This is a genomic window from Streptomyces sp. MCA2 (genome assembly GCF_023544705.1).
Taxonomy (GTDB): domain Bacteria; phylum Actinomycetota; class Actinomycetes; order Streptomycetales; family Streptomycetaceae; genus Streptomyces; species Streptomyces decoyicus.
This window is the reverse complement of record NZ_JAMJFM010000016.1, coordinates 114,124-165,250: the sequence shown is the minus strand read 5'-3', so window position 1 is coordinate 165,250 and position 51,127 is coordinate 114,124. Positions and strand designations below refer to the sequence as shown.

Sequence of the window (51,127 nt, the reverse complement as noted above, 5' to 3'; positions counted from 1 at the left end):
TCGCCGCGGAACCGTTCCGGCTCTGTGGCAACTCGGAGAACACTACGGATGGGGAAGGGCCGTGTCAACACGCGTCAGTCAAGGTCACTCAGACGCCCGTCGGCGTCGGGCTGGGCGTCCTCGACGCGGCGCAGCAGACGGGTCAGGACCTGGCCGAGCAACTGCCGTTCCTCTCCGGAGAGGTCCTGGAGGAGGTCCTCCTCGAAGACCGAGGCCAGGCGCATCGCCTCGAGCCACTTCTCGCGGCCCTCGTGGGTCAGCGCGACGATGACGCGGACCCGGTTGTTCTCGTCGCGCTCGCGCGTGACCAGACCCTCGTTCGCCATGCGGTCGATGCGGTGGGTCATGGCGGCCGGCGTGAGGCCGAGGAGCTTGGCGAGTTCGCCGGGGCCCAATTGGTAGGGGACTCCGGAGACGACGAGGGCCTTGAGGACCTCCCATTCGGCGTTGCTCAGGCCGAGGGTGGCGGTCTGCCGGCCGTAGGCGACGTTCATCCGGCGGTTGAGGCGCTGAAGTGCGGAGACGACCTGCTCCACCTGGGGGTCGAGGTCCTGGAATTCGCGCTGGTAGGCCGCGATCTGTTCCTCGAGGCTCGGCTCGGCGGTGTCGGCGGCCGCATCGGAGGGCTCAGGCATGCGGCGCAGTATGACATGGAAGTCATTGGCGTTGAAGTTCTTCGGCGTGTAGTCTTTAGCTTCGAACTTTAGAGTTGAAGTCTTCAGGGTGAGACTGTCCGGCTCCGGACGGTCTCACCCTGGCATCTGTCGCAGCTCGTGGGTTCGTCCCTCTTATCCGTCTGATGACCTGACCTAGGTAGGTGAGTGTGACCACCGCGATGGGCGCCGCGTTGCGCCGGATCCAGCTCGGGAACGCGTTGAGCGCGTTCGGGAGCGGCTTCACCGTTCCGTATCTGTACGTCTATGTGGCGAAGGTGCGGGACCTCGGCGCGAGTACGGCCGGTGCCGTACTGGCGATGCTGGCGGTGGCCGCGCTGGTCGTCCTGCCGCTGACCGGTCGCGTCATCGACCGGCGCGGGCCGCTGCCGGTGGCCGTCATCGGTTCGGTCTGCGCCGCCATCGGCTCCCTGGGGATCGGGCTGTCCGCCAGCGAGCCGCTGGTCATTGCGGCGGCCATTGCCCTCGGCGCCGGGATAGCGGTCATTCAGCCGGCGCTCGCGACGATGATCGTGTGGTGCTCGACGACGGTCACGCGGTCGCGGGCATTCGCCACCCAGTTCTTTCTGAACAACCTGGGGCTGGGCGTCGGCGGACTGGTCGGCGGGCTGCTGGTCGACGAGTCGCATGCGTCGAGCTTTGTGCGGCTGTTCGCCATCGAGGCCGTGATGTTCCTGGTGCTCGGCGCGGCGGTGGCGACCGTGCGGCTGCCGCGGACGCCGAAGGTCGAGGACCCGGTGCCGACCGAGGAGCGGGCCAAGGGCGCCTGGCGTGCGATGTTCGCCGACCGGCGGATGGTGTGGCTGTGCGTCCTGGGGTTCGTGCTGTTCTTCGCCTGCTACGGGCAGTTCGAGTCGGGGCTGGCGGCCTACGCGACCGAGGTCACCCGGATCCCGCCGGCGAGCCTGGGGATCGCGCTTGCGGCCAATACGGCGGCGATCGTGGCGGCACAGTTCGTGGTGCTCAAGCTGGTCGAGCGCCGGCGGCGCAGCCGGGTGATGGCGCTGGTCGGGATGATCTGGACGGTGGCGTGGATAGCCGCCGGGCTGTCCGGGCTGGTGCACGGCGCTCAGGTGGTGGCGACGACGCTGCTGATCTCGACGTATGCGCTGTTCGGTATCGGTGAGTCGATGCTGTCGCCGACGGTGGCTCCGCTGGTGGCCGATCTGGCGCCGCCTTCCCTGATCGGCCAGTACAACTCGGCATTCGCCCTGGTCAAGCAGCTGGCGCTGGCGGTCGGTCCGGCCGTGGGTGCGCTGATGGTGGGGCATGGGATGTACCTGGCGTACATCGGGATGCTCGTGGTGTGTGCGCTGGGGATCACGGTGTTGTCGTTGCGGCTGGGGCGGATGCTGCGTCCGGAGCAGGACAATCCGCACCGGGCGGTGGCGTCCCTGCCCGCGGCGCGGGTGCCGTCGGAGCCGGCCGCGGAAGCGGTGGTCTGCGGCGCCTGAGCAGCGGCCCGGACCGCCGGGCCCATGGGCGGTCGTTGAGCCCACGCTTCCGGCGCCGTGAGAGCGGCGCGTCCACCGGCCCCCGGCCTGGTCCGATCGGATCAGGCCGGGGGCCGGTGGCGTACGGCTATCCGCGCGGCAGGGCGAATTCGCACCAGACGGCCTTGCCGCCGCCCGGGGTGCGGCGGGAGCCCCAGGACGAGGCGATGGTGGCGACGATGGAGATGCCCCGGCCGGCCTCGTCGGCCGGTTCGGCGCGGCGGCGGCGCGGGAGGTGGTCGTCGCCGTCGGTGACCTCGACGATCAGGCGGCGGTCCGTGCGGCGCAGCCGGAGGCGCATCGGCGGGGTGCCGTGCTGGAGGGAGTTGGCGACCAGTTCGCTGGCGGCCAGCACACCGAGGTCGTGCAGCTCGGTCGGGAAGCGCCAGGAGGCGAGGACCCCGGAGGCGAAGGCGCGGGCGCGCGGGGCCGCTTCGGTGCCGCCGTGGAGTTCGAGCGCGGCGTTGTGGAACAGCTCGGCGTCATGGCCGGTCCGCTCCGGGTGCTGGAGGACCAGGATGGCGACATCGTCGTCGTGGCTGGCGGTGATGCCCAGGGAGCGCAGCAGGCGGTCGCAGACGATGTCCGGGGCGCCGGCGGCACCGGCGAAGGCGCGCTCCAGGGCCTCGACGCCGTGGTCGATGTCCTTGTCGCGGCGCTCCACCAGGCCGTCGGTGTAGAGGACGGCGCTGCTGCCGGGGCCCAGCGGGACGGAACCCGAGGTGTGCAGCCAGCCGCCGGTGCCCAGGGGCGGCCCGGTGGGCTCGGCGGCGCGGCGGATCGTGCCGTCCGGGTCGCGTACGAGGATCGGCAGATGGCCGGCCGAGGCGTAGACCAGCCGGCCCTCGTTCGGGTCGTGGACGGCGTAGACGCAGGTGGCGATCTGGCTGGCGTCGATCTCGGCGGCCAGGCCGTCCAGGAGCTGGAGGACCTCGTGGGGCGGGAGGTCGAGGCGGGCGTAGGCGCGGACCGCGGTGCGCAGCTGGCCCATGACGGCGGCGGCGCGCACCCCGCGGCCCATGACGTCGCCGATGACCAGGGCCGTACGGCCGGCGCCGAGGGTGATGACGTCGTACCAGTCGCCGCCGACCGCGGCGTCCGTGCCGCCCGGCTGGTACGTGGCGGCGACGCAGAGATCGTCGGGCTGTTCCAGTTCCTGGGGCAGCAGGGAGCGCTGGAGGGTGACGGCGGCCTCGCGCTGGCGGGCCTCGCTGGCCCGCAGCCGTTCGGCGGACTCGATCTGGTCGGTGACCTCGGCGCCGAAAACCAGGACGCCCTTGTGCGGGGCGACGCAGGCGACCTCGGGGTCGGGTGCCGGGCCGCTGGCCGCGACCTCGATCGGGGTGCAGGTGAAGGTGTAGTAGCCGTCGCGGGAGCGGTCGCCGCCCGCGCCGCCGGGGACCTTGCGGGACTTGACCGTCCGCGGTTTGCCGCTGCGCAGGACCTGGTCCATCAGGGGGAGCAGGCCCAGGGCGTCGAGTTCGGGGAGGGCTTCGCGGGCGGTGTGGCCGGCCGGGCGGGGGCCGAAGGCGGCGGCATAGGCGCCGTTGACGTAGGCGAGGCGGTGCTCGGGGCCGTAGACGACGGCGACGAGGGCGGGGATCGTGCCGAGGATGTCGTGGACGGACAGTGCGTCGACGGTGGGCGGCAGGGCCACGGGGGCGGGGTCCTGGGACGGCGCCGTTTCCGCGTGCTCGGCGCGGGCCGCGGGGACGGTGCCCGTGGTGGCTGCCGTCGGGGCGGCGGGCGTGCCGTCCGGGGCCGCGGGCACGGTGGACGGTGCCGGGGCCGCGACGGGCGGGGCGGCCGGTGTGCCGGACGCGGGGCGGGGTGCGGCGCGGTCGGACCGGGCGGCGGCACGCCGCTGTGTGCCGGGGAGTTTGGCGCTCCAGCGCGTGAAGATCACGGAGGGGTACCTCTTACTTCGCGTCGTCGCGCGGGATCGGGCCGTCGGCATGGCGGGACCTCCCGGCCGGGGGCCGGGGAAAGGTCGGCTGGGGACACTCTCGGCGTCCATTTGCGGAATGCAGCAAACGTCCAGAATCCTCGTGATTGTCACTCTTTGCAGATACGAGCCCACCCATGGTCACACGTCCAGTGTGGCCGACCGGACGGACATCCGTCAGACGCCCGGGTGCCCGCGTGGAGTTCCGCACTCCGGAACATCCGGCGTACCAGGGCTGACGGCACGGCAACTCTTGTGGGGTACGGCGCGTCAACTGGCTTCGTTGTGCCGTCCGGTCCCCGCGGCGAGTTCGAACTCGGCGCGCGGGTTCTCCAGCGAGCCGAGCGAGACGATCTCGCGTTTGAACAGGCCGGCCAGCGTCCATTCGGCGAGCACCCGCGCCTTGCGGTTGAAGGTCGGCACCCGGCTGAGGTGGTAGGCACGGTGCATGAACCACGCCGGGTAGCCCTTCAGCTTGCGCCCGTAGACGTGCGCGACGCCCTTGTGCAGGCCGAGTGAGGCCACCGAGCCGACGTATTTGTGCTCGTAGTCCTGGATCGGGCCGCCGCGGACGGCCGCCGCGATGTTCTCGGCGAGCACCTTGGCCTGGCGGACGGCGTGTTGCGCGTTGGGGGCGCACACGGCGCGGGGCTCGTCGGGCTTGGCGGGCGGCGGGGCCGTCAGGTCGGGGACCTCGGCCGCGTCGCCGGCGGACCAGGCGTGTTCGACGCCGTCCACCTGGAGCGCGGGGGTGCACTTGAGGCGGCCGTGCGCGTTCAGCGGCAGGCCGGTCGCGGCCAGGATGGGGTGCGGTTTGACGCCCGCGGTCCACACCAGGGTCCGGGTCGGGAAGCGGGAGCCGTCGCTGAGCTGGGCGACCCGCTTCTCACAGGAGTCCAGCCGGGTCTCCATCCGTACGTCGATGTTGCGGGCGCGCAGCTCACGGACGGCGTAACGGCCCATGTCGGGTCCCACTTCGGGCAGGATCCGGTCGGTCGCCTCGACGAGGATCCACTTCATGTCCTCGGGCTGGATGTTGTGGTAGTAGCGGACGGCATAGCGGGCCATGTCCTCCAGTTCGGCCAGCGCCTCGACGCCCGCGTAGCCGCCGCCCACGAAGACGAAGGTGAGCGCGGCGTCGCGGACCGCGGGGTCGCGGGTGGAGGAGGCGATGTCGAGCTGCCCGAGGACGTGGTTGCGCAGTCCGATGGCCTCTTCGACGGTCTTGAAGCCGATGCCGACGTCGGCGAGTCCGGGGACAGGCAGGGCGCGCGAGACCGAGCCCGGTGCCAGGACCACTTCGTCGTACTCCACCTCGATGGCGCCGTTGCCGGTCTCCTCCGCGGCCAGGGTGGTGATCGTGGCCCGGCGGTCGGTGTGGTCGAGGGCGGTGACCTCACCGATGACGACCTTGCACTGCGGCAGCACGCGGCGCAGCGGGACGACGACATGGCGCGGGGAGATCGAACCGGCCGCGGCCTCGGGCAGGAAGGGCTGGTACGTCATATAGGGCTCGGGGTCGACCACGATGACCTCGACAGTGCCCTGCTGGAGCTCCTGCTTCAGCTTCCGCTGCAATCGCAGGGCGGTATACATCCCCACGTAGCCACCGCCGACCACGAGAATGCGCGTCACGTCGTTCGAAGACTCAGTCTTCACAGAGGTTCTCCTCGCGGTGTCGACCAGGCCCGGGCAGCACCGGTCCGGACGGCGGCCGGCGGCACGGCCACCATCGGGAGCTGCACCCCCGGGAAAGCACAGCACTGTTCCATGACGCACCGCCGGAGCGCCTTTGTCCACAGGCCCGTCGAAATGTATGACCGGTCGCGGCCCTGGGGACGGAACGGCTCATTCCGTGTATGCGGGCGGAGGTGCCCTGGTCAGGGGGTGGGTGACGACGGGAGAACGGGGGTGTAATCCGGGCGGATCAGGCCCCTTGGGCCGATCGGGGGGCGCATTGCGCGGAACGCCCCCTTCATTCTTGACGCAGGCTCAACTATGTTCGTATCCGTTGGGGTGCACCCTGTCATCGGTACGCCCTGACTGTCAGGGCGGGGAGTCTCCGGGGGGAGACGACATTACCGGGGGATCACTATGCACATTCAGGGCTCTCATTGGCCGACCAACGTCGCTGTGGCACCTGCCGCCGACGATGCCGGGAGCGGTAGCAGTAGCAGAAACGACAGAAGCAGCGGCGCCGGCAACGGCTCCGGCGTGAGCAACGGTGCCCGCTCGGGGGCGGGCGGCCGGAGCACGCCGCTGCGGGTGGACGCCCAGCGCAATCTGGAACATGTGCTGCGCGCCGCGCGCGAGGTCTTCGGCGAGCTGGGGTACGGCGCGCCCATGGAGGACGTGGCCCGGCGGGCCCGGGTCGGGGTCGGCACGGTCTACCGCCGGTTCCCGAGCAAGGACGTACTGGTCCGCCGGATAGCCGAGGAGGAGACCTCACGGCTGACGGACCAGGCGCGTACGGCGCTGGGCCAGGAGGACGACCCGTGGTCGGCGCTGTCCCGCTTTCTGCGGACGTCGGTCGCCTCGGGTGCCGGACGGCTCCTGCCGCCGGGCATTCTGCGGGGTAGCGCGGAGGCCGACCGGCTCGCGGAGACGGCGGACGGCGGGGAAGGGCCCCGGGTGCCGGACGGCCTGAGTGACGCACGGGTGCCGCAGCAGCGGATGGCGCCCGGCGCGGACGGGGTACCGGTCGATCTCCGGCTGGTCGCCCCGGAGGGCGCCTCGGAGGGCGGGTCCGCTCCGGAGGGCGAGGCGGCCCCGGCGGCAGAGGCCGCTTCGGCTGCGGCTTCGGTCTCAGCCTCGGGCTCGGTCTCGGGCTCGGCCGAGGAGACGACCGGCGCCGATGCGCTGCTGGAGGTCGTCGGCCGACTCGTGGAGCGCGCCAGGACGGCGGGCGAACTGCGCGCCGACGTGACGGTCTCCGACATCCTTTTAGTGATTGCCACGGGCGCGCCCACGCTGCCCGATCCCGGCCATCAGCAGGCCGCCTCCGCGCGGTTGCTGGAGATTCTGCTGGAAGGGCTGCGTTCGCGCCCCGCTCGGTGAGGTCCGGTGGCCGGCCCCGTCCGGGTGGACCCGTGTGCCGGGTTCATCGGGCGGGGCCGCGCCGCGGGGTGGTGTCGTGGGTGGAGTGCGGGGCGGTTCAGGCCGTATGCGCGCTTCATCCCGTATGTGTGGTTGCTCGTACGAGTGAACGTCCGTGCGGTCGTCCGCGTTCTCACCCCGGATGAGTGGATGACCGTCAGGGCCCTCAACCACCGGGGTTCGGTGTGGCACGCTGGCGCGGTGTTCCGGTGTGACGGCGGCTTCGGGGGCCTCGAAGATGGGTGTTGACGGGCGGGACGGGCGGCGCGACGGCGAGGCCGGGGTGGAAGAGCGCGCGGGGACGCCGTCCGGGCAGGCCCCGGGGCGGACCGGGCCGGCCGCCGAGCGGCACGATCGCGCCGGTGAGCCGGCGGGCGAGGGCCACAGCGTGCCGCCGCAGCGGGACCGCTCCCGCCGCCGGACGGCCCCGGCCACCGACCCCGAAGGCGGTGAACTCCCGCCGTCCGACGCCCAGTTGCTCGCCGATCTGCGGGCCGGGGACGACAGTGCGTACGAGGAGATGTACCGCAGGCATGCCGACGCGGTCCGGCGCTATGCCCGCAGCTGCTGCCGGGACGCGCACACCGCGGAGGATCTGACCGGCGAGGTCTTCGCGCGCACGCTTCAGGCGGTGCGCGGCGGCGCGGGACCGGATTCCGCGGTGCGTGCCTATCTGCTCACGACCGTCCGCCGGGTCGCCGCGTCCTGGGCGAAGACCGCACGCCGGGAGCAACTGGTCGAGGACTTCGCGGTGTTCGCGGTGTCCGCCGCCGGTGCGCCGGGGGACCGGGACACCGTGGATCTGGGCGCGGACGTGCGCGCTCTGCACGAGGCCGAGCAGTCGATGGCCGTGCAGGCGTTCCGCAGTCTGCCCGAGCGCTATCAGACGGTGCTGTGGCACACCGCCGTCGAGGACGAGTCGCCCAGCGAGGTCGCCCCGCTGCTCGGGCTGACCGCGAACGCCACCGCCGTACTGGCGCACCGCGCCCGGGAGGGCCTCAAACAGGCCTATTTGCAGGCGCATGTCAGCCAATCGCTGACCGCCGGTGGCGACTGCGCCCGGTACGCCGACCGGCTCGGCGCCTATGCCCGCGGTGGGCTGCGGATGCGGGCCGAGCGGGGGCTGCGCAAGCATCTGGACGCATGTGCCCGTTGCCGGCTGGCCGCGCTGGAGGTCGAGGACGTCAACCAGCGGATCGGGGCGCTGCTGCCGGTCGCGGTCATCGGCTGGTTCGCCGCCGGGTACGCCGTCAAGGCGGCGGCCGCGGCGGTGGGTGTCGCGGGTGCGGCGGCCGGTGCCGGTGCGGCGGCGGGTGTCGCGGGCGGTGGCGGGTCCGGTGTGGCGGGCGGCAGCGGTGGCGCCGCCGCGGGTAAGGGGCTGGGCGCGACGGTGAAGGTCGGTATCGGGGTCGGGGCGACGGTGGTGGCGGGCGCGGCACTGGCGCTGGCACTGACCGGCTCCCCCGAGCCGGCGCCGACGCCCCATGCGCAGCCCGCGCAGCCGCGCCCGTCCGCGCCGCAGCAGCCGGCCCCCGAGCCGTCGAGGTCGGCGCTCCCGCCGGCGGCCGGCGCCGCGCCGGCACCACCGAAGCAGACCGCGAAGCCGCACCCGTCGCCGCCTCCGACACGCACGCCGCGCCCCGAGCCGACGCCCGCCCCGCCGCGGGCTCCGCAGCGGCCGACGCCCGGATCGCCCGCGCCTTCAACGCCGCCTTCGACGCCGGTCCCCCGGCCCACTCCGCCGAAGCCCTCACCCAAGCCGCCGCTCCCCGCCCCGACCGCGTACCGCCTCAATGCGCTCGACCACGACTTCATGGGCGACGGCAGCAGGCCGGAGGTGCGCACCCTCGGAAGCAGCTGGCTGTGGCAGCGGCAGGAACCGGAGATCGCCGGCACCACGTATGCACATGGCGTGAGCGTGCACGCGCGGTCCTCGGTGACCGTCGACCTCAACCGCCGGTGCACCGCGTACGACGCCGTTGCGGGCATCGACGATCTGAGCCTGGGGCGGGGTGCGGTGCGCTTCTCCGTCTACGCGGACGGCGTGCGGCTCTGGCAGTCGGCGGTGGTGCGCGGCGGGGAGAGGGCGGTGCCGGTGCATGTCCCGCTGGCGGGCCGTAAGACGCTGCGGCTGGTGGCCGAGCCTGCGTCGCCCGTTGGCTCGGTGGCGCTGGGGGACTGGGCACAGTCGACGATCAGCTGTCGTTGAGGAGGCGGGGTGGCTGGTGACCGGCGGCGTCGGGGGACGGCGTTGGGGCGGCAGCGTCGGGGGATGGTTTCTGGCTGGTGGCGTCGCGGGACAGCTTCTGGCCGACAGCGTCGGGGGGCGGCTCTCGGTCGGCGGCGTCGGGGGACGGCTCCCGTCAGCAGCGCCGGGGGGACGGCTCCCGGTCAGCAGCGCCGGGGGATGGCTCCCGGTCGGGAGCATCGAGGCGCGGTGCCAGGAGCGTGACGGCCTCGGCGGGGGTGAGGCGCGCTCCCTCGGCGTACAGCGCCTCGTAGACGCCGCCGCGTAGGTCGCCGGCCATGTCGCCGCTAGTGCCACCGTCCATGTCGCTGCGTGGGCCGCCGACCGTGTCGCCACGTGTGTCGTCCCGTATGCCCTCGTGCAGGCCGCCACCCTCCATGGCCTGGTGCAGGCCACCGCCCTCCGTGGCTTGGTGCAGGCCACTCCCTGTGTCCTCGTGCAGGCCGTCCCGTATGTCGCCGCGAAGGTCGTCCCGTATGCCGCCGCGTAGGCCGCCCCGTAGGTCGTCGTCGGATGCGCCGTTCAGCTCGGCGCGCAGCGTGTCCGCCGTGTGCTGTACGTCCTCCTCTTCGGGGACGAGCCGTGGAAGTTCGCCGCGCCAGGCGCCGGCGGCACCCAGCAGCCGGGCCGCATCCTGCGGGCGGCCGGCGCGCTGGAGTGCCACGGCCGCGGATTCCACGACGGCCGCCAGCACCGGCTGGGTGCAGTAGTGCGCCAGCCCCGACCTCAGCGCCTGATGGCACCGGCTCAGCGCGTCCGTCAGCTCACCTGCTTCCGCCGCGATCCGGCCCGCCAACGCGTCCAGCACGAACGTGAAATGGGGCGGCGGAGTCCCCAGCGCGGCGGCCGTACGCGCCGCCTCGCACTCCTCGCGCGCCACCTCGAGCTTCCCCCGGCGCAGCGCGATGCGGGCGTGCAGCGAGTGGTTGAAGGCCAGCGGGTCCTGCACGCCCCACTCGGTGGCCTGCTCGTCCGCCCGCACCAGCGCCTGCTCGGCGCTGTCCACATCACCGTCGGCGAAGTGGAGTTCGGCCAGCCGGGACAGGAGGAACGGCCCCTCTGTGTACGCGCCCAGCTCGCAGGTCAGCGCGAGTGCCTCCTCGTAGGCGGTACGTGCCTCGTCGTAGCGGCCACGGATCTGCCGCATCTCCGCTGTGGCGGCGGCGACCTGGGCGAGCATCCAGCGGTCGCCGACCCGCCGGGCCAGTGCGACCAGCTCCGGCTCGTCCGCCTCTGCCGATTCCAGGCCGCCGGGCAGGCCGAGCGCGAGATGCGTACGGAACATCAGCGAAATGCCCAGCTCCCAACTCCCGCCCAGTGCACGGGTGGTGGTCACGGCACCGTCCGCGAGCGGCAGTATCTGGTCGTAGCCGCCGAGGAAGAACGCGGTGAACGGCCACAGCAGTCCGGGGAAGCGGGCGCTGCGCGGATGCGGGCGGCGGTAGGCCGTCAGCAGCCGCTCGATCAGGGCGCGCTGCTTCGGGGTCTCGTCGTGGCGGTCGCGGCTCTGGTCCTGGAGCAGGAAGAGGAGCAGCGACTGTAGGTCCGCCTGCGCCCAGAACGCCGGGTCCGTGTCGGCGAGCTGCTCCGGACCGGGACGGAGGGCAGCGGTCCGCTCCGCCCAGGAGGCGCCCTCCTCACGGTAGTTGCGCAGCCACCAGAACCAGCCCATGGCCAGGACGACCCGCTGCGCGGTGTCCGCGTCCCGGCCGGTGACCGCGCGGTGCAGCACCGCCCGTACGTTGTCCAGCTCGGCCTCGATACGCGCCAGCCACGGCAGCTGCTCGGCGGAACGGATACGCGGTTCGGCGTCCGTCAGGAAGTCCAGGAAGTGACCGGTGTGCCGGGCGAGGGTGTGCTCGTGCTCCTCGGGGCGGCCGGCGGCCCGCTCCCTGGAGTAGGCGTGGATGGTCTCCAGCATCTGGTAGCGGGGCTCGGCGCCCCGGTGGTCGACGATCAGCAGCGACTTGTCCACCAGCGCTCCGAGCCGGTCGAGCACCTCCTCGGCCCGTTCGCCGCACACCGCCTCGGCCGCCGCGAGGGTGCAGCCGCCGGCGAACACCGACAGCCGGCGCAGCAGCGCGCGCTCGGGCTCGTCGAGCAGGTCCCAGGACCAGTCGACGACCGCGCGCAGCGTCTGCTGGCGGGGCAGCGCGGTCCGGCTTCCGCTGGTCAGGAGCCGGAAGCGGTCGTCGAGGCGGTCGGCGATCTGGCGCGGGGAGAGCAGCCGCAGCCGCGCCGCGGCCAGCTCGATGGCGAGCGGCAGCCCGTCCAGCCGGCGGCAGATCTCGTCCACCGCCGCGGGGTCGTCCGCGGCCCGGAAATCCGGCCGCACCGCCACCGCCCGCTCGGCGAACAGCTGGTGCGCGGGGGCCGGCGGCAGTGGCTCCAGCGGCCGTACGACCTCGCCGGGTACGCCGAGCGGTTCCCGGCTCGTGGCCACCACGGTCAGTCCCGGGCAGTGCCGCAGCAGCCGGTCGGCCAGCTCGGCGGCGGCGCCCACCACATGCTCGCAGTTGTCGAGGACGAGCAGGAGTCTGCGCGGCGCGCAGTGGTCGACGATCCGGGCCGCCGGGTCGGTGTGCTCGGCGGCCGTACGGGCCTCCATGGCCGGGGAGAAGACGGTCGTGTCCCGGCGGCCGAGCGCGGAGAGGACGGCCCCCGGCACGGCCTCCGGAGCGTCCAGCGGCGCGAGCTCGGCGATCCAGACCCCGTCGGGGTGTTCCCCGGCCAGCGAGCCGGCCAGCTGCTCGGCGAGCCGGGTCTTGCCGGATCCGCCCGCTCCGGTGAGCGTGACGAGGCGCGCCCGGTGTGACCTCAACTCGTACTGGAGGGAGGAGAGTTCGGACTCGCGGCCGACGAAGGAGTTGAGGCGGGAGCGGAGATTGCCGGAGCGGGGGCCCGCATCCGGGGCCGGAGGGGCGGCCGCCGGCGTCGGCTTCACCTTCTGTGCGAGCAACTGGGCGTGCAGCGCCCGTAGTTCGGGGCCCGGGTCCGCCCCTAGCCGGTCCGCGAGCAGCTGCCGGGTCTCGTCGTACGCGGCCAGCGCATCGGCGCCCCGGCCCGCGCCGTACAGGGCCCGCATGAGCTGGGACCGGAACGGCTCGTCCAGGGGGTGGTCCTCGGTCAGCTGCCGCAGCTCGGGCAGCAGCTCCTCGGTACGGCCGAGCGCCAGATCCGCATCGATCCGCTGATGCAGCGCCGCCAGCCGCAACGCCTCCGGGCCATGGGCCGCTCCCGCCCTGTCGGGCAGGTCCAGCAGCGCCGGTCCACGCCACAGCGCAAGCCCGGTGCGCAACGTCCCGGCCGCCGCGGCCGGATCCCCCTCCTGCAACTGACGCGTCCCCATGGCGACCAGCCGCTCGAACTGATGCAGATCGACCTCGTACGGCCCCGTGACCAGCCGATATGCCCCCGGCAGTGACTCCACCGCCTGCTTGCCCAGGGCCCGGCGCAGCCGCCCCACCAGCGCCTGCAACGCACCCGGTGCGTCCTGCGGCGGCGCATCCACCGCCCACACCTCGTCGATCAACGTCTCCACGGCCACCGGCCGCCCACCGCGCAGGGCCAGCGCGGCCACCAGCGCCCGCACCCGCGCCCCGCCCAGCGACACCGGCTGCCCCCGTGCGTCCAGGACCTCCGTCGCACCCAGAATCCGAAATCTCACCCGGTCATTGTCCAGCCCCACGCCGCTCCCCCGATTTTTATCCACAGGCCGATTGGACTCGGACCTCAGTTATCCACAGTCACGCACCGGCGGGGCCGTGGCGTCGCCGCTCCCTGCCCGGAGGCGGCCGCGAACACCGGGAAGCCCCGAACACTGGGAGGCGACGGGCCCGAGACGGTGGGCCCGACACGGTGCGCTTCCGTGCGTCAGGCGAAGCAGGCCGGGACCACCGGCCGGAGGACACCCCTCCCGCCGCCCCTCACCAGCGTCCGGGGCGGACACCCGCGCACCCGCTCCCGCGCGGACAACCTCCCGCCCGCGACCCTCCCGCCACGGATGACGCTCCCAAAACGGGGCGGCAGAACCCACCCCGCCCGCGCCTTGCCACCCGCCCGCGCCCGGCCCCCCGCCGACGACAACGTCCGATGCCCCGGCCTCAAGCCAGCCGCGCCCGCGGAACCACTCCCCCCGCGACCGCCTTTTGGCGCGGCGCCCCCGCACCCGTCCAACACGTCCCCCGCCGCGCCACCAGCCGCCGGAGCCACAGCTCCGTGGACACCAGCTCGGCCAGACCGTCCAACGGCAGCGCCGCCCCCTCCGCCGCCGACCGCAGCGCCTTGCGGACCACCCGCGCCTCCACCAGCCCCGCATCGGCCAGCAGCGGCGTGTCGAAGAGCTGCACCAGGTCACCGACGGCGCCGCGCAGCCCGGCACGTACCGCCGCCGCATGGGTGACGTGCGAGGTGGCGCCCCAGCCGGGCGGCAGATCCCGTACCCCGGCCCCGGCCAGTACGGAGCGCAGCACGGCCGCCCGCGCCCCCGGCTGCACCCGCAGGGTGTCCGGCAGGGCGCGGCAGGCGAGCACCACCTGGTTGTCGAGGAACGGGGCGTGCAGCCGCTGGTTGCGGACCTCGGCGGCCTGCTCGAAGACGCGGTGGTCGGCGGCCTGGCGGGCCAGCGCGGCACGGGCGCGCCGCTCGCCGGGGCGGCCGACGGCGGGCGAGCGGTGCGCCGCATCGCTGAGCCGAACCGATACTTCAGCCAGCGCCTCGCCCGTGAGCCAGCGCGCGGCGGGCCCCGGCCGGCACCAGGCGAGCGCGGCCAGCGAGGCGTCCACGGCCCCGCCGGCCACCGGCTCGTCGGCGAACTGCCGCTCCAGGAGGCGGCGCGCCGTATCGGCGACACCGGCCGAGTACGGCGTACGGGCGAGCCTGCGGGCGGCGCGGTAGACGGTGAAGGGGACGAGGACGGACTGCGCGGAGGGGCCGTCCGCCTTGGCCAGCGCGGTGACCGGGCGCAAGAGATGGCGTCGGCGGCGGTCCATGAGCAGGTCGGCGAGGCGGGCGGGGTGGGCGTCGAGAACCTGGCGGGCGCCGTGTCCGACGAAGTGGTCCGCGCTGCCGGCCAGCAGCCGTCGGCGGTGACGGCTCGCGGTGGTGAGGGAGGGGCCCGGCTCGTCCGTGAGCGGGCCGGTGGAGAGGTCCGCGTACGGGAGGGCCTCTTCGCCCGCCGCGACGACGACATGGTGCAGCCGCGGATTGTCGGCGATGGTGCGGGCGCGCTCCAACTCGGCGTCGCGGTAGGTCTGTCCGCCGTTGGTGGCGCGGTCGTTGAAGGTGACGGCCAGGAGGCGTTCGCCGTGACCGTTGAGCCTTCCGGGCTGGCCGGGAAGGCCCGCGGCCAGCAGGGCGAGGGTCCCGGAGGCGCTGCCGCCGGAGAGGTCGGCGCCGATGCCGGGGGCCGGTGCCCCGCGCGCCGCGCGCCGCTCGGCGGGCCCCATACCGGGCACCGGGCCGGGGTCGAGGCCGTCGAGCCCGTCCGGATCGGGGGCGTGCCGGGGCCCGGCGAGCCGGGCGCGGACGGCTTCGACCAGGGCGTCGCGGACACCGTCCACGGCCTGTTCGGGGGCGAGTTGGGGCGCGGCGACGGCGAGCGAGGCGGTCGGTTCGAAGGAGGTGATCTCGCCGGCGCCGCCGCGCAGCACCAGGGCGTGTCCGGGCGGGATCCGGCGGACCCCTTCGTACGGCGTGCCGGCGCCGAGCGCCTCGGGGATGTCCGGGCAGGCCAGCAGCGCGGCCAGGTGGCCGACGTCGAGGCTGGCCTCGACGAGGTCGGCGAGCGGGAGGGCGGCGGTGGCGTAGGCGGTGCCACCGGCCCAGGGGGTGTGGAAGACGGGACGGGCACCGGCCAGGTCGCCGGTGACGGTGATCCGCCGCCCTACCTGGACGACGGCGGTGTAACTGCCGGGCCAGGCGGTGAGATGGCGCAGTGCGCCCCCGCGGGCCGCGAACAGCCCCACCCGCAGTTGGTCGTCGGTGGCCCCGCAGACCCCGAAGACCGCGAGCCGGGTCTCGGGGTCGGCCTGTACGACGCGGACCTCGTCCGGCCGCCAGTCGCCGACCGCCCAGAGGGGATCCGGCTCGTTCCACAGGAGTTGGGCGCCTACGGGGAGGACCGCGCGGCTTTCCTCGCCGGCCGTCGGCCCTGTGAGGGACGGCCCCGTGGCGGCACTGCTCCACCCCACCAACCAGCGCATCGCCGCCTCCACCCGATTTCCCCGTGCGCCGGGGCCAACGGCCACCCCGTACAGCGGATTGCCCGGCTGTCGCCGAGCTGTTGTGGCGACCATGCTGCCATGACAGGGGCACGGGGGAGGTGCCGAAGCGGGCCTGTATACGGGCGGTTCGCGGCGCCGGCGGCCACCGAGGGCCCGCGGGCGGACCCTCGGGAGCGTCACGGGGTCACCACGGACGGGCCGTGAACGGTGAAGCGGGCAGGGCGCGGAGCATGGACGGCACGGCCGTGCGCGCCGGGCCCCCGGTACTCCTCGCACCCGGCGCGACCACTCCGTCACATCGACCCCGGGAGGCCCCCCGTGTGGCCCCCGGGGCGACCCCCGAGCATGCGACGGCGTGAAATCATCACCCGTCGATTTTCGGCCAAAGTCCGCTCCATACAGTCCAGTTGACGCATTCGGGCGTTGCGTCAACCGGCGACAGGGACGGCCGGCGACCGGTCTGTGCGACGGTCCGGGAGGCGGGCTGCGCCCCCCGGACCGGACCGTCACCCGCGGGGAATGGGGTGACGGTATCCCCCAGCCCACTGGATCCAGTGCAGCGGGCCGACCCACGCAGAAGACATGGAAGCGCTCCCGATATCGGGCGGCCAGCGCGCACGGACGGGCGCACGGGCACACGTACCCGGAGCACATGCCAATTCCCGCACCCCTGTTTGAACACGAATCTCGCCATCCGGGACACCGACTCTTAACGGTCGGGATCCGGCGAACTACTCTGGGTGGACGCATGCCCCGGGGTACCGGGGCGGCCGTCGCTGTGTCGAGGGGTGCGCATGTCCAGGGATATACGCGGGCCGAACGAAAAGCTCGGCACTGTTCTCGCCCTCGCGGGTATCAGCAATGCCGGACTGGCGCGCCGGGTCAACGACCTCGGTGCGCAGCGCGGACTGACGCTTCGCTATGACAAGACGTCGGTGGCGCGATGGGTCTCGAAGGGCATGGTGCCCCAGGGCGCCGCGCCCCATCTGATCGCGTCCGCGATCGGCAGCAAACTCGGCCGGCCGGTCCCGCTGCACGAGATCGGGCTGGCCGACGCGGACCCCGCGCCCGAGGTGGGCCTGGCATTTCCCCGCGATGTGGGCGCCGCGGTGCGCTCCGCGACCGAGCTGTACCGACTCGATCTGGCCGGACGACGGGCGGGCGGCGGCGGCATCTGGCAGAGCCTGGCCGGATCCTTCGCCGTGAGCGCATACGCCACCCCCGCCTCGCGCTGGCTGATATCCCCGGCCGACAGTTCGGTGGCGCGGGAGGCGGCCGAGGCCCGCGACAAGGACGCCGCGGCGGCCGGCGACGGCGGGATTCCGCAGCACGTCGGCCACAGCGATGTCAGCAAGCTGCGCGAGGCGGCGGAGGACGCGCGCCGCTGGGACTCCAAGTACGGCGGCGGGGACTGGCGTTCCTCGATGGTCCCGGAGTGCCTGCGGGTGGATGCGGCGCCGTTACTTCTCGCCTCGTACAGCGACGAAGTGGGCCGGGCGCTGTTCGGGGCGACCTCCGAGCTCACCCGGCTCGCCGGGTGGATGGCCTTCGACACGGGCCAGCAGGAGGCCGCACAGCGGTACTACATCCAGGCGCTGCGACTGGCCCGCGCGGCCGCCGACGTCCCCCTGGGGGGATACGTTCTCGCCTCGATGTCCCTCCAGGCGACCTACCGCGGCTTCGCCGACGAGGGCGTCGACCTCGCCCAGGCCGCCCTGGAACGCAACCGCGGTCTGGCCACGGCCCGGACCATGAGCTTCTTCCGCCTGGTGGAGGCGCGGGCGCAGGCCAAGGCCGGCGAGGCACGTGCCTGCGAGGTGGCGCTGAAGGCCTCCGAAGGCTGGCTGGAGCGCTCCCGCAGCGGCGACCCCGACCCGTCGTGGCTGGACTTCTACTCGTACGAACGCTTCGCGGCCGACGCCGCCGAGTGCTACCGCGATCTGCGGCTGCCGCGTCAGGTCCGCCGCTTCACCGAGCAGGCGCTGTCCCGCCCCACCGAGGAGTTCGTCCGCTCCCACGGTCTGCGCCTGGTCGTGTCCGCGGTCGCCGAACTGGAGTCCGGCAACCTGGACGCGGCCTGCGCGGCGGGTACCCGCGCGGTCGAGGTGGCCGGCCGCATCTCCTCCGCCCGCACCACCGAGTACGTCCGTGATCTGCTGCACCGCCTGGAGCCGTACGGCGACGAGCCGCGGGTGGTGGAGCTGCGGGAGCGGGCGAGACCGCTGCTGGCGGCGCCGGCCTAGGGGATGCCTCCCCGGTCTCCGTGGAGACACCTCCTGGGCCCTGAGTCGTCGCACTCCCGTCGTGCGCCCGAAGAGCGGGCCGCGGAGGAGCGGCTCCGGACACCGTCGCGTCGGCGTTCCGGGGCTGTCCGATCGGCATTGTCAGTGCCGGCCGTCATGATGGGATACGTCGTCGGCGATGATGCGCGGGTCCGCGGCGACGGGCGGGCCTGCGGTCATGCGGTTGGGGAGGTGCAGTGGCGGCGTACGACTGCGATGTGCTGGTGATCGGTGCCGGCATCGTCGGACTCTCTACGGCCTACGCGATCACGCGCGCCGCACCCGGCACGCGCGTCGTGGTCCTGGAGAAGGAGCCCGGTCCGGCCCGCCATCAGACCGGGCGCAACAGCGGCGTGATCCACAGCGGCATCTACTACCCACCCGGCTCGCTCAAGGCCCGCTTCGCCCTCCAGGGCTCGGCGGAGATGGTGAAATTCTGCACCGAACACGACATTCCGCATGAGGTCACCGGCAAGCTGATCGTCGCCACGGACCGCAGCGAGCTGCCGCGGCTGCACGGCCTGATCCAGCGCGGCCGGGAACACGGCCTGCCGGTGCGCGAACTGGGCCCCGCCCAGATAGCGGAGTACGAACCCGAGGTGCGCGGCCTGGCCGCCATCCATGTCGGCACGACCGGCGTCTGCGACTTCGGCGCGGTCGCCCGCCGCTTCGCCCGGCTCGCCGAGGACGCCGGCACCCGGATCGTGTACGGCACCGAGGTGACGGCCATCGGCCGCCGCCCCGGCCGGGTGGCGGTCCGCAGCGCCGACGGCACGGTCCACCGCGCCCGCGCCCTGGTCAACTGCGCCGGTCTGCACTGCGACCGGATCGCCCGGCTGGCCGGCGACGCCCCGGGCATGCGGATCGTCCCGTTCCGCGGCGAGTACTTCACCCTCGCTCCGGAGCGCGCCTCGCTCGTCCGCGGCCTGGTCTATCCGGTCCCCGACCCGGCTTTCCCCTTCCTCGGCGTCCATCTGACCCGCGGCATCGACGGCGCCGTCCACATCGGCCCGAACGCCGTCCCCGCCCTGGCCCGCGAGGGCTACGACTGGCGCACCCTCCGCCCCGCCGAGCTGGCCGGCACCCTCGCCTACCCCGGCGCCTGGCGGATAGCCCGCCGCCACTGGCGCTACGGCGCCGGCGAACTCCACCGCTCACTGTCCCGGCGCGCCTTCGCCGACGCGGTCCGCCGCCTGCTCCCCGCCGCCCGCGAGGAGGACCTGCGCCCGTCCCCGGCCGGCGTCCGCGCCCAGGCCGTCCTCCCCGACGGCACCCTCGTCGACGACTTCCTCTTCGCCGAATCCCCCGGCATGTTCCACGTCCTCAACGCCCCGTCCCCGGCCGCCACGGCCTCGCTCCCCATCGGACGCGAGGTGGCACGACGAGTACTGGGGGTGCTGGGGCGCTGACGGACGCCGGGGCAGCCCCCTGCGCCCCACCCACCGACCAACACCCACCAGCCACCGGGCCCGACCGCGCGCCGCGTCCCGCCGGGGCCCTCAGCCGCCCCTCCCCCGCCCCACCATCCGTAGAATCACCTCACTGTGTCCGAGAATCCCGCCACCCCCGAAACCGACGCCCGCGCAGCGAACGCCCTGGACGCCGACGCTCCGGCCGCCGCCCCCCAGGCCCCCGCCCGCGAAGCCGTCCCCCAGGAAGCCGACGCGCCGGAAGCCCGCAGCCTCGGCTCCACCGCCGTCTCGGCCGCCACCCCGCGCCGCGGTGAGCCCATGTTCCCCGACGGAACCGGCCCCGCCGCCGACCCCGCGGGTTCGCATCACGAGCGGCGCATCCGTTCCTTCCAGCCCCGCCGCAGCCGTGTCTCGCCCACCCAGGCCGATGCGCTGCGCCGCCTGTGGCCGACATGGGGGCTGGACATCGACGGGCTCTCCCGTATCGACCTCGACGCGTTCTTCGACGGGCTGCCGGTCGTCCTGGAGATCGGCTTCGGCATGGGCGAGGCCACGGCACAGATGGCCGCCGCCGACCCGGCCACCGGCATCCTCGGCTGCGACGTCCACACCCCCGGGCAGGGCAATCTGCTCGGTCTCGCGGAGCGGAACGGGCTGTCCAACATCCGGGTGGCCAACGGCGACGCGATCATCCTGCTGCGCGAGATGCTGGCGCCCGCCTCCCTCGCCGGCCTGCGCATCTACTTCCCCGACCCCTGGCCGAAGAAGCGCCACCACAAGCGCCGCCTCGTCCAGCCGGAGTTCATCGCCCTGGCGACCACCCGGCTCGCGCCCGGCGCCCTCGTCCACTGCGCGACCGACTGGGAGCCGTACGCCGAGCAGATGCTCGAGGTCCTCTCCGCCGAGCCGACGCTCGAAAACCTCTACCCCGGCTATGCGCCGCGTCCGGACTTCCGCCCCCTCACCAAGTTCGAGGGTCAGGGCCTGGACAAGGGGCATGTCGTCCACGACCTCGTCTTCCGCCGCCGCGACGCGTAGGCGATCGCCGCTCGTTAGGGTCGACGGGTGTACCCGTCCCAGCCGCCCCCGCACCCGCCGTCCGCGCCCACCCCTCCCCCGTACACACCCCACGCGCACGAACACGCGGGCGCGCACCGCCGCCGGACGGCCCCCTGGCACAGCAGAACGCTCCGCGCCATCGCGCTGATCTCGATGTTCGCGCTCTCCGGCGTGATCATCGTCGGCATGGTCCGCCAGGAGACCGGCACCGAGGGCTTCCTGGTCGGCCTCGGCCTGGCCGTCTTCCCGGTACCGCTCCTCATCGCGGCGTTCTGCTGGCTCGACCGCGTCGCGCCCGAGCCCTGGCGCAACCTCGCCTTCGCCTTCGCCTGGGGCGCCTGTGCCGCGACCCTGGTAGCGCTCCTGGCCAACGGCTTCGCGACCGACTGGCTGGCCGCCAACATCGCCTCCGCCTCCGCCTCCGAGGCCGAGGCCTGGGGCGCCACGGCCATCGCCCCGGTCGTCGAGGAGGTGGTCAAGGCCGCCGCCGTACTCCTCCTCTACCGCTTCCGGCGAGGCGACTTCGACGGCATCACGGACGGCATCGTCATCGCCGGCATCACCGCCACCGGTTTCGCCTTCACCGAGAACGTCCTCTACCTGGGCAACGCCTTCGGCGAGGACCAGTCCCTGGGCCACTCCGGCCTGGACTCACTCACCGCCGGCACCTTCTTCCTCCGCATCATCGTCTCCCCCTTCGCCCACCCGCTCTTCACGATCCTCACCGGCCTCGCCTTCGGCATCGCCGCCACCCGCTACCCCCGCCGCCGCGCCGCCCGCATCGCACTCGCCCTCCTCGGCCTGCTCACCTCGGTCCTCCTGCACGCCATCTGGAACGGCGCCTCCTCCCTCGGCGACCTCGGCTTCCTCACCGTCTACGGCCTCTTCATGGTCCCCGTCCTCATCGCCCTCACCTGGCTGGCGATCTGGGCCCGCAACCAAGAACTGCTCTCCCTGCGCGGCTACCTCGCCCCCTACATCACCGCCGGCTGGCTCACCCCCACCGAACCCGCCGCCCTCTCCTCCCTCAAAACCCGCGCCCTGGCCCGCGACATCGCCCGCCACACCCAGGGCCCCGCCGCCGCCCGCGCCGTCACCGAATACGCCACCATCGCCACCACGCTGTCGTTCCATCGACGGCGGGCTTGCCTCTTGGGCCCCTCCCCGGACTTCATGACCAGGGAACAGCACTTGTTGCAGCATTTGCGGCATTACCAGGCTTGGGGGCAAACGGCGTTGGTGGATGCGTGGGTGACCGGGGAGCAGCCATACGGCCCCGAAGACTCGCGCAACCGCACCAATTAGCGCCGACCCTGACCCGCACAACAGCGACCGCCGGCCCCACACCGTTCGTCGCCGACGGACCCCTATCTCCGTCGACAGCGGGGTACGGAGCGCCTTTACTCACACGGCGCCCCTCATCTGACACCCCTCATTGGCACCCCGACCGGAGCGCCCACGCCTGAGGCAGCACATCGTGCGGGATCCGCGAAAACCGCGCGTAGGGTCGTCAGAGTTATCCCCTGATGTGGAGGTTTCTGTGATGACCGGCGTACCGACAAGCGTGATTGCAGCAACCGGCCTGCTGGGCGGCTACGCCGTGGCCCGCTGGACCAAGAAGCGGCCGCTCGGCGGGGTGGCGCTCGCTGTGGCCGGGGCCGTGGCGGCCAAGGGGTGGCAGGAGAAGGCGGGGAACGCGACGGCGGCGGCGTTGGGTGGGGCGTACGTGGCGGCGTTTGCCGGGTCGCATCCGTTGGCCAAGAAGATCGGGGCCTGGCCTTCGGTGTGTGCGGTGGCGGGTGGGGTGGCCCTCGCGTCCTGGGTGGCGGTGGACCGCCGGAAGTAGGGCGGGAGCAGAGCGGAATGTGGAGCGGAATGTAGAGCGGGCGCAGAGCAGGAGCGGAGTGCGGGGAGGGGGCGGGGCCTTGGTGGCCCCGCCCCCTCCGCCCCTCGTCTGGCGTGGTTCAGGCCGATGCCTCATTCAGCAGCGCCAGTTCCGCCTCCGTCAGCGTCAGGTCGGCCACCGCGAGCAGCGCCGGCAGCTGTTCCACCGTGCGGGCGCTGGCGATGGGTGCCGCGACGGTGGGCTGGGCGGCGAGCCAGGCGAGGGCGACGGTGGCCGGCTCGGCCTCGTGGGCGGTGGCGACGGTGTCGAGGGCCTGGAGGACGCGCTGACCGCGGTCGGTGTCCACGTACTTGAGCGCGCCTCCGGAGCGGGCGCTGTCGACGGTCGTCCCCGGGCGGTACTTGCCGGTCAGGAAGCCGGAGGCGAGGGCGAAGTACGGGACCGCGGCGAGGCCGTGGCGGGCGGCCACGTCGGCGAGTTCACCCTCGTAGGTGTCGCGGGAGACCAGGTTGTAGTGGGGCTGGAGGGCGACATAGCGGGCCAGGCCCTCGCGGGCGGAGAAGGCCAGGGACTCCTCCAGGCGCTTCGCCGAGATGTTGGACGCGGCGATCTCGCGGACCTTGCCGGCCCGCACGAGGTCGTCGAGAGCGGTGAGGAACTCCCCGACCTCGAGCGATTCGTCGTCATAGTGGGTGTAGTAGAGGTCGATGTAGTCGGTGCGCAGACGGGTGAGGGATCCGTCGACCGCGGACTTGATGGTGGCGGCGGACAGGCCCTTGAGGTCCGGGTGGGCGCCGACCTTGGTGGCGATGACGACATCGGAGCGGTTGCCGCGGGAGGCCAGCCAGTTGCCGAGGACCGTCTCGGATTCGCCGCCCTTGTTGCCGGGGACCCAGGCCGAGTAGGCGTCGGCGGTGTCGATGAAGTTGCCACCGCCCGCCACATAGGCGTCGAGCACGGCGAAGGAGTCGGCTTCGTCGGCCGTCCAGCCGAAGACGTTCCCGCCGAGGGACAGCAGGGAAACGGTGAGCGAGCCGAGCGGCCGGTGGTTTCGGGGGCTTTGTGTCGCGGTCATGCGTGGTGGCAGCGTCGGGGGGCGCGGAGTTATTCCTTCCGCTGCCCCCCAGCAGCCACGTCCGTCAGCGGTGTCACCAGAGGTGTCACACGTTGAAGCCGCGCGTCATACCTTGAGGCCGCACGTCACGCCCTGAGGCCACGCGCCAGACGTTGAGGCCACGCGCCACGCCAGCCCTGAAGCCGCGCGTCACACCCTGAGGCCCCGCATCACACCTGCCCTGAAGCCGTACGTCACACATTGATGCCATGATCGCGCAGCCACGGCATCGGGTCGATCGGGTCCCCGGCGTCAGGGCGCACCTCCAGGTGAAGGTGCGGGCCGGTGACGTTGCCGGTGGCGCCGACGCGGCCGATGACATCGCCCGTGTTGATCTTGCCGGAGGTCTTCACCATCGAGGACAGGTGGCAGAACCAGAGTTCGGTGCCGTCGTCGAGGGTGAGGACGATGCGGTAGCCGTACGAGCCGGCCCAGCCGGCCTGGGTGATGGTGCCGGAGTGGACGGCCTTGACGGGAGTGCCGGTCGGCGCGGCGAAGTCCTGTCCGGTGTGGTCCGCGGCCCAGCGGTCGCCGGCCTGGCCGAAGCCGGCGGTGAGGGTGTACGAGGAGACCGGCGCGATGAAGTTCTTCGCCAGCTTGGCGAGGCGGGCGGCCTCCGCCTTCCGGCGGGCCGCTTCTTCGGCCTCGCGCTTGGCCTCCATCTCGGCCGCCTTCTTGGCTGCTGCGGCCTTTTCGGCCGACTTCTGGTGCGTGGCGGCTTCGGTCTCGGCCTGCTGGAAAGCGGCGTGTTCGGCGGCCTCACGGGCCTCGTGCTCGGCCGCGTCCTGCTGCGCGTCGGCCTGCTGGAGGATGCGGCTGCGCAGCGCCTCGCCGGCGCCCGTGCCCGAGTCCGTCCGGGAGGCCTGGGTCAGGGGGCCGGAAACGTCCTGAACCGCACCGTCCGTCGCGGAGGCCGCGGCCGCGGCGGAGTCCGTGCCCGAGTCCGAGTCCGATATGAGGTCGCCGACGCCGGGGAGGGACTCGGCGTCCGGGAGCTTGTCGGCGAGGTCGTCGGCCATTCCGCCGACGTCCGGCATGGAGATCGGAACCGCCGGGCGGCCCTCGGCCGTGGCCATTCCGCCGGCGCCGACCGCGGCGATGACGCCGACGCCCAGGACCGTGCCGCTGCGGGCGAGTCCGCCGCCGCGCTGCTTGGCCACCCGGTGCTTGCCGCGGACGGAGCGGATGGAGTCCTCGGTGGGATTCCATTCCTCCCACGGTCCGTCGTTCATGTTGTCCGCATCACCGGGGCCTTGAAAGGCACCTCGGTGATCGAGGTCGTAGGCGGACGGACCCTCGGGGGCAGGCCTGTTGGACGCCACGGGGGCGCTCTCCTTTCCTTCCTTCTCGCCTACCGGGTTAGCTGACGGGTTCGGAGCAGGAAGGTCTCCTACGGGCGCCCGCTGGCGGAGGGCGTCCGATTCACCCCAAGGAAGTGGTTCCCCGGTTCCCTTGGTGCAGTTCGAGGTGCTGGAGGTGCGTGAAAAGCGCGTGCGGGATTCGGCGTCGGCGCGCGGTGCCGCCTCTTGCGACGGCTGGGACGACCGCGCTGCGTTATCGGACAGTAATAGAGATCGCAGCCGAATTCCAAGCCTTCCCGTGAATCCCTGTCGTCTCCGCACAAGGTTTGGCATGGACTTTTTCGGCCACCATGGCCGCAAAACGGGCGAGTTGACCGTCCACCTCTAAACGATCTCCCGTTGATTGTGCGTCAGTTGTTATGCGGAGGGGTGCCCCTCGGTTACGGAACGTGAGAGCAGTAACGTCGGATCATGGTCGTCAACGTCGGGAACACCGGGAACGTCGAGAGCGCTGCCGCCGGCGCCTGGGGAGTGGCGGGGCGGTACCGGGAGTTCTCCTGGCGTCAGGCCCGGGGGCGGTGCACCGCGCATGAGGAGCTGAGCGCGCGGATCGGCCACGACCCGGAGCTCTGCGATCTGCTGTCGGGGTCGCTGCCGGCCGGCGACAAACAGCAGCCGGACCTCCTGCTCGCCGCCGTCCGCTATCTCGACGGGCCGCACGCCGAGCTGGGCCCGCGCGGTGACATGGCGTACGGGCGCTGGCGCGAGTGGACCATCCGGCACTGGGACGAAGTGCGCGCGGTGATCATGCAGCGCTCCGCCCGGACCGACGAGCCGGCCCACTGCGCCACGCTGCTGCCACTGCTCGCCCGCCTGCCGCAACCGCTGGCGCTGCTGGAGGTCGGCACGTCGGCGGGCCTGTGTCTGCACCCCGACCGCTATCGCTACCACTACCGCTACGAGGACGACCGGGGCGCGGGCGGGGGTGCCCTCCCGGGAGGCGCCCTCCCGGGAGACTCCCTCCAAGGAGACGTCCATCATGGAGACGCCCTCCACGGAGACGCCCACCGACCAGACCCCCTCCGGGCCGAGGTAGGGGAGCCGGGCAATCCGCTGGTGCTCGGGTGCCGTACGGGATGGCCGGCCGACGAGCTGCCCGACCGGCTGCCCCACATCGTCTGGCGGGGCGGGATCGGCCTCGACCCGCTCGACCCGGCTGCCGAACCGGACGATCTGCGCTGGCTACAGGCACTGGTCTGGCCGGGCGACGGGGCGCGGGCGGCGCGGCTGTCCGCGGCCGTCGACGCGGTGCGGTCGGTGCCGCGGCCGCGGATGGTGCGCGGCGATCTGCTCGACGAGCTGCCCGCGCTCGCCGCCGAGGCGCCGCCCGAGGCGACCCTGGTCGTCTTCCACACCGACGCGCTGATCCACCTCCCGCCCGCCCGCCGCGAGGAGTTCGCACGGCTCGTACGGTCGCTGCTGGACGGCCGGGCCGGCGGCGGGCACTGGCTCGCCAACGAGCACCACTCCGTCCTGCCCTGGACCACCCCGCCGGCGCACCACCCACCGCACCCGGATGACGCACTGCTGACCCTCGCCCTGGACGAGCGCCCGGTCGCGCTCACCGGTCCCCACGGCGAGATCCTGCGACGGCTCCCGGGCGCGGAGGGCCTGGCCGGGGGCTGAACGGACGACGCCCCCGCACACGCCCCCATACGCCCCGTCACGGCACCCCGCAACGCCTCCCCACGCCCCCATCGGCCGCCATGCCCCCACCGGCCGCTACACCCCCACCAGCCGCCATGCCCCCTCGACCGCTACACCCCCATCGGCCGCTGCACCGCCAACAAGGCCATATCGTCAGCCGGCGCACCGCCCGTATGCCGTGCGACGTCCTCGACGAGGGTCTCCAGCAGGTCGTCCGGGCCCGTGAAGCGGCGGCCGCGCAGTCTGCTCGACGGGTTGTAGAAGCGGCCCAGCAGATCGCGGGCCTCGGTCACCCCGTCGGTGAAGAAGAGCAGCAGGCCACCGGCCGGGAAGAACGTCTCGTCCGACCGGTCCGGCCAGCTCGCCACCTCGCCCATCCCCAGGGGCAGCGCCGGCGCCGCGGGCACCAGCTCGCGCAGACCGCCGTCCGGGGTGAGCAGCAGTGGGGACGGGTGGCCACGGTTGAGCACGCGCAGTACGGACTGCCCGTTGGCGGGGATCTCGGCCAGGACGGCAGTGGTGAACCCCTCGAACTGGTCGAGCCCCGCACGTCGCCCGCCCTCCCGTTGCAGCGCCCGCTCCAGCCGGCCCGCCACCGCCTCCAGGGTCGTCTCCTGTTCCGCCGCCTCACGGAAGGCCCCGATGACGATCACCGCGGCCTCCACCGCCTCCAGCCCCTTGCCCCGTACGTCGCCGACGATCAGCCGTACGCCGTGCGGGGTGTCCTGCACCGCGTAGAGGTCGCCGCCGATCCGGGCATCCGCCCGCGCGCCCACGTAGCGGGCGGCTACGGCGAGGCCGGCGAGCTGCTCGGGCGGCGTGGGCAGTACGGCGCGCTGGGCGGCCTCTGCGATGTCCCGTACGGACGCGAGGTGGGCATCGCTCCTCCGGACGACCCGGTTGACGCCGAGGGCCAGCAGCGCGATGACGAAGACCATGGCCGTCTCCGCCAGCGACTCGCCGTAGCCGGGTGCGGCGCCGCGGTAGGTGACGGCCCAGATCTCGCCGAGCACGGCGGCCAGGGCCGCGACGGCGGTGGTACGCAGGGAGGAGAGCGAGGCGGCGACCAGCGGGGCGGCACAGAAGAAGGGGGCGGCGGTGTAGCCGGCCGGCATGCCGATGCCGAGGGCGAGGCCGCAGACGATCAGAAGGGCGGGGAGCCTGCGCATCAGGTAGCGGCCGGAGGGGGCCCGCCGGCCGCGGCGCACCCGCCGCTCCCCCTCATCCATGGGAGGCGCTTCGTCCTGGAGCATCCGCACCGGCCTCTTCCCGCTCCCGCCCGTCCGTACGAGCACCGTGGTGGCGGCCGCGTCGATGTCCCCAGCGTTTCCGGTACGGCACCGGGCGGCGAATCCTCAGGGGCCGGACGGGTCACGGGACAGGCCAGGGCAGCAGACGGCAGACCCCAGACGGCAGTCAGCAGTCCGCAGCCGACAGCCGACAGCCGACAGCCGACAGCCGACAGCACAAGATCGCCCCCCTCAGGCCCACTTGGCGGCCGCTCACGGCCCGGGCAGCGCGAAGGGCCCGGACCGCATACGGTCCGGGCCCTTCGGGTCCTGCTCAGCAGGCCGGACGGTTCTCCCGTCCACTTCTGGTGGGCCATCAGGGGCTCGAACCCTGAACCAATGGATTAAAAGTCCACTGCTCTGCCAATTGAGCTAATGGCCCGCACCGAGCAGCATAGCCCGAGGACGTGCCACAGCCCGAAGGCATTAGGGATCAGGCTGCCCCGAAGGGTGCCACAGGCCCCTTCGGCGGACCTCCACGGGGTCGGCACCCCCGCTCAACACGCAGGGCCCGTACGCCACTTGAGTGCGTACGGGCCCTGCGGTCAGCCTGGATGATCAGCCGTTGCGCTTCCAACGGGGCTTGTCGTCACGGCGGCCGATGGAGCCGGTCGTCGCGCCACGGTGGTCGTCACGACGGCCGTACGGACGGTCGCCGCCACCGGAGCGGTAGCCACCGGAGGCCGGACGGCCACCGGAACGGTCGTCACGGTTGAACGGACGGTCGCCGCCACCGGAGCGGTAGCCACCGGAGGCCGGACGGCCACCGGAACGGTCGTCACGGTTGAACGGACGGCTCGGACGGTCGCCGCGGTCGCGGTTGAAGCCGCCACCGGAACGGTCGTCACGACGGTCGAAGGAGCGCCCACCGGAACGGTCGTCACGGCGGTCGCGGTTGAAGCCACCACCGGAACGGTCATCGCGACGGTCGAAGGAGCGCCCACCGGAACGGTCATCGCGGCGGTCGCGGTTGAAGCCACCACCGGAACGGTCATCGCGACGGTCACGGTCGAAAGAACGGCCACCCGAGCGGTCGTCACGACGGTCGGAGGAACGCCCACCGGAACGGTCGTCACGACGGTCGCGGTTGAAGCCACCACCGGAACGGTCATCGCGACGGTCACGGTCGAAAGAACGGCCACCCGAGCGGTCGTCACGACGGTCGCGGCGGTCGAAGTTGCCCCGGTCGTCGCGGCGCTCGTCCGACCCACCGGCCTGGGCCGGTACGGCGGCCTCGGCGGCGGCCTCGGCCTCGGCGGTGACGGCCGCGGCGGCAAGCGCCTCGGCCGGGTCCTCGCCACGCTCACGGGCGGCACGGGCGGTCAGCCGGTCGGCCTCCTCGCGCAGCTCGGTGGCGCGGCGCTGAAGGCGCTCCAGCTCGCGGGCCAGCTCGGCCACCTCACGCTCGGCCTGCTTGGCGGAGTTGTTGGCGCCGTCGGCCTGGACCTCGGTGAGCGAACGCGCACCGGTGATCCGGGCGACGTCCTCGTCGAAGGCACCGGAGCCGCCGACGATGTGGCGCGAGGCGTCCACGCCCGCGTCCTCCATCAGGCGGAAGATCTGGCGGCGCTGGTGCGGCAGCGACAGCGAGACGACGGTGCCGGACTGGCCGGCGCGGGCGGTACGGCCCGAGCGGTGCAGGTAGTCCTTGTGGTCACCGGCCGGGTCGACGTTCAGGACCAGGTCGATGCCGTCGACGTGGATACCGCGGGCGGCGACGTCGGTGGCGACCAGCGCGTTGACGTAGCCGTCCTTGAAGTCCGCGAGCACCCGGGTCCGCGCGCCCTGCGTCATGCCGCCGTGCAGCGCGTCGGCCTTCACACCGGACTCGACGAGCTGCTCGGCGATGCGGTCGGCGCCCAGCTGGGTGCGGACGAAGATGATGGTGCGGCCCTTGCGGGCGGCGATGGCGGCGGTGACCGGCGCCTTGTCCTTCGGCTTCACGACGAGGACGTGGTGGGTCATGGTCGTGACGTTGCCCTGGGCGCTGTCGACCTCGTGGGTGACCGGGTTGGTCAGGTAGCGCTTGACCAGGGTGCCGATCTCGTTCTCCATGGTGGCGGAGAAGAGCATCCGCTGGCCGCCGCCGGGGATCTGGTCGAGCAGCTCGGTGACCTCGGGCAGGAAGCCCAGGTCGGACATCTGGTCGGCCTCGTCGAGGACCGCGACCTGGACGTTCTCCAGGGAGCAGGCGCCACGGTTGATGATGTCGCGCAGCCGGCCCGGGGTGGCGACGAGGACGTCGACACCGCGCTCCAGGGCGTAGATCTGGTTGCCCATGGACGTACCGCCGCAGACGACCTTCATCTTCAGGCCGAGCACGTCGCCGTAGGGCTGGAGCGCGTCCGCGACCTGCATCGCGAGCTCACGGGTCGGGGTGAGGATGATCGCGCGGGGCTTCTTCTTCTCGGTGCTGCCGCCGGCGAGCTGGGCCAGGGTCGGCAGACCGAAGGAGAGCGTCTTGCCGGAGCCGGTGCGGCCGCGGCCGAGGATGTCCTTGCCGGCCAGCGCGTCCGGGATGGTCGCGGCCTGGATCGGGAAGGGGGTGGTGACGCCGTTCTGCGCGAGCTTGCGGACGACGCCCTCGGGCAGTCCGAGGTCGGCGAAGGTGACGGTGTCGGTGGCGGCTTCCGCCGCGGGGGTCTCGGGCGACTCGTCGGCCGCCGTCACCTCGGGAACCGTCTGCTCGTCGGATGCGGGCATGACGGACTGCTCAGTGGAAATGGACATGCGAAATGCGAAACCTTCCGGAGTCTCGGCACGCGCCCAAACTCCGTGTGTTTCACACGACCGCCTCTATGCGGTCAGCCACGGCAAGGGAGAGAACGCGCCACGCGGCGCGCTTCTTTTCTGGCGCCGGGCAAATGGGATCAAACGATCTACCACCATACGCACTCCGCCCCCCGGATGGCAAATGACCTTCCGGCCCGGGCCTTCCGCCCCCTGTAGCCCCCTGCCCGGACAACGCCACGCGCCCGTGCGTCCCTTCCGCTATCTCCCCCTACGCCCCTTCCTCGTAGAGGTCGGGCTGTGACGACATCGGTGCCACGGGGGACGGTCCGGAGGCCTGCGAGCTCGGCGGCGGCGGGGGGCTGCTCGGCGGCGGGGTCGGCGCGGCGGTGGGCGTACTGGGCGGGGGCGAGGCCGGCGGAGTGGCGGGGTGCTCGGGGTGGGACGGCGACGGCTTCGGGTGCCCGGGGCGGCCGCCCTGACCGTCGGAGCCGCCAGGGGCGCCGCCCGCACCCGGCTCGGGGCCCGACGGCTGCACGGGGTGGGACGGCACACCGGGCTCGGACGGCGTCGGTTCCGCGCTCCCGGACGACTTCTTCGCCTTGTCGTCGCCACCGGCCGGTTTCCCGGCGCCCTTGTGGCCCATCCGCCGCGGACCGGTGCCACGGCCGTCCGCGGTCACCCCGCCGGGGCCGGTCCCGTCCTTCCCGTCGTGCTGCGCGGTACTGCCCGAGGGTCTCGGTTTTTCCGCGTCGCTCACGCTCATACAGCCGGCCAGCGACGCGGCCAGCGCGGAGACGGCCACCGCCGCGGCGGTGGCCCGGGAGCGCATCCGGCTCGTCGGCGGGCGCGACGAGGGGGCGGCGGTGACGGACGACGACGGGGACGGTGTCGGCGTCAGGGGCGAGTGGTCGTAAGGGCTCGGGCGCACGGCGGGACCTCCGGATCCGGAGCGCAGGGACAGCGGCACGGACGCCCTGCCCAACTCCCGCTCCCCACCTGAGGACACGCACGGGGCCCGGCCGATCGCGCCGGCCGCACCTTCGGACCGGGCCCGGACGCACGCCGTCCCGCAGAACCGGCCCGCCGGGCCCGCCCCGTGAGGCCGGCCCGGAAGACCCGGCCGATGAGAGCCCGCCATTCGAGCTCTGCGCCGCCCCGCCCCCAGGCCGCTCTAGCCGTAGCCGAGCGCGTGCAGCCGCTCGTCGTCGATCCCGAAGTGGTGCGCGATCTCATGAACGACCGTCACTTCGGTCTCCGCGACCACGTCCTCACGCGTGTCGCACATCCGCAGCGTCGGCCCCCGGTAGACGGTGATCCGGTCCGGCAGCACACCCGCGTACCACTCCCCGCGGTCGGTCAGCGGCGTCCCCTCGTACAGCCCCAGCAGCCCGGGGTCGTCGGCCGGCGGCTCGTCCTCGACGAACACCGCCACGTTGTCCATCAGCCGGGTCAGTTCCGGCGGGATCCGGTCCAGCGCCTCGGCAACCAGTTCCTCGAACTCCTCGCGCGTCATTTCCAGCACACCACCATTCTCCGCCACCCGGCCCCACCCCCGATCGTCGCGGCCCGCCCGTCACTCCGCACCCCAACCGGAAGCCGCCGCTCCCCGCTTAACGGCGGCCATGGCAGGGCATACGGGACCAATGGCCCGCGCCGCGCGCTCCCGGACACCGAACCCCGACCCACCGCACCACCCGCTGCACCGGCTGCTCCGTACCTGGTTCGACGGCGTACCCGCGCCGCCCGCGACCGTCCGCCGCACCTACCGCTCCCGCCGTACGGCCCCCACTGCGATCCTCATCGAGCCGCCGCACCCCCTGGCCCGTTCGCTCGGCCTGATAGCCGTCGCCGTCCTCGGTGCCTGGCTGGGGCTGCTCCTCATCGGCCGCGTCCACGCCCCCGTCGGCCCCATGGACACCAGCATGGCGCTGCGCCCCTCACTGACCGGCGGCACGACGATCAATGTCCCGCCGCTCGGCGACCTGGAACTGAGCAGCCACTTTGCGCCCGTACGGCTCGATGTCGACGTCGACCGGCTGGACCCGGTCCGCTCCCAGACGCTGGTCGACCACCCCGAGAGATTCGCCGGCCTCCAGGCCGAGGTCACCCATGACGTCACCCGCGGCGCACTGGGGCTGGCGCTGCACTCCGGTGTCGCCGTGGCGTCCGGCGCGACCGCGCTGGCACTGGCCGTCTACCGCCGTCCGCGCCGCGCGCTGGCCGCCGGCGGGCTGGCGCTCGCCCTGCTCGCCGCCTCCGCGGGCACCGCGTACGCCACGTGGAACCCCAAGTCCGTACTGGAGCCGAAGTTCTCCGGGCTGCTCTCCTCGGCCCCGTCCGTGGTCGGCAACGCCCGCAACATCGTCAGCGAATTCGACGTCTACCAAAAGGAGTTGGCGCGCCTGGTCACCAATGTCACCAAGCTCTACGACGCCACCTCGACGCTGCCGGTGTACCAGCCGGACCCCACCACCATCCGGGTGCTGCACGTCTCCGACATCCACCTCAACCCGGGCAGCTGGCGGATCATCGCCTCCCTGGTGAAGCAGTACCGGATCAACGTGATCATCGATACCGGCGACACCATGGACCACGGCTCGGCCGCCGAGAACCACTTCCTGGCCCCGGTCTCCGCCCTCGGCGCCCCGTACGTCTGGGTGCGCGGCAACCACGACTCGCGCAGCACGCAGAAGTACCTGACCCGCCGCGCCCACGTCACCGTCCTCGACCACGGCAAGGTCGCCCAGGTCGCCGGCGTGCGCATCGCGGGCGTCGGCGACCCGCAGTTCACCCCGGACCGCTCCGTGGTGGCGGCCGGCGAGCCCGCCGAGCGCACCGCCGGCGGCCGGCTCGCCGACTCGCTGCGCACCCAGCGGCTGGCCGGCACCCCGGTCGACATCGCGCTGGCCCACAACCCCACCGCGGTGACCGAAGCGGACGGACTGGCCCCGCTGGCACTGGCCGGCCATATCCACCACCGCGAGAACACCCTGCTCCCCCAGGGCACCCGGCTGATGGTCGAGGGCTCCACGGGCGGCGGCGGGCTGCGGGCGGTGCAGAACAAGAAGCCCGCACCGGTCGAGGCGTCCGTGCTCTATCTGGACCGCACGACGAAACGGCTCCAGGCGTGGGACGAGATCACCCTCGGCGGACTGGGCCTGTCCCGGGCCGAGGTCAGCCGCCACCTCCCCCGCGAGAACCAACCCGGCGCCACGCCCGCGCCGTCCGGCTCCCCTCACTCGTCCGGCCCACCGTCCGGCCCGCCTTCACACCCGTCCGGGAGCCCTTCCGACGGCCCCCGGTAAACCGTTTTGGCGAACCGTCCTCCCATCCCATATGCTTCTCACGTCCCCGACGGCGCCGGTAACGACGCCAAGGTGGCCACCAGCCCTCATCGTCTAGTGGCCCAGGACGCCGCCCTTTCAAGGCGGTAGCACGGGTTCGAATCCCGTTGGGGGCACGCATCACCGTGTGCGAGACTGGTTCACGCCGCTTTCGCACAATGCAAGGTCCTGTGGAGCAGTTTGGAGTGCTCGCCACCCTGTCAAGGTGGAGGCCGCGGGTTCAAATCCCGTCAGGACCGCTGCGGCTGGGTAGCTCAGTTGGTACGAGCGATCGCCTGAAAAGCGATAGGTCGCCGGTTCGACCCCGGCCCCAGCCACACCCATTGGGAGAAGGCCCCGATTCATCGAATCGGGGCCTTCTTCGTTGCTATGCGACGTCGGCGGCCTCGACACTCTCGCTCTTCGGCTGCCAGAAGATCAGCCGGGCACCGCCGCTGATCACCCCCGTTGCCGCAAGGCCCAGCGCCATCCGCACCAGCCGCACATCGCCGTCCCAGTCGTGCGGCGCGCCGAAGACCAGCCAGGCTGCGCACGCGATACCTGCGACCATCAAGACGACGCCCGCTATTCGTCGTAATCCCTTGTCCATACGGCCATCCTTGCGTACGCACAAAGGCCTCGTAATCCCCTTTTCGGCGTCGCGCTTTCTTCCAGTCGCCGGCTCAGGCGTCCGCGGCAGGGGCCGGTGCCGTCTCCCGGCCACCCGGGTGGCGGTGCCGCAGGACCCAGAAGACCGTGCACGAGACCACCAGCCAGCCGGCCAGTACCAGGAAGGGGAAGGCGTGCTGGTGACCGCCGAAGTAGACGGCGGTGTGCTGGGCGTTGACCGAACCGCCCGGGGGCAGCCAGCGGCCGATGTGGCCGAGGCCGGACGGCAGCAGCGGCCAGGAGACCGCACCGCCCGAGGAGGGGTTGCCCAGCAGCACCATCAGTCCCCAGGTGGGGATCATCGCCCAGCGCCCCATGAGGGCGTTGAACATCGTGAAGACCATCCCGGACGTGAACATCGTCAGCGCCAGGATCAGCCAGGACTCCACGAACGGCAGCCGCAGCGCGCCCAGCCACCAGTCGACGACCGCCGCGATGCAGAAACCTCCGAGCAGCGCATAGACCACCGTGAAGGCGATCCGCTCGGCCGGCTCCAGGGCCCGGGCGTGCACGCTGAGCTGGATCGCCCCGACGAAGCCGATGATCACCGCGGCCAGCGAGATGTAGAACAGCGCCAGGCCGCGCGGGTCACCCTTTTGCAGCGGCTTGATGTCCCGGATCCGGACGTCCACGCCGATCGCCCTGCCGACCTTCGCGCCCGACTCGGCCAGCAGCTGCGCCACCGTGGCACCCGAGGCGCCGGACACGTCCAGCTCCACGCTCTTGCCGCGGGCGCCCAGGATCGCGAACTCCTCCTGCTCGTCGACGGCCCGCCGGGCCTGGCCGTACGTGGCGTACTGCGTCACTTGCAGCGAAGCCTTCAGCGCCTTCTCCATCCCCAGGGTGAACGCCTTCACCTGCGGGACGCCGGGGGAGCCGACCACGGCGGTCGGGATCGACCGCGGGGTCGGATTGGCCATGGCGTACGTGTACGAGCCGGCGAAGAGGCCGGCCGCCGCGGCGACGATGAAGACCAGCACGACCGCGGGGAAGTGGGGCGACGCCTTGAAGTCCGCCCACTTCTCCGCCACGGTCCGCGGCCTGCCGTGTGCGCCGTGCCGGGCGGGTTCGCCGGGCGGACCCGAATCGCCCGAGGGGCCGCGGTGATCAGCCATAGGGACACGCTAAGGCAGCAATGCCGGGCATACCCGGGCAGATGCCCCGTGTGCGGCCTCCCAGGTGTCCATGATCCGGCCGTGCGGGCAAATGGTTCGCCAGTCGATTACGTGAGGTGAGATCCTGGGGGACGTATGTCCAGTCAGCCTGCCTCCGCCCTGCCCGACGGCACTGCTCCCGCCCTGCCGGGCACCCCTGCTCCCACCCTCCACGCACTGCTGGAGCGGCTGCCCGAGCTGATGCTGCGCGATCAGCAGCGGCTGGGACGCCGGCTCGACGGTGCGCGCCGGATCCGTAAGCCCGAAGCCCGGGCGGCCGTCCTCGCCGAGATCTCCGACGGCATCGACGAAGCCGAGCTGCGGGTCGCCCAGCGGCGCTCCGCGGTGCCCGAGATCAGGTATCCGGAAGAGCTTCCGGTCAGCCAGAAGAAGGACGACATTCTCGCCGCGATCCGCGACCACCAGGTCGTGATCGTCGCCGGTGAGACCGGCTCCGGCAAGACGACACAGATCCCCAAGATCTGTCTGGAGCTCGGCCGCGGCATCCGGGGCCTGATCGGGCACACCCAGCCCCGCCGGATCGCGGCCCGTACGGTCGCCGAGCGGGTGGCCGAGGAGCTGAAGACCCCGCTGGGCGAGGCGGTCGGCTGGAAGGTCCGGTTCACGGACCAGGTCGGCGGCGACACCCTCGTCAAGCTGATGACGGACGGCATCCTGCTCGCCGAGATCCAGACGGACCGCGAGCTGCGCCAGTACGACACGATCATCATCGACGAGGCCCACGAGCGCAGCCTCAACATCGACTTCATCCTCGGCTATCTGGCCCAGTTGCTGCCCCGGCGCCCGGACCTCAAGGTCGTCATCACCTCGGCGACCATCGACCCGGAGCGGTTCGCGCGGCACTTCGGCAGCTTCGCGACCGTGGGGGCGGCGCCGGGCCGCGCCGGTTCCCCGGCTGCCCCGGACGCCTCCGGGAGCGGCGACGAGGCGAAGCCGACCGCGCCGGTCGTCGAGGTCTCCGGCCGTACGTATCCGGTGGAGGTGCGCTACCGCCCGCTGCTGGAGGAGGGCGGCCAGGACGCCGACCGCGACCAGATCACCGCGATCTGCGACGCCGTGGACGAGCTCCAGTCCGAGGGGCCCGGCGACATCCTGGTCTTCCTCTCCGGCGAGCGGGAGATCCGCGACACCGCGGACGCGCTCAACAAGAAGGCCCTGCCCTTCACCGAGGTCCTCCCCCTGTACGCGCGGCTGTCGCACGCCGAGCAGCACCGCGTCTTCCAGCGGCATACGGGCAGACGGATCGTGCTGGCCACGAACGTCGCCGAGACCTCGCTGACCGTCCCGGGCATCCGGTACGTCATCGACCCGGGCATGGCCCGTATCTCCCGCTACAGCTACCGCACCAAGGTCCAGCGGCTGCCCATCGAGCCGGTCTCGCAGGCCAGCGCCAATCAGCGCAAGGGCCGCTGCGGCCGTACCAGCGACGGCATCTGCATCCGCCTCTACTCCGAGGACGACTTCCTCTCCCGTACCGAGTTCACGGACGCGGAGATCCTCCGGACGAACCTCGCCTCCGTCATCCTCCAGATGACCGCGGCCGGCCTCGGCGACATCGAGAAGTTCCCCTTCATCGATCCGCCGGACCGCCGCAACATCAAGGACGGCGTCGACCTGCTGAGCGAGCTCGGCGCGCTCGACAGCAAGCAGAAGGACCCCAAGAAGCGCCTGACCCCGCTCGGCCGCAAGCTCTCCCAGCTGCCGGTCGACCCACGGCTGGCGCGGATGGTGCTGGAGGCGGACCGCAACGGCTGTGTCCGCGAGGTCATGGTCATCGCGGCGGCACTGTCCATCCAGGACCCGCGCGAGCGGCCCGCCGACAAGCAGCAGCAGGCCGATCAGCAGCACGCCCGGTTCAAGGACGAGACCTCCGACTTCCTCGCCTTCCTCAACCTCTGGCGTTATATCCGCGAGCAGCAGAAGGAGCTGTCCTCCTCCGCCTTCCGCCGCATGTGCCGGAGTGAATTCCTGAACTATCTCCGGATACGCGAGTGGCAGGACATCTACTCCCAGCTGCGTTCGGTCGCCAAGACCATGGGCATTCACCTCAGCGAGGAGGATGCGGCCCCCGACCACATCCACACCGCCCTGCTTTCTGGTTTGCTCTCGCACATCGGCATCAAGGACACGGACGCCAAGAACGAATATCTCGGCGCCCGCAGCGCCAAGTTCGCGGTGTTCCCCGGCTCCGCGCTCTTCAAGAAGACGCCGCGCTGGGTGATGTCCGCCGAGCTGGTCGAGACGTCCCGGCTGTGGGCGCGGGTGAATGCGAAGATCGAGCCGGAGTGGATCGAGCCGCTCGCCCAGCACCTGGTCAAGCGGACATACAGCGAGCCGCACTGGGAACAGAAGATGGCCGCGGTGATGGCGTACGAGCGGGTGACGCTCTACGGCGTCCCGATCGTCGCCCAACGCAAGATCGCCTACGGCCGTATCGACCCGGAGACCTCGCGGGACCTGTTCATCCGCAATGCCCTGGTCGAGGGCGACTGGCGCACCCACCACCAGTTCTTCCATGACAACCGCAAACTCCTCGGCGAGGTCGAGGAGTTGGAGCACCGCGCCCGGCGCCGCGACATTCTCGTGGACGACGAGACGCTCTTCGACTTCTACGACCAGCGCATTCCGGCCGATGTGGTCTCCGGCGCGCACTTCGACGCCTGGTGGAAGAAGCAGCACCGGGACGAGCCGGAGCTGCTGAACTTCGAGCACTCGATGCTCATCAACGAATCCGCCGAGGCCGTCACGAAGGACGACTACCCGGATTCCTGGCGGCAGGGAAAGCTGAAGTTCAAGGTCACCTACCAGTTCGAGCCGGGCGCGGACGCGGACGGCGTGACCGTCCACGTCCCCCTCCAGGTCCTCAACCAGGTCTCCTCCGAGGGCTTCGACTGGCAGATCCCGGGCCTGCGCGAGCAGCTGGTGACGGAGCTGATCCGGTCGCTTCCCAAGCCGATCCGGCGCAACTACGTCCCGGCACCGAACTTCGCCGCCCGCTTCCTGGACTCCACGGTCCCCCTCCAGGGCACCCTGACGACGTCTCTGGCCGCGGGATTGCAGCGGATGGTGGGCGTACCTGTCGACGCAGCGGACTTTGATCCGGGCAAGATCCCGGACCACCTCAAGATCACCTTCCGGGTCGTCGACGAGCGCCGTCGCAAGCTCGCCGAGGACAAGGACCTGGAGGCGCTCCAGCTGGAGCTCAAGCCGAAGACCAGGGCGGCCATCTCCAAGGCCTTCGAGCAGGCCGCCGAGCGGCCCGCCGGGGACCGCAAGGGCGGCGCGGGCTCCGGACCGGCGCCGGCCGGCCCGGAGCAGCGGACCGGGCTGACGTCCTGGACGATCGGCACGCTGCCGCGCACCTTCGAGACCCGGCGCGCCGGCCAGCCGCTGAAGGCGTACCCGGCACTGGTCGACGAGGGCAGCAGCGTCGCCGTGCGCCTCTTCGACACCGAGGCCGAGCAGCTCACGGCGATGTGGGCGGGCACCCGCCGGCTCATCCTGCTCAACATCCCGTCCAATCCGGCCAAGTTCGCGCAGGGCAAGCTGAGCAATCAGCACAAGCTGGCGCTGTCCCGTAATCCGCACGGCTCCATCACGGCGCTCTTCGAGGACTGTGTGACCGCCGCCGCCGACCGCCTGATCGCGGCCCGGGGCGGCCCGGCCTGGGACGAGGAGTCCTTCCGGAAGCTGTTCGACGCGGTCCGCGCCGATCTGGTGGATGTCACGCTCAAGACCATCCAGCAGGTCCAGGAGGTGCTGGCCGCCTGGCAGGCGTGCGAGCGCCGACTGAAGGAGACGACGTTCCCCTCGCTGCTGCCGTCCCTCACGGACATCAAGGAGCAGCTGGCGGCGCTGATCAAGCCGGGCTTCGTGACGGCGCACGGCGCCAAGCGGCTGCCGGACCTGATGCGCTATCTGGTGGCCGCCGACCGCCGGCTCCAGCAGCTGCCCACCCACGCCGAGCGGGACCGCACCCGTATGGCGAAGGTGAAGGAGATGCAGGACGAATACGCCTGGCTGCTGGAGCAGTTCCCGCAGGGCCGCCCGGTGCCGGCCGCGGCGCTGGAGATCCGCTGGATGATCGAGGAGCTCCGGGTGAGCTACTTCGCGCACGCTCTGGGCACCGCGTACCCGGTCTCCGACAAGCGCATCGTGAAGGCCGTGGACGCCGCCGCGCCGTAGGAATCAGGGCCACCGGTACCGAGTTCGACCGCACCCCCTGACCTGCTGTAGAGTCTTGCTTCGCAGCCCGCCGCAAGCGGAAAGCGAAACGCAAGGTCCTGTGGAGCAGTTTGGAGTGCTCGCCACCCTGTCAAGGTGGAGGCCGCGGGTTCAAATCCCGTCAGGACCGCATTTCTACGGCCCGCATCCTCTCCGGATGCGGGCCGTACTGCTGTCCGCAACGGGCCGCACCCGGGCCGCCCCGCCCATGCGGCCGCCCCTCGGGCACCGCACATCCCGTCAGGCCCCGCCCGCACGGCCCGTATCGCGAAACGGTGCGGGCCGCGCCGCTGCCCTCCGCCCGCCGCACTGCTGTCCTCCCTCCGCGGCCTCCGACAGGCGCGGGTCGCACCCCTGTCCACATCCGCCCCCTCCGAATGCGGTGCGTAGCCGGTTTGCGCCCCGCTGTGTTGACGGCGGCACGCACCGCCGGTACTCACTGAGGAAGGTGTGGGCCGGGGAGGTATGCGCAATGACGACTGCGGTACGGCACGAGACCAGGGCGCTGCTACGGGCCCATCTGGCGGCGGCCACGGGCTATCGCCATCTGACACGGCACTGCCCTGTCTGCCATCGGCTGCTGCGGCTCGCCATGGAGCCGCACACGGCCCGCTCCGGGCCTCCGGCGGCCGCGTCCGCTCCGACCCCGCCTTCGGACGTCTCCGAGCCGCCGGCGGCCGAGGGCGAAAGTCCCGCGATCCGGTGACCCGGGCCGCATATCCCACCCGCTGTGCGGTAGCGGGCTATTGGGCGTGGCGGGGGGAAGTTCTCTACCGCAGCGGACGTATCGTCTTCAAGCGCCGCGTAGTGTGACGGGTGTCACCGAACAAGTTCGGCGAGATGTGGAACTTACACCCCCCATACAACCGGTCAATTTAATATGTGCAATTGCACTACCTGTGAACGGCTCAGTAACGAGCCCGCAGGGTCCGCGCACAAACATCCTCACAGGAGCCGTGAAGGCACCCTGACCGGCGTCCGGGGTGGCGTCGGCGCCGTGCCGACCCGACCGCCCCGAAGGGCCCTGAAGCGGGCGCACACAAAAAAATCGCGCTGGACCCGGCGGAGTCCAGCGCGATCAATGACGTACCCAGATGGAGCGGGTGTGGGGCCTGTTGGGGCAGGCGCCGCGTCGTATGAAGCTGTGTCAAGCAAGGTGGAGCAGGTCGAGCCAGGGGTACAAAGCAGGCATTTTCGGGTTGGGGGCCCCGAAAACGACCTGGTTATGCGGTTATTCAGGCCTCGCTACGCTGCTGCGGGATACCCGCGAGCAGTGCGCGGACCTCAGCCTCGCGGTAACGCCGGTGTCCTCCGAGCGTGCGGATGGACGTGAGCTTGCCTGCCTTGGCCCAGCGGGTCACCGTCTTCGGGTCCACGCGGAACATCGTGGCGACCTCAGCAGGGGTAAGCAGCGGCTCGGCGTCAGGGGTGCGAGCGGTCATGAGCGGCCTCCTCGGGAGAACCGAACCATCACGGTTCTTTCCTCTAAATTCTGCACCTTGACCCACGTTGCCCGAAATGGCGGACGCGGGCCGAGTCGGTTATAGGACGAACGGCTTGTCCTCGGCACTACAACTACACCATCCGTCCAGCCTCGTCGGCCAAACCGATGGAATTGCCCTCTCAGGTGTTCAACCTCGGCGGAAGCCGATGGACCGTGCCATAGCGGACAGTCACCCGTCCGTGACGATCAGTCACAACGTGCTCAGCCGCCACGAGACCCCTCAAGGAGCGCAATACCGATCTATCCGCCCTTAGTTGGACGGAAGGAGCCCACGTCGGGCTCCTTGTCCTATTTTGGCACGAGGGTATGGCTTGGGAGCAAGACCCGAAGTCAGTGCTTTAGGTCACGCTCGAGGCATTCGCCCGGATCAGGACCTACGTCCCTTGCCGCCCGACCAGCGAAAAGCGGACACGGCACTTCCGCGCCACGAACCCCTGATACGCACCGCCGCTCAGCTGGAGAACTGCCGCTCACGCACCGCACGCCACCGCTCGGAAAGTTTCTCGTACGCGACCCCGGCCCGCTCGCCGTCCCCGTCGCGCAGCGCCGCCAGTCCCTCCGCCACCTCGGCGGCGGAACGGTCCTCGGCGAGCTGCCCCTCGGGCACCGCGTGCACCAGCCCTCCGTAATCCAGCTCCACGAGCGAACGCGGATGGAATTCCTCGAGCCAGCGCCCCACATCTACCAGGCCGTCGATCAGCGGCCCCTCTTCCAGGGCGTCCCGCAGCGTGCGCAGCCCCCGCGCGACCCGCCGTCGCGCCTGCACCATGGGCGTCCGGTAACGCAGCACCGGCTCCTGGTCACTCTTCGTGTACTCCCGCTCGTCGTCGTCGAACAGCACGAACCAGCGGACCGGGACATGCCAGGCCGCACCGCGGATCCAGGGCCGGGCGTCCGGGTTGCGCTCCCGCCACTGCTCGTAGTCGCCGGCCGCCTGGAGGCGCACGACCGGGGGCAGCGCGGCATCCAGCACCGATGCCGGCAGCAGTTCCTCCAGCGCCTCGAGGGCCTGCCAGCCGCGCAGCCGGGTGCGCCAGGGACAGACGCAGGTCACCTCGTTCACGACGGCGATGAAGGCGTCCGCGCTCTCGTGGACCGGCACCGGGACCGGCGGGGTCGCCAGCAGATCGGCCAGCGCCCGGCGCTGCTCGTCCTGGGCGGTGGGGGTGTCCTCCCGTTTGGCGTAGCGCGCCCAATGGGAGCGTTCCGGCTCGGGGAACGCAGCCAGCGGCTCGTAGACCCGTAGATATGCCATGTACGGGATCTTCACCGACGACGCCAGGGCCACGCCCGCTCCTTCAAAGGGGAAGTCCACCGCCGGGTGGTCCCGAGGGCCCCGCCGGCCTGCGATACGACCAGATCGTCCCATGCCCGTCCCCCGGGAGAGGGTGATCCCGGGCACCCGGCGGATCAACCGGCCCCGCAGGTCTTACGCTCTTTTCAACCGGCCCTCCCCACCCGTAGGAGGGCGTCCTTCGCGACTTATGGGAGTCACCACAGTGACTGACGTACGTCCGGCCCACGCCGGCACCGACGGCGGCGTTCTGCACACCCTGTTCCGATCGGAGCAGGGGGGCCATGAGCAGGTCGTTCTCTGCCAGGACCGCGCCAGCGGCCTGAAGGCCGTGATCGCCATCCACAGCACCGCCCTGGGCCCCGCCCTCGGCGGCACCCGCTTCCACGCCTACGCCTCCGAGGAGGAGGCCGTGCTGGACGCCCTGAATCTGGCGCGCGGCATGTCCTACAAGAACGCCCTCGCCGGGCTGGACCACGGTGGCGGCAAGGCCGTGATCATCGGTGACCCGGATCTGATCAAGACCGAGGAACTCCTGCTCGCCTACGGCCGGTTCGTGTCCTCCCTGGGCGGCCGCTACGTCACCGCCTGCGATGTCGGTACGTACGTCGCCGACATGGATGTGGTCTCCCGTACGAACAAGTGGACCACCGGCCGCTCCCCCGAGAACGGCGGCGCCGGCGACTCCTCCGTCCTGACCGCCTACGGCGTCTTCCAGGGCATGCGCGCCTCGGCCCAGCACGCCTGGGGTGATCCGACGCTGCGGGGCCGCAAGGTGGGCATCGCGGGCGTCGGCAAGGTCGGCCACCTCCTCGTCGAGCACCTCCTCCAGGACGGCGCCGAGGTCGTGATCACGGACGTCCGGGCCGACTCGGTGGCGCGGGTCCGCACCAAGTACCCGCAGGTCACGGCCGTGGCGGATACCGAAGCGCTGATCCGTACCAAAGGCCTGGACGTCTATGCGCCGTGCGCGCTGGGCGGTGCGCTGAGTGACGAGTCGTTGCCGGTGCTGACCGCGAAGGTGGTGTGCGGTGCGGCCAACAACCAGCTCGACCACCCCGGCGTCGAGAAGGAGCTGTCCGACCGCGGCATCCTCTACGCCCCCGACTACGTCGTGAACGCCGGCGGTGTCATCCAGGTGGCCGATGAGCTGCACGGCTTTGATTTCGACCGCTGCAAGACCAAGGCGACGAAGATCTTCGACACCACGCTGGCGATATTCGCTCGTGCGAAGGCCGACGGCATTCCGCCCGCCGCGGCCGCCGACCGTCTTGCCGAGCAGCGCATGGCGGAGGCGCGGCACGCCTGACCCGGGCCCGAAAAGCGGTCTCGTCGGCCGGAAACACAGCCTTGCGCGGCCCGCCACGGGTGGTCAGGGAGACATCCCTCACCACCCGTCGGCGGGTCGCCGTGCGGGACAGGTTAAAATCGCAGTTGACCAGCGGGGACGGGGCACCTTGCAGGTCGTGCCGAGCGGCGGGTGATGCGGGCGACGTACCGTATGGCCGCGGAAGCAGGTACCGTTAAAGCCCTACGGGCCGGTCTCTCTGTCGAGAGCCCGCTCTGATCCATGAACGCGTGTCAAGACTCTGGGGCCATCGAGCCCCGTCATTGAGGGGGTCGACCCATGGGGCGCGGCCGGGCCAAGGCCAAGCAGACGAAGGTCGCCCGCCAGCTGAAGTACAGCAGCGGTGGGACGGATCTCTCACGACTGGCCGACGAGCTGGGTGCATCACCGTCGAACCAGCAGCCTCCGAACGCAGAGCCGTTCGAGGAGGACGAGGACGACGACCCGTACGCACGGTACGCAGATCTGTACAACAGCGACGACGACGAAGAGGACGAGGGCGACTCGTCCCAGCAGCGTCGTCGCGCTTGACCCTGTGCGCTCGCGGCACCCATAACAGCATCACGGACCCGGTCCTGGGCATCGCCCGGGCCGGGTCCTGTGCTGCCCAGATGACCATGGGGCGGGCGGTGGGCGTACCGGCGACTGCCCGTGCGCCGGCCGCACCGGGGACTGCCGGAGAGTGGGGCACGCCCCCAGCCGACGCCGGGGGCGCCCCCACCCATGTACCGCGCGGGGCTGTGGAAGGCGCCCGTCCGCTCAGCTCGCGTAGTCACCGGTCAGGGTCACTGCCTCTGCGTGGTCACCGCGCTCGACGATCTCGCCGCTGACCCAGGCGTCCACACCCCGGTCGGCCAGCGTGGTCAGGGCGGCCTCCACCGACTCCTGCGGGACGACGGCGATCATGCCGACGCCCATGTTCAGGGTCTTCTCCAGCTCCCGGCGCTCGACCGAGCCGGCCGAACCGACCAGGTCGAAGACCGGGCCCGGCGTCCAGGTGGCGCGGTCGACGGTGGCGTGCAGGCCGTCCGGGATCACCCGGGCGAGGTTGTTGGCCAGGCCGCCGCCGGTGATGTGCGAGAAGGCGTGCACCTCGGTCGTACGGGTCAGCGCCAGGCAGTCCAGCGAGTAGATCTTGGTGGGCTCCAGGAGCTCCTCGCCGAGCGAGCGGCCGAACTCCGGGATGTCCCGGTCCAGGGCGAATCCCGCGCGGTCGAACAGCACATGGCGGACCAGCGAGTACCCGTTCGAGTGAAGCCCGGAGGACGCCATGGCGATCACCGCGTCGCCCGTACGGATACGATCCGCGCCCAGTACCCGGTCCGCCTCGACGACGCCGGTGCCGGCACCGGCGACATCGAACTCGTCCGCGCCCAGCAGCCCCGGGTGCTCCGCGGTCTCGCCGCCGACCAGCGCGCAGCCGGCCAGCACACAGCCCTCGGCGATGCCCTTGACGATCGCGGCGACCCGTTCCGGGTAGACCTTGCCGACGCAGATGTAGTCGGTCATGAACAGCGGCTCGGCGCCGCAGACGACCAGGTCGTCGACGACCATGCCGACGAGGTCGTGGCCGATGCTGTCGTAGACGCCCATCTTGCGGGCGATGTCGACCTTCGTGCCGACGCCGTCGGTCGCGGAGGCGAGCAGCGGGCGCTCGTACCGCTTGAGGGCGGAGGCGTCGAAGAGGCCGGCGAAACCGCCCAGGCCGCCGACGACCTCGGGGCGGGTGGCCTTCTTCACCCACTCCTTCATCAGGTCCACGGCGCGGTCGCCGGCTTCGATGTCGACGCCCGCGCTCGCGTAGCTGGCACCAGTGGTCTCTGACATGACGGAGAACTTTCGTGTCGGGTGGGTGACGAGCTCTACGGGCGACGCAGCGCGTCGGCCCCGCCGACCCCGGCGGTGAGCGTCTGGACGCCGTCCACATCGGACTTCGCCTGGCTCGCGGTCTCCGACTCCAGGAGGTGCTTGCCCAGCAGCTCCGGGTCGGGCAGATCCATCGGGTATTCGCCGTCGAAGCAGGCGCGGCACAGATTCGGCTTGGCGATCGTGGTCGCCTCGATCATGCCGTCGATGGAGATGTACGCGAGTGAATCGGCGCCCAGCGACTTGCCGATCTCCTCCACGCTCAGCCCGTTGGCGATCAGCTCGGCGCGGGTGGCGAAGTCGATGCCGAAGAAGCACGGCCACTTGATCGGCGGGGACGAGATCCGGATGTGGACCTCGGCGGCGCCGGCCTCGCGCAGCATCCGGACCAGGGCGCGCTGGGTGTTGCCGCGGACGATCGAGTCGTCGACGACCACCAGGCGCTTGCCGCGGATGACTTCCTTGAGCGGGTTGAGCTTGAGGCGGATACCGAGCTGGCGGATGGTCTGCGAGGGCTGGATGAAGGTCCGGCCGACGTAGGAGTTCTTGACCAGGCCGGAGCCGTAGGGGATGCCACTGGCCTCGGCGTATCCGACGGCGGCGGGAGTGCCGGACTCCGGCGTCGCTATCACCAGGTCGGCGTCGGCCGGCGCCTCGGCGGCCAGCTTGCGGCCCATCTCCACACGGGAGAGGTACACATTGCGGCCGGCGATGTCGGTGTCCGGGCGGGCGAGGTAGACGTACTCGAAGACACAGCCCTTGGGGCGGGCCTCGGCGAAGCGGCTGCTGCGCAGACCGTCCTCGTCGATGGCGACCATCTCACCGGGCTCGATCTCCCGGATGAAGCTGGCGCCGCAGATGTCCAGGGCGGCGGACTCGGAGGCCACCACCCAGCCGCGCTCCAGCCGGCCCAGGACCAGCGGGCGGATGCCCTGCGGGTCGCGGGCGGCATAGAGCGTGTGCTCGTCCATGAAGCAGAGCGAGAAGGCGCCCTTGACCTTCGGCAGGACGCGGGGTGCGGCCTCCTCGACGGTCAGCGGCTTGCCGTCCTCGTCGACCTGGCCGGCCAGCAGCGCCGTCACCAGGTCGGTGTCGTTGGTGGCCGCGACCTGGGTCGCCCGGCCGCCCTCACGGGGCAGCGCGGCGACCAGATCCGCCAGCTCGGCGGTGTTCACCAGGTTGCCGTTGTGGCCGAGCGCGATCGAGCCGTGCGCGGTCGCACGGAACGTCGGCTGGGCGTTCTCCCACACCGAGGCACCGGTGGTGGAGTAGCGGGCATGGCCCACGGCGATATGGCCCTGGAGAGAGCCGAGCGAAGTCTCGTCGAAGACCTGGGAAACCAGGCCCATGTCCTTGAAGACGAGGATCTGGGAGCCGTTGCTCACTGCGATGCCCGCGGACTCCTGTCCACGGTGCTGCAGCGCATACAGCCCGAAATAGGTGAGTTTGGCGACCTCTTCACCCGGAGCCCAGACACCGAAGACGCCGCAAGCGTCCTGGGGGCCCTTCTCGCCGGGGAGCAGGTCGTGGTTGAGTCGTCCGTCACCACGTGGCACGGCACCGAGTCTAGGGCAGGTCGCGCATTCATCCGAACCGGGGATGGCCGCGGATCTGGATGAGTGCATAAACGGGGAGTGCGGTGCGGTTGACGTGACCACGGCCATCTCGTCGGGTTTTCCGCCTCCGGAAGCCCCGGAACCCTTGGCACACCTGGCCTTTCGCCGAGTACCCGTCGCGGGCGGGACCCTGAGGCGAGGCCGTCACGCCGATCCCGGCCGCCCCGTCGGCACCTCCCGTCGCGGCGGAGGGGCGCGGAAACTGCGCGGGACGGGCTGTGAGGTGCGGTGGCCGCATTCCGCGCTTCAGTCGATCTTGCGGTGGCCTCGCTGAGCTGGGCTTTCCTTTCCCGTCACCGGATTTTCGCGTTCCACTTCCGGGCCCTTGGCGGGCGGCTCGGCGTGGGCGATTCGTCCCACTTGTGGCGTTCGTCACTGGCGAGACCCCCTCCGGTCGGTGTGAGATACGCGACGCGCTCTCCGGCCGGGCGCGGACCGCCCGAGTTCACCGTCGTGGAACGCGGTCGGCGCCACACCGGTCCGTCGCCTCGGCCCAGCCCACTTCAGCCCGCCCCACCTCAGCCCGCCTCAGCTCAGCAGGGGCAGGTATCCCCCGATGTCGGCCCGCTCGCCGCTGGCGCTGACCGCCGCCGCGTCCAGTGCCTCGGCCCAGGTCGTACGGCCGGTGGCCAGCCGGAGCCACGTCATCGGGTCGGTCTCGACGACGTTCGGCGGGGTGCCGCGGGTGTGCCGGGGGCCCTCGACGCACTGCACCACCGCGAACGGCGGCACCCGGACCTCGACCGCATTGCCGGGCGCCTTGGCGGCCAGCACATCGGCCAGCAGCCGGGTGGTGGCAGCCAGGGCCTGGCGGTCGTACGGGATCCGCAGGCCGGTCGCCGCTGACAGATCGTCGCTGTGCACAACGAGTTCGAGACAGCGGGTGACGAGAAAATCGGTCAGCCGCATCGCACCGGGCCGGGCGGCGACCACCCGGTCGCCCGGTTCCGACGGGAGGACGCGGGCCAGTTCGTCGGCGGTGTGCTCCAGCAGCTCCACGGGGTCGTGGGCGTCGGCCAGGGCGCGGGTGCGGTCGTCCACGGAGGAGGCGAGGGGGCCGGCGGCGGACGGCCAGTCCACGAGGGCGGCCTCCGCCCGCGGCGGGACCGGCTGCTCGAGACCGCGCGCCACGCTGCCGGCCGCCATGGACAGATGCGCCACCAGCTCCCGCACCGTCCAGTCACCGAGCCGGGTCGGCAGCGCGAACTGCTCGGGCGCGAGACCGCGTACGGCATCCAGGAGATGATCGAGCTGGGCCGCGACGGCGGCACGGGTCTTCTGGGCGTCGTACTGGCGGGCGCGCGGCTTCCGGGCGGCAGGAGACATGACGATCAGCCTAGGCGGCACCTCTGACAACGGGCCGGGGATCGGCGACCACAGGACCGGGGTTCCGGCGCCGGCCCCGGCCTTCCTCGCGCAAGCGGCGAGACCCCTCAGCCCGCGGGCGTCTCCGCCGGCGCCGCGGCGTCGAAGAGCTCGCCGTTGGCCGGGACGCCGATCCCCCGCCAGGTGAAGGGGACACCCGTGGCGGTCTCCGGGTCCTCGCCGTCCATGAGCTGGAAGTGGACGTGCGGCTCCGAGCTGTTGCCGGAGTCGCCGCACTGGCCGAGCGGCTGCCCGGCCCGTACCCGGTCGCCGGTGCGGACGGTGAGCGAGCCGCGCCGCACATGGGCGTAGAGCGCGTACGTACCGTCGCCCAGGTCGAGGATCACGTGGTTGCCGACGACCCGGCGGGCGCCCCCCAGCACGCGGACCGCCCCCTCCACGGCGAGCATGTAGATCGCCGCGGGCCACGAGGTGCGGCTGAGGTGGTCGCGCTGACGGTCGTCGGTCCGTACGACGGTGGCATCGGCGACGGCGAGCAGGGGCGCGCCGAACGCCGGGAAGTCTTCGTTGCGGCGGACCAGCGGCCACCAGCCGAAACCGGGGCGGGCACCGGGCTCGGGTTCCGCCACGATGTCGATCGCGTAGGCCTGCCCGTATGACCGGGTGCCGTGGCTGGGGACCTTGTCGGCCGGGCTGTTGAGGGCCTTCCAGCGGCCGGTGACCGGCGCGGCGACCTCCACCGCCTCGGGGACGGCGCCCGCCGAACTCTTTGCCGCCGCGCGGGCCGCCCGGCGGTTCACGCCGAAGGCGAGCACCACCCAGAGGCCGAGCGGGACCCAGCCACACCAGTACGGAATGTCGACGAAAATGCTCGCCACGACCACCGCGAAGAAGGCGAACAAGCAGAGGCGAGCGGCCTGTTCGGAGAGTTTCCGCATGGATATGGACTTCATTCCTGTCCCCCTGAAATCGGCCGGGCGTCAGCGCCCGGCGGCGGTCAGCATCACCAGCAGCGGTACGACGCGCTGGGCCGGTACCTCGTAGCGGCCACGGGCGGCCGAGTGCAGCCAGCCGGCAGCGGTGAGCTGCCGGAGGTGGTGGTAGATCTGGCCGGTCGTGCCCGTGCCGTCCAGCTCGGTGAGTTCTGCGGCGGTGCAGCGGCCGCGGAGGATCTCGCGCAGCAGCCGCAGCCGTACGGGCTGGCCGAGCGCCGCGAACGACTCGGCGGCGTCCGCCCAGTCGGCCTCCAGCACGGTGTCGGTGTCCAGGCCGTACTGCCACTCGTAGCGCTGTCCGGCCGGGATCCGTACGGCGCCGGTGAAGAGCACTCCGCCGTTGTGGGCGCCCAGCTCGGTGAGCTGGGCCTGGAGGCCGTGCAGGGCCCACAGGTCGTCGTCGGGCTCGCGCTCGGGCGAGTGGGCGGCCGGGCCGGCGGACCGCTCAAGGGCGGCCAGCCGTCGTTCCAGCTCGGCCACCCGCTGTTCGAGATCCATGGCGAGAGATTACGTAATTACGTAATTCTTGACAAGGGCTCGCCAGGAGGTCGGTGAGAATGCCCCGGAAACAACCGAAACGGCCCGCCGGATGTACTGGCGGGCCGTTTCGGCTCAGGCTTTCCGGACCGCGGCCCGGAGGAGCAACTGGCGGAGCAACTAGGCGATCAGGTGCGGGATCGTCGCCTCGTGCGCGTCCTTCAGCTCGCTCAGCGGGAGGCTGAACTGCCCCTGGACGTCGATCTCGTCGCCGTCGATCACACCGATCCGGGTGGCCGGCAGTCCTCGCGCACCGCACATGTCGGTGAAGCGGAGCTCCTCGCTGCGCGGAACGGCGACGACCGCCCGGCCCGCCGACTCGGAGAAGAGCAGCACGAAGGGGTCGAGACCGTCCGGAACGACGACGCGGGCACCCTTGCCGCCACGCAGGCAGGACTCCACCAGGGCCTGGATCAGGCCGCCGTCGGAGAGGTCGTGCGCGGCGTCGATCATGCCGTCACGGGAGGCGGAGATCAGCACATCGGCCAGCAGCCGCTCGCGCTCCAGGTCCACCTTCGGCGGCAGACCACCGAGGTGATCGTGCACGACCTGCGACCACGCCGAGCCGCCCAGCTCCTCGCGGGTGTCGCCCAAGAGGTAGATCAGCTGGCCCTCGTCCGCGAACGCGATCGGGGTGCGGCGGTTCACATCGTCGATGACGCCGAGCACCGCGACGACCGGAGTCGGGTGGATCGCCGTCTCGCCCGTCTGGTTGTAGAGCGAGACATTGCCGCCGGTCACGGGCGTACCGAGGGTCTGACAGGCGTCGGCGAGACCACGGGTGGCCTCGGCGAACTGCCACATGACCGCCGGGTCCTCGGGCGAAC

35 protein-coding genes, 5 tRNA genes and 1 riboswitch (1 of these 41 cut by a window edge) are annotated in these 51,127 nt (G+C 71.9%); of the genes, 18 read left to right on the top strand and 22 right to left on the bottom strand.

The genetic code is table 11. The annotated features are described in order from the left end of the window. Window positions 1-74: 74 nt before the first annotated feature. Window positions 75-635: a MarR family winged helix-turn-helix transcriptional regulator gene (locus tag M8I34_RS16125; RefSeq protein WP_030989360.1), complete on the bottom strand. Its 561-nt coding sequence runs from the start codon at window positions 633-635 to the stop codon at window positions 75-77. A 188-nt stretch (window positions 636-823) separates the two neighbouring features. Between M8I34_RS16125 and M8I34_RS16120 the strand changes: the two genes are divergently transcribed. Further along, complete coding sequence (locus tag M8I34_RS16120; protein WP_250050146.1) at window positions 824-2,128, top strand: MFS transporter; 1,305 nt, start codon at window positions 824-826, stop codon at window positions 2,126-2,128. A gap of 127 nt (window positions 2,129-2,255) precedes the next feature. Here the strand turns inward: M8I34_RS16120 and M8I34_RS16115 are convergent, their stop codons facing one another. Further along, complete coding sequence (locus M8I34_RS16115) at window positions 2,256-4,073, bottom strand: SpoIIE family protein phosphatase (protein WP_250050139.1); 1,818 nt, start codon at window positions 4,071-4,073, stop codon at window positions 2,256-2,258. Between the two features lie 309 nt (window positions 4,074-4,382). Continuing rightward, window positions 4,383-5,771: an NAD(P)/FAD-dependent oxidoreductase gene (locus M8I34_RS16110; RefSeq protein WP_308372342.1), complete on the bottom strand. Its 1,389-nt coding sequence runs from the start codon at window positions 5,769-5,771 to the stop codon at window positions 4,383-4,385. A gap of 435 nt (window positions 5,772-6,206) precedes the next feature. On the opposite strand from M8I34_RS16110, the gene M8I34_RS16105 reads away from it, so the two are divergent. Beyond that, complete coding sequence (locus M8I34_RS16105) at window positions 6,207-7,169, top strand: TetR/AcrR family transcriptional regulator (RefSeq protein ID WP_250050138.1); 963 nt, start codon at window positions 6,207-6,209, stop codon at window positions 7,167-7,169. A 277-nt stretch (window positions 7,170-7,446) separates the two neighbouring features. Then, window positions 7,447-9,417 carry a sigma-70 family RNA polymerase sigma factor gene (locus M8I34_RS16100; RefSeq protein ID WP_250050137.1) on the top strand — a complete coding sequence of 657 codons (1,971 nt, stop codon included), beginning with the start codon at window positions 7,447-7,449 and terminating at the stop codon, window positions 9,415-9,417. A 154-nt stretch (window positions 9,418-9,571) separates the two neighbouring features. On the opposite strand, the gene M8I34_RS16095 is transcribed toward M8I34_RS16100, so the two are convergent. Together M8I34_RS16095 and M8I34_RS16090 are read right to left on the bottom strand one after the other, a co-directional pair. Further along, entirely contained in the window at window positions 9,572-13,123 is a 3,552-nt protein-coding gene (locus M8I34_RS16095) for a BTAD domain-containing putative transcriptional regulator (protein WP_250050136.1), read from the bottom strand. A 436-nt stretch (window positions 13,124-13,559) separates the two neighbouring features. After that, window positions 13,560-15,659 carry an asparagine synthase-related protein gene (locus M8I34_RS16090; protein ID WP_250050135.1) on the bottom strand — a complete coding sequence of 700 codons (2,100 nt, stop codon included), beginning with the start codon at window positions 15,657-15,659 and terminating at the stop codon, window positions 13,560-13,562. An 815-nt stretch (window positions 15,660-16,474) separates the two neighbouring features. Between M8I34_RS16090 and M8I34_RS16085 the strand changes: the two genes are divergently transcribed. The 5 genes from M8I34_RS16085 (at window position 16,475) to M8I34_RS16065 (ending at window position 22,279) form a co-directional block, all read left to right on the top strand. Next, window positions 16,475-17,923, top strand: coding sequence for a hypothetical protein (locus M8I34_RS16085; RefSeq protein ID WP_030088381.1), 1,449 nt, complete (start codon window positions 16,475-16,477; stop codon window positions 17,921-17,923). Between the two features lie 236 nt (window positions 17,924-18,159). After that, window positions 18,160-19,371 (top strand): L-2-hydroxyglutarate oxidase, encoded by a 1,212-nt coding sequence (gene lhgO, locus M8I34_RS16080; protein WP_250050134.1) that lies wholly within the window; start codon window positions 18,160-18,162, stop codon window positions 19,369-19,371. A 135-nt stretch (window positions 19,372-19,506) separates the two neighbouring features. Then, window positions 19,507-20,412 (top strand): tRNA (guanosine(46)-N7)-methyltransferase TrmB, encoded by a 906-nt coding sequence (gene trmB / locus M8I34_RS16075; protein ID WP_250050133.1) that lies wholly within the window; start codon window positions 19,507-19,509, stop codon window positions 20,410-20,412. A 27-nt stretch (window positions 20,413-20,439) separates the two neighbouring features. Then, window positions 20,440-21,738, top strand: coding sequence for a PrsW family intramembrane metalloprotease (locus M8I34_RS16070; RefSeq protein ID WP_250050132.1), 1,299 nt, complete (start codon window positions 20,440-20,442; stop codon window positions 21,736-21,738). Window positions 21,739-21,976: 238 nt separating this feature from the next. Further along, window positions 21,977-22,279, top strand: a complete 303-nt coding sequence (locus M8I34_RS16065) for a hypothetical protein (protein WP_250050131.1) — start codon at window positions 21,977-21,979, stop codon at window positions 22,277-22,279. A 118-nt stretch (window positions 22,280-22,397) separates the two neighbouring features. Here M8I34_RS16065 and M8I34_RS16060 read toward each other — a convergent pair whose 3' ends face one another. Both M8I34_RS16060 and M8I34_RS16055 read right to left on the bottom strand, forming a co-directional pair. Then, complete coding sequence (locus tag M8I34_RS16060) at window positions 22,398-23,354, bottom strand: aldo/keto reductase (protein WP_250050130.1); 957 nt, start codon at window positions 23,352-23,354, stop codon at window positions 22,398-22,400. Window positions 23,355-23,587: 233 nt separating this feature from the next. Beyond that, window positions 23,588-24,715: a M23 family metallopeptidase gene (locus tag M8I34_RS16055; RefSeq protein WP_250050129.1), complete on the bottom strand. Its 1,128-nt coding sequence runs from the start codon at window positions 24,713-24,715 to the stop codon at window positions 23,588-23,590. A gap of 11 nt (window positions 24,716-24,726) precedes the next feature. Continuing rightward, window positions 24,727-24,882: riboswitch (cyclic di-AMP (ydaO/yuaA leader) on the bottom strand. Window positions 24,883-25,165: 283 nt separating this feature from the next. On the opposite strand from M8I34_RS16055, the gene M8I34_RS16050 reads away from it, so the two are divergent. After that, entirely contained in the window at window positions 25,166-26,380 is a 1,215-nt protein-coding gene (locus M8I34_RS16050; protein ID WP_250050128.1) for a DUF2332 family protein, read from the top strand. 131 nt (window positions 26,381-26,511) lie between these two features. Here the strand turns inward: M8I34_RS16050 and M8I34_RS16045 are convergent, their stop codons facing one another. The 5 genes from M8I34_RS16045 to M8I34_RS16025 form a co-directional block, all read right to left on the bottom strand. Further along, window positions 26,512-27,630: a PP2C family protein-serine/threonine phosphatase gene (locus M8I34_RS16045; protein WP_250050127.1), complete on the bottom strand. Its 1,119-nt coding sequence runs from the start codon at window positions 27,628-27,630 to the stop codon at window positions 26,512-26,514. A 366-nt stretch (window positions 27,631-27,996) separates the two neighbouring features. Beyond that, window positions 27,997-28,072, bottom strand: a tRNA-Lys gene (locus M8I34_RS16040). Window positions 28,073-28,248: 176 nt separating this feature from the next. Further along, window positions 28,249-30,420 (bottom strand): DEAD/DEAH box helicase, encoded by a 2,172-nt coding sequence (locus M8I34_RS16035; RefSeq protein WP_250050126.1) that lies wholly within the window; start codon window positions 30,418-30,420, stop codon window positions 28,249-28,251. Between the two features lie 271 nt (window positions 30,421-30,691). Then, on the bottom strand, window positions 30,692-31,351 hold the full coding sequence (locus tag M8I34_RS16030) for a hypothetical protein (RefSeq protein WP_250050125.1): 660 nt from the start codon (window positions 31,349-31,351) through the stop codon (window positions 30,692-30,694). A 243-nt stretch (window positions 31,352-31,594) separates the two neighbouring features. Continuing rightward, complete coding sequence (locus M8I34_RS16025) at window positions 31,595-31,945, bottom strand: metallopeptidase family protein (protein WP_006604686.1); 351 nt, start codon at window positions 31,943-31,945, stop codon at window positions 31,595-31,597. Window positions 31,946-32,066: 121 nt separating this feature from the next. Here M8I34_RS16025 and M8I34_RS16020 point away from each other — a divergent pair, with 121 nt between their 5' ends. The 4 genes from M8I34_RS16020 (at window position 32,067) to M8I34_RS16005 (ending at window position 34,084) form a co-directional block, all read left to right on the top strand. Beyond that, window positions 32,067-33,728 (top strand): metallophosphoesterase, encoded by a 1,662-nt coding sequence (locus tag M8I34_RS16020; RefSeq protein WP_250050124.1) that lies wholly within the window; start codon window positions 32,067-32,069, stop codon window positions 33,726-33,728. Between the two features lie 82 nt (window positions 33,729-33,810). Then, window positions 33,811-33,883, top strand: a tRNA-Glu gene (locus M8I34_RS16015). Window positions 33,884-33,931: 48 nt separating this feature from the next. Next, window positions 33,932-34,006: transfer RNA gene (locus M8I34_RS16010), tRNA-Asp, on the top strand. Between the two features lie 4 nt (window positions 34,007-34,010). Further along, window positions 34,011-34,084: transfer RNA gene (locus M8I34_RS16005), tRNA-Phe, on the top strand. A gap of 50 nt (window positions 34,085-34,134) precedes the next feature. On the opposite strand, the gene M8I34_RS16000 is transcribed toward M8I34_RS16005, so the two are convergent. Then, a complete protein-coding gene (locus M8I34_RS16000) occupies window positions 34,135-34,356 on the bottom strand; it encodes a hypothetical protein (RefSeq protein WP_250050123.1) in 222 nt (73 codons plus the stop codon). A gap of 73 nt (window positions 34,357-34,429) precedes the next feature. Beyond that, the gene (locus M8I34_RS15995; protein WP_250050122.1) at window positions 34,430-35,530 is read right to left on the bottom strand and encodes an ABC transporter permease; all 1,101 of its coding nucleotides are present in this window, start codon (window positions 35,528-35,530) and stop codon (window positions 34,430-34,432) included. A 135-nt stretch (window positions 35,531-35,665) separates the two neighbouring features. Here M8I34_RS15995 and hrpA point away from each other — a divergent pair, with 135 nt between their 5' ends. The 3 genes from hrpA to M8I34_RS15980 all read left to right on the top strand — a co-directional run bounded on the left by hrpA (window position 35,666) and on the right by M8I34_RS15980 (window position 40,520). Further along, window positions 35,666-39,775, top strand: coding sequence for an ATP-dependent RNA helicase HrpA (hrpA, locus tag M8I34_RS15990; RefSeq protein ID WP_250050121.1), 4,110 nt, complete (start codon window positions 35,666-35,668; stop codon window positions 39,773-39,775). Window positions 39,776-39,869: 94 nt separating this feature from the next. After that, window positions 39,870-39,944: transfer RNA gene (locus M8I34_RS15985), tRNA-Asp, on the top strand. A 342-nt stretch (window positions 39,945-40,286) separates the two neighbouring features. After that, a complete protein-coding gene (locus M8I34_RS15980) occupies window positions 40,287-40,520 on the top strand; it encodes a DUF6274 family protein (protein ID WP_250050120.1) in 234 nt (77 codons plus the stop codon). A 529-nt stretch (window positions 40,521-41,049) separates the two neighbouring features. Here the strand turns inward: M8I34_RS15980 and bldC are convergent. Together bldC and M8I34_RS15970 are read right to left on the bottom strand one after the other, a co-directional pair. Next, window positions 41,050-41,256, bottom strand: a complete 207-nt coding sequence (gene bldC, locus M8I34_RS15975) for a developmental transcriptional regulator BldC (protein WP_003949541.1) — start codon at window positions 41,254-41,256, stop codon at window positions 41,050-41,052. Window positions 41,257-41,769: 513 nt separating this feature from the next. Further along, entirely contained in the window at window positions 41,770-42,606 is an 837-nt protein-coding gene (locus M8I34_RS15970; protein WP_250050119.1) for a hypothetical protein, read from the bottom strand. Between the two features lie 196 nt (window positions 42,607-42,802). Here M8I34_RS15970 and M8I34_RS15965 point away from each other — a divergent pair, with 196 nt between their 5' ends. Continuing rightward, window positions 42,803-43,921, top strand: coding sequence for a Glu/Leu/Phe/Val dehydrogenase dimerization domain-containing protein (locus tag M8I34_RS15965; RefSeq protein WP_030989313.1), 1,119 nt, complete (start codon window positions 42,803-42,805; stop codon window positions 43,919-43,921). A gap of 318 nt (window positions 43,922-44,239) precedes the next feature. Further along, the gene (locus M8I34_RS15960) at window positions 44,240-44,491 is read left to right on the top strand and encodes a DUF3073 domain-containing protein (protein ID WP_030086208.1); all 252 of its coding nucleotides are present in this window, start codon (window positions 44,240-44,242) and stop codon (window positions 44,489-44,491) included. Between the two features lie 228 nt (window positions 44,492-44,719). Here the strand turns inward: M8I34_RS15960 and purM are convergent, their stop codons facing one another. The 6 genes from purM to purL all read right to left on the bottom strand — a co-directional run. After that, window positions 44,720-45,787: a phosphoribosylformylglycinamidine cyclo-ligase gene (purM, locus tag M8I34_RS15955; protein ID WP_250050118.1), complete on the bottom strand. Its 1,068-nt coding sequence runs from the start codon at window positions 45,785-45,787 to the stop codon at window positions 44,720-44,722. 35 nt (window positions 45,788-45,822) lie between these two features. Then, window positions 45,823-47,382 (bottom strand): amidophosphoribosyltransferase, encoded by a 1,560-nt coding sequence (purF, locus tag M8I34_RS15950; RefSeq protein ID WP_030086203.1) that lies wholly within the window; start codon window positions 47,380-47,382, stop codon window positions 45,823-45,825. A 588-nt stretch (window positions 47,383-47,970) separates the two neighbouring features. After that, window positions 47,971-48,768 carry a maleylpyruvate isomerase family mycothiol-dependent enzyme gene (locus M8I34_RS15945; protein WP_250050117.1) on the bottom strand — a complete coding sequence of 266 codons (798 nt, stop codon included), beginning with the start codon at window positions 48,766-48,768 and terminating at the stop codon, window positions 47,971-47,973. A 107-nt stretch (window positions 48,769-48,875) separates the two neighbouring features. Next, entirely contained in the window at window positions 48,876-49,712 is an 837-nt protein-coding gene (locus M8I34_RS15940) for a M23 family metallopeptidase (protein ID WP_374210918.1), read from the bottom strand. A gap of 36 nt (window positions 49,713-49,748) precedes the next feature. Beyond that, entirely contained in the window at window positions 49,749-50,261 is a 513-nt protein-coding gene (locus M8I34_RS15935) for a helix-turn-helix domain-containing protein (protein ID WP_250050115.1), read from the bottom strand. 159 nt (window positions 50,262-50,420) lie between these two features. Further along, window positions 50,421-51,127 carry the 3' end of a phosphoribosylformylglycinamidine synthase subunit PurL gene (gene purL / locus M8I34_RS15930; RefSeq protein ID WP_250050114.1) on the bottom strand. Its footprint extends 1,543 nt past the window's final position, so 707 of the gene's 2,250 nt are visible here — the last part of the coding sequence; the start codon falls outside the window, past its right edge; the stop codon is at window positions 50,421-50,423.

What these genes read in the sequence shown, in the direction of transcription:
- M8I34_RS16125 (WP_030989360.1), bottom strand. Translation starts at nt 635, where the DNA reads ATGCCTGAGCCCTCCGATGCGGCCGCCGACACCGCCGAGCCGAGCCTC.
- M8I34_RS16105 (WP_250050138.1), top strand. Translation starts at nt 6,207, where the DNA reads ATGCACATTCAGGGCTCTCATTGGCCGACCAACGTCGCTGTGGCACCT.
- M8I34_RS16100 (WP_250050137.1), top strand. Translation starts at nt 7,447, where the DNA reads ATGGGTGTTGACGGGCGGGACGGGCGGCGCGACGGCGAGGCCGGGGTG.
- M8I34_RS16090 (WP_250050135.1), bottom strand. Translation starts at nt 15,659, where the DNA reads ATGCGCTGGTTGGTGGGGTGGAGCAGTGCCGCCACGGGGCCGTCCCTC.
- M8I34_RS16085 (WP_030088381.1), top strand. Translation starts at nt 16,475, where the DNA reads ATGTCCAGGGATATACGCGGGCCGAACGAAAAGCTCGGCACTGTTCTC.
- M8I34_RS16065 (WP_250050131.1), top strand. Translation starts at nt 21,977, where the DNA reads ATGACCGGCGTACCGACAAGCGTGATTGCAGCAACCGGCCTGCTGGGC.
- M8I34_RS16060 (WP_250050130.1), bottom strand. Translation starts at nt 23,354, where the DNA reads ATGACCGCGACACAAAGCCCCCGAAACCACCGGCCGCTCGGCTCGCTC.
- M8I34_RS16050 (WP_250050128.1), top strand. Translation starts at nt 25,166, where the DNA reads ATGGTCGTCAACGTCGGGAACACCGGGAACGTCGAGAGCGCTGCCGCC.
- M8I34_RS16045 (WP_250050127.1), bottom strand. Translation starts at nt 27,630, where the DNA reads ATGGATGAGGGGGAGCGGCGGGTGCGCCGCGGCCGGCGGGCCCCCTCC.
- M8I34_RS16035 (WP_250050126.1), bottom strand. Translation starts at nt 30,420, where the DNA reads ATGTCCATTTCCACTGAGCAGTCCGTCATGCCCGCATCCGACGAGCAG.
- M8I34_RS16020 (WP_250050124.1), top strand. Translation starts at nt 32,067, where the DNA reads ATGGCCCGCGCCGCGCGCTCCCGGACACCGAACCCCGACCCACCGCAC.
- M8I34_RS16000 (WP_250050123.1), bottom strand. Translation starts at nt 34,356, where the DNA reads ATGGACAAGGGATTACGACGAATAGCGGGCGTCGTCTTGATGGTCGCA.
- M8I34_RS15995 (WP_250050122.1), bottom strand. Translation starts at nt 35,530, where the DNA reads ATGGCTGATCACCGCGGCCCCTCGGGCGATTCGGGTCCGCCCGGCGAA.
- hrpA (WP_250050121.1), top strand. Translation starts at nt 35,666, where the DNA reads ATGTCCAGTCAGCCTGCCTCCGCCCTGCCCGACGGCACTGCTCCCGCC.
- M8I34_RS15980 (WP_250050120.1), top strand. Translation starts at nt 40,287, where the DNA reads ATGACGACTGCGGTACGGCACGAGACCAGGGCGCTGCTACGGGCCCAT.
- bldC (WP_003949541.1), bottom strand. Translation starts at nt 41,256, where the DNA reads ATGACCGCTCGCACCCCTGACGCCGAGCCGCTGCTTACCCCTGCTGAG.
- M8I34_RS15965 (WP_030989313.1), top strand. Translation starts at nt 42,803, where the DNA reads ATGGGAGTCACCACAGTGACTGACGTACGTCCGGCCCACGCCGGCACC.
- M8I34_RS15960 (WP_030086208.1), top strand. Translation starts at nt 44,240, where the DNA reads ATGGGGCGCGGCCGGGCCAAGGCCAAGCAGACGAAGGTCGCCCGCCAG.
- purM (WP_250050118.1), bottom strand. Translation starts at nt 45,787, where the DNA reads ATGTCAGAGACCACTGGTGCCAGCTACGCGAGCGCGGGCGTCGACATC.
- M8I34_RS15945 (WP_250050117.1), bottom strand. Translation starts at nt 48,768, where the DNA reads ATGTCTCCTGCCGCCCGGAAGCCGCGCGCCCGCCAGTACGACGCCCAG.
- M8I34_RS15935 (WP_250050115.1), bottom strand. Translation starts at nt 50,261, where the DNA reads ATGGATCTCGAACAGCGGGTGGCCGAGCTGGAACGACGGCTGGCCGCC.